Source organism: Arthrobacter sp. B6 (assembly GCF_001663775.1).
Lineage (GTDB): Bacteria > Actinomycetota > Actinomycetes > Actinomycetales > Micrococcaceae > Arthrobacter.
Genome location: NZ_KV467168.1, coordinates 2,205,568 through 2,263,238, shown reverse-complemented (window position 1 = coordinate 2,263,238; position 57,671 = coordinate 2,205,568). Strand labels below are relative to the sequence as shown.

The window sequence follows — 57,671 nt, the reverse complement described above, 5'->3', positions numbered from 1 at the left end:
AACCCTCCGCGAGCTGGGCCCAGGCTTTTCGTTCGTGGGCCGCCAGGTACACTTCGACGTCTATGGTGATGACTACTACGTCGACCTGCTGTTCTTCCACATCGAGCAACTTCGGTACGTGGTCATCGAGCTAAAGACCGGCAAGTTCCAGCCTGAATACGCAGGAAAGCTCAACTTCTATGTTGCCCTCGTCGATGACATGCTCCGCCGGGATTACCACAACGAAACGGTCGGCATCCTGATTTGCGGGACCAAGAACGACCGCAGCGTCCGCTACAGCCTCGGCCGGTCAACATCGCCCATGGCTGTCGCCGCCTACACCTATGACAAGCTTCCTCCAGCGGAACAGCAGGCCCTGCCCAACGAGGGACACCTCGTCGCGGCTCTCGAATGGGCCGAACCGGACACCGCAGAAGGATAGTTCCGACGCCCCTTCCGGAACTCCTCCCCCTACCCTTTTAAAGAGCCGATAACCGTGATTCCGTCAACCTACTCTCGGAGGTATTGGCGGAGTCCGGGAATTGCGAAGTCGACTTTGCCGTAGCCGGCGGACTCGATCAGGCCGGCAGCGATGAGCCTGTTCCGGTACTTGGAAATGACGTTGGGCTTGGCTTTGAGGATGGCGCCGATCTGACCGGCGGCAGATGGTCCGTCCTGAGCGGCCATTGCCTCGAGGAACTCGCGGTCTCTGTCCGAGATGTCTGACAGTGCTGACTCGACGACCACCAAGGTGTTCCGTCGTTGGGCGGCAGCAATTCCACGCTGGACGTTGGTCTGGTCCAGTTTCCATCCTGCTTTGTCGGCTTCGAGCCAGAGGTAGTAGCCCACCAGTTGGATCAGGAAGGGATACCCTTCCGTGGCTTCGGCGGCCTTGTTGATGAGGTCGGGGGCGATGCTGATGCCTCCCTGGCTGAAGAGCTCGCTGTACGAGGCGGTGACTTCGGCGATGGCTGCTTCGTGGAGGTTGATCCTGTCAGCCCGCCGCAGGAAGGTGGCAACGCCTTCATTGAGCAGGTCCGACACGGCTGACGGCAGGCCGGCGAAGATCAGGCCGATGGGCAGCCCGTCACGGATGAAATGCTGGACGTCCGCGGCCAGTTGGGCGATTTCCCTCCGGTCGACGGCATGGATCTCATCAATGGTGATGACGAGTCCTGTGCCGTTGGTGTCCAGCAGGCGCAGCAGTTCGTTCCCAGTCCGGCGCCAGTCCACAGCCCGTTCCGGAGGGAGTTGGGTTGTCAGCCCGAACCCTGCCGCTGAAAAGGCGGTGATCTTCCGGGATGGAGGCCCGTCCCCGAGTTCATCGAGGAGGCGGAGCATGTCATCACCCACCCCGGCGAGGAAGCCGGGCGTGGCTGTCCGGGAGATCACGGCCCACCCGTGATTCCGGGCGATGCCTTCGGCTTCGCTCAGCATGACCGTCTTGCCGATGCCCCTGGAGCCGGTGATGATGGTCAAGAGCCCGGGCGCGCCGGAACCCTGCTGCAGGCCATACTCGAACTCGTCCAGCAGCCCAGCCCGCCCGACCAGCTCGGGAGGCGTTGCCCCGGCCGTTGGCTTGAAGGGATTCTGCACCGCACCCTCCCTGGGTGAAACTAGGTGAAAGTGGTGAAAGTGGTGAAACTCCTGCCACGATAAGCCCACCTGTCGACCAGAAGCAAGCCGGTCCCAGGGGAGGCGGTAGCATCGGGGCCATCAGGTCGTCCCACCGCCCGGAACCTGCCATAGGTTGCCCACTCCCTGCCGCTCCGCGCCCAAGTTCGGGCGGAAACCTATGCGCCACTCGGAGGTCGCCTCGCAGTAGACTCGCGACCAAAAGTCATGGGCATGCGAAGTCAAGGTCATCACTCGGGCGGCTCCTGCCGCTCCGTGTGTTGGCGTCAGAATAGTGCGAAATTCCGTTTTATTGACGGTGGCTCATGATGTTCTCAGATCCCACTCTGACAGTCGGAGGGGAAGGAAACGGGGTGGGGTAGCTCGAGAAAAGTCGAAATAGTCCAAAGTATCTGGACTTGATGAAGTCCGTTTGGGGCAGGGGGTGGTTTATTTCACATGTCGTGACTGGACGGGCCCTTGAGAACAAGCAGGAACTCCGCCACAGGCTAACCCCTCCCTGGTCAGGCTGTATTGACGTCAGGTTGGGGTGTGCCTCAACTGCACGAAACCCGCGTCAGTTGCAGTGTGGGCATCGCTGAGGTGGTCAACAGCTCACGCGTCCAGATGCTCGTGGTAAAAGCATCTGGAGGTGAAGGTTTAGCTCCACCTCAAGAGACTTCTTCTTTCGTCAGGCGGACGGCATCGAGTCTTACTGAGCCCCTGTGAGTACCGTGTTCACGGGCTCCTTGCCCTCGAGCAGCCGCCCGATCTGCTTTTTGATCAGCTTGACCATCCGCGGGAACATTGCCGAGCTTGCTCCGCCGACGTGGGGGGTGATCAGCACGCCGGGTGTGCTCCACAGCGGGTGACTGGCCGGTAGGGGCTCCGGGTCCGTGACGTCCAGGGCAGCACGGAGGCGGCCGGAGGAGGTCTCGGCCAGCAGAGCGTCTGTGTCGGCCACTGCGCCGCGGGCTACGTTGACCAGCAGGGCGCCGTCCGGCATCGCGGCCAGGAATTTGGCGTCCACCAAATATTCCGTCTGCTTGTTCAGGGGCACGCTGACCACCACAATCTCGTGTAGCGGCAGCTGCTCATACAGCGCATCAATCCCGTAAATGGTCCCGGTCGCGTCTTCACGTGTACGGCTTGCCATCCGGGTGACGTCGGTTTCAAACGGCAGCAACCGGGTCTCAATGGCTTTGCCCACCCCTCCGTATCCGACCAGCAGCACGCGGCGGTCGGCCAGGCTGGGGCGCTGGGTGTTGTCCCACTTTCCCGTGGCCTGGTTGCGGACGAAGTCCGAAATTCCTCGCTGGCTGACGATCATCATGCCTACGGCAAGCTCCGCCGTCGAGGGCTCATGGACGCCGGCCGCGTTGGCGAAGACGCAACCTTTGGGCAGAACCGACGCGACGCCGTCGTATCCGATGGACTGGCTTTGTATCAGCCCAACGTCCATGCCCGCCAGTGCGGCGAGGGCTTGCGGCTTGCCCATGTAGGGGGGCACCAGCAGGTCCAGCCGCCCCTCGGGTGCGGGCCCGGTAACGTCCCACAGGACGAATTCGACGCCGTCGATCGGCTCCAGTGCCTCTAGCAGCCTCTGGTCCGGGAGGCACACTCGCAGTCGCAGTGTCATGACGCTACAATCAACTGCACGTTGGCTGCCTGCAGTGCCGTCTCAATCTCCGGCGGTGGCGCCGAGTCAGTTACAAGGATGTCCACCGCAGCAAAGGCCGCCAGCCGAGCGAGCGCGTACCGCAGCATTTTTTGATGCGTGGCAACCACTACTACCTGCTCTGCGGAGGCCATAAGTGCGAGCTTGGTGGCACGCTCCACATCTCTTTCAATGTAAAACGCTTCATCGTGGATTCCGCTCACTCCGATGAATGCTGTCCTCGCTCGCAGCCCCTCGGCGGCGCTGACCGTCATTGGCCCGTTGAATGCCTGACTGTCCAGCAGCAGTTCACCGCCCAGGCAGATGGTGCGGGCGGACGTCAGCTGCAGGCACCTTTGGATGGCCGGGGCTGAATGCGTGATGACGGTGCCCATAAAGGACGCAGGTAACTCCTGCGCGATCTGGTAGGTAGTCGTGCCCGCGTCCAGGATGACAGCGTCGCGTTCCCCAATGAGGGCTACGCAGGCCCTGGCTATACGCTGCTTCGCGCCGGCGTCCTCCCGGACCCGTGCCGCGAAGTCAGCGTTTTGGCCATGGCCTTCGATAGCACTGACGCCACCGTGGACTACCCTGACCAAGCCCAAGTGGGACAGGGCCCGGGTGTCACGGCGGACTGTCATGTCAGACACTGCGAAAGTCCCGGCCAGGTCTGCGATGGAAATGAACCCTTTTCGGCCCAACTCGTCCAAGATGTTGCGCTGACGGGGTGTCAGCGGCGCCTCTTCTCGCGCGATGCTCATGGCTCCCTCTTTCCTGCCCCTTGAGCCGACCATCGACCTGGCGGAATGTTGCAACTCCAACACGATATTACTTACTTCTGCGCACCAACACTCGCGTTGAGGAGCTCAATGGGACGTCCTTCCATAATGGACTGCTCCGCGGCCAGGCCCATGCGCACAGATTGCAAGCCGTCAGCCACCGTCACATCGACTGGGCCTTCTCCCAGGATTGCCTTGCGGTAGCCGAGGTGCTCATAGTATGTGGAACCATGATGGGCGCCGGCGGCCAAAACCGCTTCGTCGACCGGAACTTCGTGCTTTTCCGGTCCCAGCGGCGAACGCGGGCTGAACTCAACCGTGGCTTCCGCCTCGTCGCCTTCGATCCAATGGCTGGCCGCCACGGGGATGAGCGTTTCGATCTTGGCAGCATCACCAACGACAGAGATACGTTCCTGGAATTTTGATCCTTCGGCGAACATGGAAAGCTCCAGCATGGCGCGCTTGCCGCCCTTGAAGTCGACTATGACGTAGGCGTTGTCGACCATGTCCGAAACGCGGCCGTCGTAAACCTCGTCCTTGTGGTTTACGTCGTGACCGCCACTGGCATAAATGCGGGTGGGCTCGTCCTGCAGGATCAGGCGCATCAGGTCGAAGAAGTGGCAGCACTTTTCAACGAGAGTGCCGCCGGTCCGTTCCGAGAAGCGGTTCCATGCATCCACCTTGTGCAGGAACGGGAAGCGGTGCTCCACGATGGAGAGCATGTAGATGTTGCCCAGCTTGCCCTCGTGCGCGGCCTGGATGACTTCCTGTACCGGCGGCATGTAACGGTACTCCATGGCTACCCATACCGGCGCCGGGTAGTTTGCAGCCAGCTTTTCGAGTTCGTCTGCCTGCTCTGCACTGGTGCACACGGGCTTCTCCACGAGGACGGGCAGATTGGTGCCGCTGGCAAAAATGTCCTTGAGAATACCTAGGTGCGTGTCGTTGGGACTGGCGATGACCAGCGCGTCCACCAGGCCCGAGGCCAGCAGTTCCCGGTGCGAGGGGAAGGTCTGTACCTCATAGCCGATCTCCTTGGCGGTCTCCTCGAGGGAGGAGGGTGTGGGATCGGAGACTGCGGTGATCTGGCTTCCCGGGATCAGGGCGAGGTTCCGGACGTGTTCGCGGGCCATGTGGCCGGCTCCAATGAGGCCGTAACGAATCGTTCGGGCTGTTTCCGCAGGCAAAGACATGTGCTGCTCCGTTTCTCTACATTGAGTGGGAAGTTTCGTTGCATCCCCAACATCACTATACCGAATGTGTTGTTTTTCACACATAGCGTGTGTATATTTTTTCATTACCAGCCGAAACTACAACGAGGTGGAACGTGCCCCTACCGTCATCTGAACTCCTGCTCTTCGTTGGCTGTGCCACTCTTGACTCCATTGCTCTGGTGCAGGACTACCCCGCCGCTGACAGCCGCACCGTTGCTGCTGACTTTTCAACGGCGGGCGGCGGGCCGGCAGCCACAGCAGCAGTAGCAGCAGCCCGCGCCGGTGCCCAGACTGCTTTCGCTGGTGTCATAGGTACTGACGAGGAGGGCGACCGCATCATCAGCGGTCTTGAAGCAGAGGGAGTGGACACTTCTGCCGTCATCCGTGACGCCAACGTCAAAACCGGTGCCAGCGTGATCGTGGTCAGCCGGGCCACCGAAAGCCGGGCAATTGTCACCAGGCCCGTGCCCCCGGTGGCCTTCCCCGCAGGCAGCCGCTTTCACGAGCTGCTGGGCACCGCAGCCTGGGTCCACGTGGACCACTTGGGCTGGAACGCCGTAGCCAGGGTACCCAACCTGCGGATCAGCGTCGACGCCGGAAACCCAATTCCCTCCTTTACCCCAAAGGGCGTTGCACTCTACGTGCCCACCATCGAACGTCTCCGGGCCGAGTACGGCGAAGACCTTTCCCCTGAAGCTCTCCTCCAACAGGCCGTCGACGACGGTGCTTCCGCCGTTGTCGCCACGGCCGGCTCGGAGGGAGCCTGGGTCCTGGAGCGCGACGGCAACCCGGTTCACGTCCCCGCGGTGCCTGCCCACATCGTGTCCACCCTCGGCGCCGGCGACGTCTATCACGGCGCCATCCTGGCCGCCGTTGCCGCCGGGCTCCCGCTCGTGGAAGCCGCCAACTTCGCAGGGCGGATTGCATCCGCATCCTGCGCCGGCTTGGACGGGCGCTCCCTGATCCCCCGCCAAGCCGTCAGCACAGTCCTTACCGCAAACCCCACCGCCTAGCTGAAAGAAGCAACCCATGACCACCACCGATCTTTCTCCCCTGCAGCGCCCGTCAGGCGCGTTCGCCATGCTCGCCGTGGACCAGCGTGAAGCGATGCGCAACATGTTTGCCGAACACCAGGAGGAGCCTGTCACCGACGCCGACCTGACCAGCTTCAAGTTGAACGCGGCCCGTATTCTTTCGCCCTACGCCTCAGCGATTCTGATCGACAAGCAGTTCGCGCTTGATCAGGCCATTGAGGCCGGCGTAGTGGCGGATACATGCGGGTTGATTGCCTCGGCAGACCACTTCGAGTCAGCGCACGGTGAACTGGTGGGGGAAGTCAGCATCGACCGCACGGTCGAGCCCCACAAGTACGCCGCCCTGGGAGTCAAAGCGCTCAAGCTTCTCGTTCTCTACCGTCCGGACCAGCCCGCTGAAGGTCGAGTCGAGATGGTCAAGGAATTTGTGGAGCAGTGCCGTGCTGCAGGACTGATCAGCATCATCGAACCGCTCTCGCGTAAACCGCTCGGTGGTGGCGAATTCGACTGGGATAAGGGAGTCATTGGGGCCGCAAAGGAACTGGGCTCACTCGGCGCTGACCTGTACAAGGCCGAAATTCCGTTCCACGGCCAGGCATCCGAGTCCGATGTCCGCGCAGCGTGTGCTGAGATTACCCGCGCCGTTGACGGTCCCTGGGTGGTCCTGTCCTCGGGCGTCCCCGAGGACATCTTCCCGACGGCGGTGCGCTGGGCCTGCCTTGAAGGGGCCAGTGGCTTCCTTGCCGGCCGTGCGGTATGGCTTTCATGCATTGGCTCCGCGGATGTGGTCCAGTCACTGGAAACGGACGCGGTGCAGCGGCTGACTCGACTCTGCGACGTTGTCGATGAGGTCGTGACGGCGCAGCGGACCACCGCATGAGCCAGTAGAACAGCAAGCCCCGCGTCCTGATGATCGTCCCCGGCCCGACATTTGGGGATCCCTGTCACCGAGGGTGACACCGCAACAAATAACCAAACACCAGCACAAGGCAGTACTCAATGAGGAGATTATCGTGAGCCAGATTTCACGCAGACATGCACTTAGCTTGTTCGGGCTGGCCGGTTTTGGCGCAGCCGCCGCCGCATGCGCGGGGCCAGGAGGAGGCACTGCCGCCCCGACAACAGCCACGGCCCCGTCTACTGGAGCAGTTACAGGTGAGGTTTCCTTCGCTCACTGGCGCGGCGAGGACAAAGTCGTTTTCGATGAGCTCATTAAGCGCTTCATGGATGCGAACCCGGGAACGACCGTAACCCAGGACATATCCACGTCGAACGACTATAACGCGCAGGGGCTGCAGAAGGTCCGCGGGGCTGCGGTGGGTGACGCGTTCGCCACGTTCCGGGGGTCACAGTTCAAGAACTTCAACGAGGCCGGCATATACACGGACTTGACGGACACCAAAGCGGCCTCCCAGTACACCGACGAGCTGCTGGCGGCGGGAAAAAACGGGGACAACGTTGTTGGCTTGCCCTATCAGGTAGTTTTCCCGATGCCGCTGGCTAACCTGGATCTTTTCGACAAGGCTGGAGCCAATCTGACGCCACAGAACTGGGATGAATTCCTCGGCACCTGTGAATCACTCAAATCCTCCGGAGTCATTCCGATTTCCTGGCCCGGCGGTGATGTTGGAAACGGCGGGCAGCTTTGGAACTGCATGGTCGTCAACAACGCACCCGTGGACGATGTGGGTACACAGATCGAGCAGGGAAAGATCAAGGTCACTGACGACTGGTTTATCAGGATGCTTGAGCAGTACCGTGACCTGATCCCATATCTGCAGCCGAACGCCACGGGCACCGCGGTCGAGCCCGCGCAGAACTTCTTCGCCCAGCAGCAGGCGGCGATGCTTGCGACCGGCTCGTACCATATCGCAGCGGTCCGTAACCTCGGAGCGGCGTTCCCGATGGAGCTCGTCTTTCCCCAAACGAGTACGTCCGGGACGCCTAAATATGAAGGGGTCTACAACGCAACGTTCATCCTGGGCGTCAACTCCGCCAGCGACGTCCAGCCGGCCGCGATGGCGTGGGTGGAGTTCCTGTCCACGCCGGAGAATGCCGCCTATTATGCCAACGGAACCGCGCAGCACGTCGCAGTGTCCGACGTGAACTACACCAATCCTGATCTGCAGCGGATGAGCCCCTGGCTGAAGAAGAAGACAGCGTTGGCTCCCCGGTTCCAGTTCGAGAGCCTGGATGTCCGGAACGCTGTCGAAGCCACAGCTACTGCCGTTATTTCCGGTACTTCCCCCCAGCAGGCGGCAGAAGCAGCACAGACGATTGTAGACGAACGGGTATGAGCGTCAATATCGGAGGGACCTCCTCAGTAGCCAAGGCGGACAAGTCCCCTCCCACACCGTCGAACAGGAACGGCCGGCGCCGGTCGCCGACCCGTATTAACCCGGTCCTTTACCTGTTTCCGTTGCCGGCTGTCGTCCTCACCATGTTCTTCATGGTCTTGCCGACTCTGCAGGCGTTCCAGTACGCATTGACTGACTGGAACGGGTTCTCCGCAGCCTTCAACTACGTGGGCCTGGATAACTTCGTTCGTGCCTTTACTAACGATTCGCTGTTCGCCAACGCCCTGACGAACAATCTGAAGTTCATGCTGGTCGTGGTTATTGCGCAGACCGCATTCTCACTGATGCTCGCTCTGCTACTGACGAAGAATTCCCGCAGCAGTGTCGCGTTGAGGGCAATTTTCTTCTTCCCGACGATCCTTTCGTCAGTCTCGGTGGCCTTCATCTGGAAGTTCATCTACGACCCGAACTTCGGTTTGGCGAACTCCGTTCTAGGAGGCATCGGACTCGAGGGGCTGCAGGGGTCCTACCTGGGCAACGACGCGCAAGCGCTCTACTGGGTGGCCGTCACTCAGGTCTGGTTCCACGCCGGACAGATGATGGTGGTCTATGTCGCGGGCCTTCAGGCCATCCCCAGGGAACTGTACGAGGCCGCGGAAATGGATGGCGCCAATAAGTGGGAGCGGTTCAAAACGATTACCTGGCCATTTGTGGCCCCGGCCACTGCGATTGTTGTCGCATACACAACGATTCAATCGTTCAAGGCATTTGATCTGATCCTTGGTATCGCGGGCAACCCTCCAAAGCAGTCTCTGGACATCCTCTCAACCAGGATCTACAGCACCTTCGCCAATTCCGACTTCGGCTACGCCGCTGCCCAGTCGATTATCTTCATGGCCATGATCGCGTTGGTCACGTGGCTTCAGCGGCGACTACTACGCCTTACCACGAAGGGGGAATAGCGTCATGATTGGCTCAATATCACGCCGCGGGATCCTTGCCATCTACACCGTCATCATCCTCGTACCTCTGACTGTGGTCATCTTCGGCAGCTTCAAGTCCACTCCGGAGCTTTTCGAAGGACCTTTCAGCTTCCCTCAATCCCTGGCTCCCACCAACTTCGCTGAGGTGATAAGCGGGCAGAACATGGGCAAGTCGTTCATGAACAGCGTCATCGTCACCCTTGTCTCCGTGCCTCTGACGTTGTTTCTGGCGAGTCTGGCCGGATATGCCGTGGCAAGGATCAGAGGATTTTGGTCAGCGGCAATATTCGGGTTCCTCGTTTTGGGTATGGCCATCCCCGCACAGGCAAACATGGTGCCTCTCTATGTACTCTTCGGTCGCCTCGGGCTCCTTGACAACCTCACAGGCCTCATACTGGCCAACGTCGTTTCGACCTTGCCGATCGCGGTGTTCATCCTTGGCGGATTCATGAGGACCCTTCCCCAGGAGCTTTATGAAGCCTCGTCGATTGACGGCACCGGGCCGTGGAAGACATACAGTTCGATCGTGATGCCGCTGTCCACGCCATCCCTTGCAGCCGCAGGAATTTTCCTGTTCGTTATTCACTGGAACGAACTGCTGTACCCGCTCCTGTTTGTGCGTTCCCCTGAAAACAGGACACTGCCGCTGGCGTTGCTTAGCTTCCAGGGGGAGTTCCAAACCAACTACCCGCTGCTGTTCTCCGGCGTCATCCTGGCATCACTTCCCGTCGTTCTGGCCTACATCTTCCTGCAGCGCTACTTCGTCGCCGGAATCACGTCGGGGGCGACGAAGGGATGACCAAGGAGGAATATTCGGTCCTCACACGGGCAAGGTGGGCAGACCAGCTGGTGTCGCTGGCCCATCTTGCCGAGAAACGTGGCGTGGACACGATAGTCCTCCGCGATCCTCTGAATCTGTCATGGTTCACCGGTGCGAGATGGCACGTTCCGCTCACGCTGAACGTGGCCTGTTTTGACCTCGTTCTTACTGGCTTCGAACCCGGCAAGGTTCCCGAGGTCCGTGTCGTCACTAATGCCATTGAGGCTCCACGGCTCCGCGACATCGAATTCGCCGGCCAGGATGTCGAGTTTGACGTCGTACCCTGGACGGACAACCGGGCATCGCGGCTGCCATCGGGTCCCTCAGTGGCGGTCGACCTCCCGGACGGTGCCTCGGTTGATGCGCAGGCGGATGTGGCAGCGCTCCGCAGAATCCTCAATGAAAGACAACGCACCGATCTCAGGAACCTGAGCACGGACCTGGCGCGGATAACCGGGGACGTCGTCTCCGCCCTCCGTCCCGGCATACTCGAGCAGAACATCGCTGGAACCCTCATTGCCTCGCTGCTGCAAGAGGGCATAGAGACGGTGGCAATGTTCGTCGGAAGTGACGAAAGGATCAGCGCCCACCGGCACCCCCTGCCGACAAAGAATGCCGCCCATGACAGGGTCATGGTCGCATGCTGCGGACGGCGGCGGGGCCTGGTTGGGGCGATCACCCGGATGGTGTCCTTCAAGCCGCTGCGCAATGAGGCCAGTACATACGTTCGGCTTCTTGACGTCGAACGAACGTTCCTCGATCACAGCCGGTCCGGCGTTGTCCTGGGCGAAGTGTTCAAAAAGGGCGCAGACGCGTACGCCGCGAACACGTTCGCCCCGGATGAATGGCGCAAGCATCATCAAGGAGGCATCACCGGCTTCAGCCCTAGGGAACTGATTGCGACTCCAGGCACCGATCTGGTCCTCCAGGAAGGCATGGTCCTTGGCTGGAATCCTTCCGGAGCCGGTTTCAAAGTCGAGGACACCGCCCTCGTGACCGCCACCGGGGTAGACATCCTCACGGCCTACAAAAACTGGCCGTCGATAAACATTGGGGGTCGGGACCGCCCCGACGTCCTGGAACTCTAGAAAAGAGAACAACACGTGAACCTCAAAGAAGCCCAGCACCTGGTCAACGGCACGTGGTACGCCGGCGATGAGGGTAAGGACGTCATTGATCCAGGCAACGGCGATGTCGTAGGGCAGGTGTCATGGGGATCTGCAACGGACGCCACTGCCGCAGCAGACGCTGCCGCAGCTGCCTTCGCATCATGGTCCCGGTCCACAGGACGCGTCCGGGCAGACCTTCTTCGAAACGCTGCGGACCTGCTGGCAGAACGCCGGGACGAGCTCGCCCTCGTTCTCGCCCTGGAAGCCGGCAAGAGACTCCCCGAAGCCCAAGGCGAGGTAGATTTCTCTGTCGAGTACTTCCGTTGGTTCGCCGAAGAATCCCGCCGCGCCACCGGCACCATCCGCCCTCCCGAGATGAACGGCCGCAGGCACATGTCACTGCGAAAGCCCATCGGCGTTGCACTGAGCCTCACACCATGGAACTTCCCGGTATCAATCCAAGCCCGCAAGCTGGCCGCCATACTCGCTGCCGGCTGCACAGTAGTTGGCCGAGTATCTGAAAAAGCCCCCCTCGCAGCGACCGGCCTGTTCGAGGTACTTGTTGACGCCGGATTCCCCGCCGGCGTCGTCAACCTGGTTCACGGCCCCTCGCGAGAAACAACGGCCGCCCTGATCGAGCATCCCGCCGTCCGGGCCGTCAGCTTCACAGGATCAACAGGTGTTGGCGCCCAAATCATGGGCCAGGCGTCCGGCCGCATTGTCCGGCCCTTGCTGGAGCTGGGCGGAAATGCCCCGTTCATCGTTTTTGACGACGCCGACCTGGACTTGGCAGTGGATGGCGCTGTTCTCGGACGTCTGCGCAACACCGGCCAATCCTGTGTCGCCGCGAACCGGTTCCTGGTACAGGAAGGGGTTGCAGAAGAATTCACTGCACGCCTGGGAGCACGCTTCGATGCCATGACCATAGGTCACGGGGCCCCCACTGACGGTTCTGCCGTACCGGACCTGGGACCTGTCATCGACAACGACCGGGTGGCAGCAGTAAACGCACTCATAGACGACGCCATCGGCGGGGGCGCCCGCCGTGTCACCAACCGGACCGACGTGCCAGCCGGCGGCTCCTTCATCGCGCCGACGCTGCTGGCAGATGTCCCCAGCGACGCCCGTCTGATCACCGAAGAAGTCTTCGGTCCTGCCGCAGGCGTCGTCACATTCTCGGATGAACAAGACGCCATCGATAAGGCTAACGCTACCGAAATGGGGCTGGCAGCCTACCTGTGGACACAATCACCTAAACGCGGATGGGACCTTCCGGAACGCATAGAAGCAGGAATCGTCGGCGTCAATGATCCCCTGCCCTCCGTTGCCTATGCTCCCATGGGCGGGGTCAAGCAGTCCGGCCTCGGCCGAGAAGGTGCCGATCTGGGCATGGAGGAGTTTGAGGAGGTCCAGTACGTGGCCTGGAAGCCGTAATGACCACAACTGTTCTGGTGCTGGCTTCCGTCTTCGTGGGGGCGGGGATGCAGCGCTTTACAGGGATGGGCTTTGCCTTGGTTGCCGCGCCGTTTCTCGTCCTCCTTTTAGGACCGGTCGAAGGCGTCATTCTGGTCAATATGTGCGGCGCGGTAACCGCGGGAGCAATCATCTTCAGGGTTTTCCGCGACGTGAACTGGAAAACATACGGCGTCCTGACCGCTGCCGCGGTCCTCGGCATCATCCCTGCCTCTTTCGCTGTAAGGATGGTTCCGGCCCCGGTACTTGAAATAGGGATCGGTATCCTGCTGGCTGCAGGACTGACCGTTCTTCTGGTCATGCGATCAGCGCACCTGGCTCCCAAGCGCCGGTTCCTCTGGACCGCGGGGGCACTGAGCGGATTTATGAACACCGCCGCCGGAGTCGGGGGTCCGGCTGTCAGCATCTACTCACTGGCAACCAGATGGCCGCACCATTCATTCGCAGCAACGATGCAGCCCTACTTTTTCACCATTGGCACTTTGTCCCTCCTAGCCAAGGCGGCAACCACTCCGGACCAGTTTCCCGACATTCCTTGGCAGATGTGGGCAGCGATTGCCCTGGCGTGTCTGGTCGGTTTGGCGATCGGCGAGCTGTTTGCCAAGCGCGTTTCACCCAGGGTCGCCCAGATAGTCCTCATCGTCCTTGCCTACCTGGGAGCGGCCGCCACAATCATTCGCGGAGTGCTGGACGCTGTCGGTTAACAGCTGCTGGACCTCCCACCTCCTCAACCACCAACGAAAGGGCCGGCCATGTCTGGCGTTCCTCCTCAAGAAAACACAATGCGCGTCTCGACCAACAACGGTGATCCCGTCTCCCTGAGGATCGATGCCGGTGCTCCAGTGACTGTCCACCTTGTAGTTGAGAACAACTGCAGCTGCGGTGGCTCTACCCCGCGTCCTGGTGCATACACCGATACCGACTTCGGCACTCGCTGATAGGCCTAGTAGCACCGCACAAGCAGAGGCCCATTCATGCGGTCCAGCGACACTGGCGCACAGGAGGCTGCCGCCGTTGGCGTCAGCCTCCTGTACTTCACCGGTCCATTGCAGGCGAGCAATGTTTTGACTGGGGGACCTGGCCCTCAGGGGCAGGCGGTCAAAGCGCGGGTACTGTCAGTCAATGGCGGCTAGCCTCTCACGATGGACAGGACGCGGTCCCGGATCCGCTCCATCGTGGCGCGGTCCGTGGCTTCAGCGTTGAGCCGCAGGAACGGCTCGGTGTTGGACGGGCGCAGGTTGAACCAGTAGCTTCCATCGTTGGCCGTGAATGTGCTGCCGTCCAGGGTACCGATGCTGATGTCGTCGCCGGCAAAATCCGCCCGGACCCGCTCCACGGCGGCCGTCTTGTCCTCCACCTCGGAGTTGATCTCACCCGAGCTAATGTAGGGCTCGTATTCTCGCGCAAGCTCGGACAGGGGGTCATCCTGCTCAGCCAGGGCGGCCAGGACGTGCATGGCCGCGAGCATTCCGGTGTCCGCGTTCCAGAAATCGCGGAAGTAGAAGTGGGCGGAGTGCTCGCCGCCGAACACCGCACCTTCCTTCGCCATGATCGCCTTGATGAAGGAATGGCCAACCCGCGTGCGGACAGCCCGGCCGCCGTCGCGCTCCACCATCTCAGCCACGGCGCGAGAGGTAAGAAGGTTGTGGACGATTGTCGGGATTTCCTCGCCCTGTGCCTTGGCCCGGGCGATCTCCCGGCGTGCAACCATGCCGGTGATGGCCGACGGCGAGACGGGCTCGCCCTTCTCGTCCACCACGAAACAGCGGTCAGCGTCGCCGTCGAACGCCAGGCCGATGTCCGCGCCGTGCTCGATCACAGCCGCCTGCAGGTCCCGAAGGTTTTCCGGCTCCAGCGGGTTGGCCGGGTGGTTCGGGAAGGAGCCATCGAGCTCGAAGTACAGGGGAACGATGTCGAACGGCAGCTTGGCAAGCAGCGCATCACCCAGGACTGCCGGGGTTGTCAGGCCGGCCATGCCGTTGCCTGCGTCCACTACCACCTTCAGGGGACGTGAACCGGACAGGTCCACCAGCTTGCGGAGGTACTCGGCATAATCCTTGAGTACGTCCCGTACACCAATCCGGCCGCGGTCTCCCGCCGCCGGGATAGAACCGGTGCTGAGGTACTGCTCGGCCAGGCCTTGGATGTCCCTGAGGCCTGATTCGGACGAGATGGGCACCGCCCCGGCCTTGGACATCTTGATGCCGTTGTAACCGGCGGGGTTGTGACTGGCGGTGAAGACGGCACCTGCAAGGTTCAGGAAACCGCACGCGAAGTACAGCTCATCGGTGGAAATCAAGCCCAGCAGCTGAACATTGGCGCCACGGGCGGCTGCCCCGTTGGCGAAGGCTTCGCTGAACTCGGGGGAGGAGGGGCGCATGTCCCCGCCCACCAGGATGGTCTGGCCCTGGAGCTGCAGGACGTCCACGAACGCGGCACCCACGGCTTCGACGATTTCGGCCGTAATCGACTCGCCGACAATGCCACGGACGTCGTACGCCTTGAAGGCTGCCGAAAGATCAAAAGTCGTTCTCATTTTGCTGGTCACTCGCATCATCCTATGTTGACCGAAGCATTGCCTCGGTATGGTTGAGGCCCGTTCTCGGCAACCAGGAGGGCTGGAGGAACGCGGTAGAGGGCCTCTAGTGGTTCAGCCTGGGGATGTAGCCCTCGGGCGGGTACTGAACGAGCCAGTGGTCGCATCGCATCTAAGGGAACGGCCTTTGTGCTGCACAGTCCCTGGCGGGTCGCCCAACTGACGGAGTCCCGCAGAAGGTTTGAGTCTGAACCTTCCGCGGGACCTCGGAGTCAGCGGGAGACAGGTTCCTTGACATGGTCGGTTGCACTAAGCTGTGCGTCCAGCAGGCCTGCCGCGATTGCCGGAGCAAGCCCTGGAGCCAGTGGAAGGCGCGGGACCACCAGGCAGTGCCACAGGTGATAGATGTCCGCCTTGCCGGACCAGACCGTCGAGGTGACATTGCCGTTCTCGTCGAGCTCCTGCTTCCAGGATCCGTGCTCATAGTCGATGAACCAATCGCGGGCGTGGTCCCAGATGCGCTCGTACCAGTCTGCATACTTCTTGTCGCCGGTGGCGCTGTAGAGAGCTGCTGCACCCCCGATTGCCTCGGCGGGAACCCAGCGGATGCGGGTCGTGACAACCGGATTGCCTTCCCAGTCGACGGTGTACACGAATCCAGGATTACCGTCCGGCTCCCACGCGTCGCGGATGGCGGCGTCGAACAAACCTTGCGCGTCTTCAAGTAGCCAGGCGGGAACCTCCAGTTCGCGAGCCTCGAGCCCTGCGCGGAGGTGGAGGAGCAGGCGGGCCCATTCAACCCAGTGGCCGGGGGTTCCGCCGTACGCTCTGAACTGGCTCGCCCGGTCATCCGTGTTGTACTCCGGCATCGGGTTCCACTCCGGGTCGAAGTGCTCGAAGACCCGGTAGTTGTTATTACGCGCGAATTTATGAATCAGCACCTCAGCGATATGAAGGGCACGTTCGAGCCAGCGGTTCTCCCCGGTCACATCAGCGACGATGAGGTACGCCTCGACTGAGTGCATGCTCGCGTTCCCACCACGGTAGGCCTCGGTTTCCGTGAAGTCACGGTTCCAGGAGTCGAAGCACATATCGGCGTCGTGGTCCCAGAACTTCGTGTCAGCTATCCGCAGCGCCTCGTCGAGCAGTTCCCGGGCGCCGGGGCGCCCTGCCGCAACTGCGCTGGCAGCAGCGAGGAGCACGAAGGAGTGCTGGTAGCCGGACTTTGTATCGTTTACAGGTCCGCTCTCGTCAACCTCAGCGAACCAACCGCCGAATACATCATCGTGAAAGGCTCCGTTGAGCGCGGCGATGCCATGGTCGGCGAGGGCCCCACAGCCCGGGCGTCCCATCAAGGCGCCCACAGCGAAACTGTGAACCATCCGGGCGGTAATCCAGAGATGGGTCGGCTTGTCGGCAAAGACCACACCGTTGTTGTCGAGCCAGCCGAATCCTGTGGGCACTTTCGAACCCGCGGCGAAGTTGAGAAGCCGATCCGTTTCCGCCTCGAGCCATCGAGCGTGAGCGGCACTGTTCAGCCACGTCATGTTGTGTCCTCTCAAATGTATTGCAGCCACTGAACAGCGACCTGTTCCGATCTTAACGCCAAATGAGGGAAATCGACCAGAAAAAGTTCGAAATTCGACATTCAACATTCAATGGACAGTGCTCACTGGTTCACAAAGATGCGTGAGCCACTCCCTCAAACCCCCAGCGCGCGGCCACCAAGGTGCAAGCTCCGGACACGACGCAGATTCTTCGCCGTACCTGCCTGAGCTGGAAAAGAGAAGGACCTGTGGGCCGCTCATTCAAGACAATGCCGTCGGAGGATCCGTCACCACGGAAGAAACCGTTGCAACGTCCCCACCACATCCGATGTTGCAAGGATGGACAGGTCAGCCTCGTCCAGGTAACCGCCAACGTAGACATGGCTGGGATAGTCGGCATCCACCGAACCTACTTCGAATATCGCCATGGTCATTTTCCTGGAGCTCGAGGATCCGCTGGACGCTGCGTTCATTCCAAATGAGCCACCTGTTCCAAACGATTGGGTGGGTGATCACAGTGGAGGATTGGGCGCTTATTCGGCGGTTGCATCTTGCCGAGGGCGAGTCGATGAGGTCGATAGCGGCGCGGCTGGGTATTTCCCGGAACACTGTCGCGAAGGCGGTCAGCGCCGAGGGTCCGCTGACTTATGTGCGTGCGCCGCAGGACTCCGGGATCAATGCCCTGGTACTAATCGGCCGGTCACTTCCGCAGCTCTGTCTCGGATCATGACCATGTCAGGGAAACGCCTGGTCCGATGCTCCTTCCGACGTCGCGGCCGGCGGACGGTCCGTCCGCTGCGCAGCGAGACTGCAGGATCCGCGGCTAAATCCAGGCTTCCAGGCCCGTACAGGGCCTGATAAACGGTCTCCGCAACGGCATGCATTTCCGATTGTCCGGGGAAATTAGCGCGTAGCAGATTGCTGATCTGGCGGGGGCTCCACCGTTGCTTCAGGTGTTAAGCACGAACTCTTGCAGCTCCGGGTTGGCTGTGATCTTGCCCCTGACTTAGCCTGGGGATTCCGATCCCCAGTTCGCCAAGCCAAGACACGACGTCTTGCGAATGAGCAACGACAAGGGTCAGGCGATCCAAATCCTCAATATCCAGGGATGTCGTGGCGTCGAACAATGCTGCTGTTTCGTCTCCGGGAAGGGCCTCGAGCGGGGAGGCTTGGTCCGGATGGAAATTTCGGTGTTGCGCGACTAGCTTTTTGGGTTTGACTTTTCCTATCCCACCGAATGGCGTCCAGCTTTCTGTATGGACCGGATGCCAGCAACTCAAACGCACCGCCCGCCGGTACCGCAGCGCCGCCAACAAAAAATCGGTTATTCCTTGAGAAGTGTCGGCCGGCCGGGCGGTAGGCGCTCATGCCGGGGATCCATTTCTCCACGCCTGTAACGAAGCTATCGATAACTCAGCTAAACGTTCGGCAAGGCGGGTAGACCTGTTGAGCGTGTGGTTGCGTGGCTACCCGTTTTCTGATTTACGCCAGACTCTTCAAGACCTTGGTGTCGACGCTTCCGTGAGTGGCTCGCTGCAAAGGATTGAATGCTCAGATTGTGGCTCCGAGTTGAGGATCTCGGACACGTCATGGTGTGGGCGGCTACGCCACCCCGCGCTTCCACGAGAAAGTTCCCTTTCTTCAACTCCGCGATCGGCGTAAGTGCCGTTCATGCCAATAGGCGTGACCAGTAGCGGCGGACCACAAGAAATATTGCAGGTTTCTACGGCTCAGCGAAAGTTACCTGAGGGTTCTGTTGTTATTGCGTAAACTTTACGATACTTTCTATAAGTGATGCGGATCGCATCTCGCAGAGAGGCTGGCACCGATGACGGCAGAGAAGACCCATCAAACTCTGGTAGACGCGACGTGACGAACACGGCGAGCGGCGCGCAGTAGGCCTCGCAATTCTGACACCAGCTAGCACCGATTGAATCGACACGCATTGCAGCCGTTTACCTGGAAAGTGCGTGATCGTTGATGAACAGGCAGATAGGCAGGAAACTTGCGATGGCAATACGACTGGATATGCCGCCCGAGGTGGTCCCAGGGGAAGTTCCGTCGTCTCGTATGAGGCGCGACAAGTCCGGAAGCTGGAAGTTGGCGCTTAAGCGGGACTGGCGGTTGTACACGCTGGTGCTGTTGCCTCTTTTGTACTTCGCGGCTTTCCGGTATCTGCCAATGGCGGGTAACGTCATTGCTTTCCGTCAGTTCCAGCCGGGCGGTAGCATCTTCGGCGAGAAATGGGTGGGCTTCAAGTACATCACCCTCTTCATCAACGACCCCAGTTTCTGGCAGGCCTTTCAAAACACCATCACCCTGGGTGTGCTGAAACGTCATTGCTTTCCGTCAGTTCCAGCCGGGCGGTAGCATCTTCGGCGAGAAATGGGTGGGCTTCAAGTACATCACCCTCTTCATCAACGACCCCAGTTTCTGGCAGGCCTTTCAAAACACCATCACCCTGGGTGTGCTGACTCTGCTGTTCTGCTTCCCGATGCCCATCATCTTCGCCCTGATGCTCAACGAGTTGCGGTCCCAGAAGTTCAAGAAGTTCGTCCAGACCGTGGCCTACCTGCCGCACTTTATGTCCGTGGTGATCATCGCCGGCATGATCCTGCAGAACTTCTCCATGACCGGCACCGTGAACCAGATCGCCAACACGGTGTTTGGCACCACGGTGAACTTCACCCAGGACGCCTCCTGGTTCCGGCCCATGTACATCAGCTCCGAGGTGTGGCAGACGATGGGCTGGGGCGCCATCCTGTATCTCGCCGCTCTGACTAGAGTGGACGAATCGCTGTATGAGGCCGCGCGGATTGACGGTGCCAACCGCTGGCAGCAGACCTGGCATGTGACGCTGCCGGCTATCAGGCCCACGATCATTACTCTTCTGATTCTGAATATCGGCACGTTTATGGCCGTGGGCTTCGAGAAGATCCTCCTGATCTACAACCCGCTCAACTATGCAACCTCGGATGTCATCTCCACCTACCTGTATCGGGTGGGACTGGAGTCCAGCAACTTCAGCTATGCCGCGGCTATCGGAATGTTCGAATCCGTCATCGGCCTAACGCTGATCCTCTCCGCCAATGCCATATCCAGGCGGCTCGCCGGAACGAGCCTGTGGTGAAAGGGCCAACTATGAAGGGCACAACCATGAACCCGGCGGACGTCGAGCAGGGAATTGATACCAAGCAAGGCGCCCGCACCAAGCGGGACGCTCGGCAAACCGGGGTCCTGATCAAGGACATGAAGGTCTCCCGCGGCATGCGGGTGTTCCGGGTGGTCAACCTGGCATTCCTCCTGGTGGTGGTGTTCCTGACGGTGTACCCGTTCCTGAACATCATTGCGCAGTCGTTTTCAAGCGAAGGCTTCATCAACGCCGGACAGGTGAACCTGTTCCCGATGGGCTTCAACACGGAGACGTACAAACTGATCCTGGCGGACTCCACGTTCTGGAACAACTACGGCAACACGGTCCTCTATACAGTGGTGGCCACGGCCATCTCCATGGTGCTCACCACGTCCTTCGCCTACGCCATCGCCAAGAAGGACCTCAAAGGCCGCAGCGTGTTCATCGGGATCGCCGTGTTCACCATGTTCTTCAACGGCGGGCTAATCCCCAACTACGTGCTGATCAGTTCGCTGGGCATGCGGGACACCCTCTGGGCGGTGGTGCTGCCCAACGCCATCAGCGTCTTCAACCTGCTGATCATGAAGTCGTTCTTCGAGAACATGCCCCGGGAACTGGAGGAAGCGGCCGCCATCGACGGGCTCAGCCAGTACGGCGTGCTGTTCAAGGTTGTCCTTCCCCTGAGCAAGGCCATCGTGGCCACCATGGTGCTGTTCTATGCGGTGGCCAACTGGAACTCATGGTTCCAAGCCTTCCTGTACCTGGACAATCCCGAGCTTTTTCCGGTGACCATCTATCTGCGCAACATGATCGCCGGAGTCACCACCGCGGGCTCGGCCGGCGGCACGGCTGAGAACGTCGGCCAGATCGCCGCGAACATCCAGTCGGTCACCATCGTCCTGACCGTCATCCCCATCCTGTGCGTCTACCCCTTCGTCCAGAAGTACTTCTTCTCGGGCGTGATGCTCGGTTCCGTCAAGGAATAACCCCCTATGAAAGGAAAACCCATGATCCGCAGACGAGACTTCCTGGGCCTGGCGTCCGTGGTCACCATCGGGCTGATGATGACCAGTTGCGATGCCGCCTCCACCGAGAAAGTGGATACGTCCAAGTCCCGCACGGGCGCGATGGACAGTTTTGGGGTGGGGGATACGTTCAAGGCGACGGTGCCTCTGACGTTCACCTTCCTGTTCTCCGACCATCCCACGTATCCGTACAAGAAGGACTGGCTGCTGTTTACCAAGATGGCCAGCGACAACAACGTCACCCTTGATGCCACGGTGGTTCCGGGCAGCGACTATGAGCAGAAGCGCAGCCTGCTCATTAGCTCCGGTAACGCCCCGGAAATCATCGCGAAGACTTATCCAGGTTCGGAATCTGCGTTTGTATCCGCCGGCGCGGTGCTGCCCGTCAGCGACTACGTGGACCTCATGCCGCACTTCCAGGAGAAGGTCAAGAAATGGAAGCTCGAACCTGAAATCGAAATCCTCACCCAGGAAGACGGCAAGTACTACGTCCTTCCGGGCCTGCACGAGAAGCTGTGGCCGGAGTATTCGGTGTGCTTCCGCAAGGACGTTCTGAAGAAGGAAGGCCTCGCCGAGCCCACCACCTGGGAGGAGTTCCGTGACGTACTGCGCTCACTCAAGAAGGCTTATCCCGATACCGTGCCCTTCTCGGACCGTTTCAAGGGCGAAAACGTGCTGAACATTGCCGGTAACGCCTTCGGCACAGTGGCGGGGTGGGGCCTGGTGGATGGGCTGCTGTTCGATCAGGACAAGAAGGAATTCGGGTTTGCAGCCGGCTCGAAGCAGTTCAAGGACCTTGTGACCTACTTCAACTCGCTGGTGTCCGAAGGCCTCATGGATCCCGAGAGTTTCACCCAGACCGATGACTCGGCCATCCAGAAGTTCGTCTCCGGCAAGTCGTTCGCAATCAGCGCCAACTCGCAAAACGTCATCACCTACCGCACATCCATGGAGCAGTCCCTGGGCAAGGGCAACTTCGAGATAGGCAAAATCACCGTTCCCGGCGGGCCGGCCGGGGACATCATCGGTGGCTCGCGCCTGGAGAACGGCATCATGCTCAACTCATCCGTGAAGGATAAGGACAGCTTTGTAGCGCTCATCCAGTACATCGACTGGCTCTTCTACAGCGACGCGGGCAAGGAATTCTCCAAGTGGGGTGTGGAAGGCACGACGTTCACCAAAGAAGGCGGCAAACGTAAACTCGCCGCCGACATTAACTTCCAGGGCCTGAACCCGTCCGGCACCAAAGATCTGCGCGTGGAATACGGCTTCTCCGGCGGCAACTTCTCCTACGGAGGAGCAACAGAGCTGCTCCACTCCACCTTCGACAGCGAGGAACTGGCTTTCCAGAAAGCCATGGAGTCCAAAACCCCGCGTCCGGTGGCTCCGCCGATTCCGTTCAGCTCCATCGACCGGGAGCAAGCGACCCTGGTCCTCACGCCGCTCAAGGACCACGTCAAGCAAAATATCCTCAAGTTCATTACCGGGCAGCGGAGCCTGAGTGAATTCGATGCCTACGTGAAGGAGCTAGAGTCCAAGGGCCAGAGCAAGTATGTAGAGCTCGCGAACAAGGCCTACAAGGCTTACGCGGACAAGAAGTAGATTTCCTCTTCGTGTGACAGCCAGGAGGGCGACGGCGGATGCCGCCGTCCTCCTGGCGTTTAATGATGATGTTCGTCAAGGTGGAAGGTGTCCCGTGGGAGCTGGGAAAACGGACTACGGGTCCGGTCCATTATTTAAGGCGGCAGGCTTGGTGTACGGCATCATGCTCGGCGACGCACTGCTGGTCTTGGCCAACCTGCTGGTGCTGCTCATGCCGCTGCTGGTCGGCCTGGTCGGTCCCGTCGCGCTGCTTGGCTCCGTCCTCGTGGGCCCGTCGGCTGTTGCGGCGTCTTATGCTTTCAACAGGCTGCTGGCCGGGCAGGACACGGGAGTCTTCCGTGACTTCCTGGCCTCCTACCGGAGCAACTTTGGCCAAGCCGTCGTGGTGTGGCTGCCGTACCTGGTTCTCCTGGGCATTATCGCGTTCAACCTCACTGTCCTGCCGGGTTCTTTGAGTGCTGGGACAGGAAACGACACCACCCAGATTGCCGCCCGGATCGGGTTGCTGGCGCTTGGAATCATGGTATGCACAGCCGCGGCCAACGCGATGCTTTTGCTCTCCCGCTTCACCTTCCGGACCCAGGATGTCTATCGCTTGTCCGTTTTCACTTTGGGCGCACGCACCCGGGTGTCCCTGGGAAACGCCGGCATCCTGTTCGTTACCGCCTTCATTCTGATGGTGACTACCGTCTGGCTGGCATTGTTCGTTGCGGGGCCGGTACTCTACCTCATTTGCCTGAACTCCAAGCCGTTGCTGATCTTCGTGGAGGAGAAGTTCACCGCCCCACGCTAGGAGCGGCCCGCCGCTTCAGGACAATGTGAAACCCCGCCTACATCATCCTTGGTGGGCGGGGTTTCAACCTACGCGTCCGAGGACGGCAAGGCCTCTAGTCCAGGCCGCGCACCTCTACGGGCGTCAGCATCTCACGCTCGAACCCCACAACCCGCCGAGGTCCATGCAGGATGACCTCGTGGGTATGCGCATCAGCCGTGCTGGAGGTCCCCACGTGCAGCTTCACCAAGCCAGGCGTAACAACACGCTCCAGGTCCACCCCAGTGAAGGACGTCCTGTCCGCGTGGACGACAAAATCAACGATGGCGGAGGAGCCTGCTTCCAGCTCTACGCGGGCGTAACCAATCAACTCACGTACTGGACGAACCACTTCGCCCACCGGATCCTCCAGGTACAGCTGCACTATTTCGGCGCCTTCCAGGGCACCCTTGTTGGTGACCGTGCAGCTTATGGTGACCGTGTCCGACGTCGAGATTGTCGGTGCGGTGCACTGATGACCCGACAACTCAAAGGTCGTATAGGACAGGCCATGCCCGAAGCTAAACAGCGGCGAGGGATCCAAGGCGCTGACCTCGGTGCGTCCGGATAGCCGGGAGTGAAGGTATGTACCCGGCTGGCCGCCGGAGGAACGCGGTACCGAGACGGGCAGCTTACCGGACGGATTGACGACGCCGGTGAGCACGTCCCAGAGCGCCTCGCCGCCTTCTTCACCAGGGAAGAAGCCCTGGACGATCGCGTCCGCCCGGCCCACGAAGTCCCCCAGCGCGTAGGGTCGGCCGCTGAGTACCACCACAACCGCGCGCGTGCCGGAATCAGCACAAACACTGAGAATCCGGTCCAGCATGTGGTGCTGGTCTCCGGGAAGGCGGAGATCGGAGGCGTCATTTCCCTCGCCAGAGGTGCCCCGCCCGAAAAGTCCCGCATTGTCACCAACAACCACGACGCACGTCTCAACCGTTGACGCCACACGACAGGCCTCAGCAATTTGGTCCTCAGTTGCCGACTCGCAGTTCCCGGTAACGGAACTCCTCACCGAATCAAACCGAGCCGCCGCAACGCCCGCAACCGTCGGAATGGAAATTCCCATGGGAACCTCCGGGTGCGACGCTCCAACATGGGCATCAAAGGAGTAGCAGCCAAGCATCGCGAAGGGGTCGTCGGCCAGTGGCCCGACCACACCCACGGAACCAGCCCGGGCCGAGGTAAGAGGCAGGGCCGGAGCCGCGGCAAACTCCCGGTTGCTCAACAGCACCAGTGACTGCGCAGCGATTTCACGGGCCAGTGCCCGGTTCTCGGCAGGATCCAGCTCGAGAGGGCCGGAGAGGGCAGGGGGCTCCGGTGTGAAATCGGGCGACAACAGTCCAACCTCTGCCTTCTGTGTAAGGACCCGGCGGAGGGCCTGGTCAATCACCGATTCGTCCAAGGCGCCCTCGCGCACCCGGGCAAGCAGCGGTTCTCCGAAACAGTTAACCGTAGGAAGTTCAACGTCGACGCCCGCCCGCAGAGCCAAGACCGCAGCGTCGCCGGGGTTTGCGGCCACGCCGTGGGTGACGTCCAGGAACGCGACGCCGAAGTAGTCCGCCACCACCGTCCCTGTGAAGCCCCACTGCTCGCGTAGCAGACCTGTGAGAAGCGCACGGTTCGCGGCAGCCGGTACGCCGTCAACATCCGTATACGCGTGCATCACCGAACGCGCACCGCCGTGGCGGAGCGCCATCTCAAACGGCGGCAGCATGACATCGGCAAGCTCCCGGGGACCCATGGAGACGGGAGCGTGGTTACGGCCGGCTTGCGATGCCGAGTATCCGACAAAGTGCTTAAGAGTCGCGACGATCCCGGCAGATTCCAGCCCCCGGACATAGGCTGTCGCGACGGTACCCACAAGGTACGGGTCCTCGCCGATCGTCTCCTCTACGCGGCCCCAGCGAAGGTCCCGGACCACGTCGAGTACGGGAGCCAGTCCCTGGTGAACCCCGAGAGACCCCATGCTGGTGCCGATGCGGGCTGCCATCTCCTGCACCAGGGCTGGGTTGAACGTGGCACCCCAGGCCAAGGGAACCGGGAACGCCGTTGCCTTCCATGCAGCCAACCCGGCAAGGCACTCCTCGTGCACCTGGGCAGGGATGCCAAAGCGGGATGCCGCCCTGACCTGTTCCTGCGCGGTGGCAAGGCGACGTGCGCCTTCCGAAGGCTCCACCGGAACAGTGCCATACATGCGTGTGATTTGGCCGAGCCCGTGCGAGATGATTTCGTCCCAGGAACGGGTGTTTCCCGCCATCTGGCTCTGCAACGGGGCGACGGAGTCGCCGTCGGTGGAAGCATTGACCCACACGCCCGCCAATTGCGCGAGCTTTTCTTCCAAGGTCATCTCGCGTACCAGGTGTTCAACGACGTCCGAAGCGGGGACGCGGGCAAGTGCGTGCTGTTCGGCCGCGCCGGTGCTCACAGGCTTCTCCTCAGGTTTTTCGAATGATTACATAAAACTATCAGAAACTTCCGTTTAGTTTCTAGGTTTGAAATGTCTTGACTTCGTTCATCGCACATCCCTAACGTGGTGGTAACCGCAAAATTACAGCCAAAACGCACAAAACCGAGCCCACGGGGCACATTGAAACTTTCGGATAGCTTCCGATTTATCCTGACAAGAGGGACTCCTATGAAGACGTACAGAGTGGCCATCGTGGGAACTGGCGGCATTGCAGCGTTCCATGCGTCAAACCTGGCCCAAACCGATAATCGAGCGGAGCTGGTGGGAGCCTGCGACGTTGACGACGCTCGTCTGCAGGCGTTCGCCGACCAACACGGTATCCCCGGCCGCTACCAGAGTCTGGCGGAATTGCTGGCCGAAGCTAAGCCGGACATTGTGCACCTGTGCACCCCACCCATGCTCCACATTGACCAGGCAATCGAGTGCCTTGAAGCCGGCGCCCATGTCCTGTCGGAGAAGCCTCCCGCCCTCAGCCTGGCCGACTTTGACCGTCTCAGTTCCGCCGAAAGCAAGGGCGGCGCGCAGTTTTCGTGCGTGTTCCAACATCGCTTTGGCGACGCCTCAACCGCTGCCCGCTCCCTCATTGGAGGCGGCGATTTCGGCCGCCCCCTCGTGGCTCGCTGCGACACACTTTGGTACCGCCCCGACGAATACTTCGACCTCCCCTGGCGCGGCACTTGGGAAGCGGAGGGCGGTGGACCCACTATGGGTCACGGCATCCACCAGTTCGACCTCCTCCTCCACCTGCTCGGGCCGTGGGAGGAGGTCACTGCTATAGCATCCCGGCAGGCGCGCCCCACATCCACCGAGGACCTCTCAGCGGCACTGCTCCAGTTCGAAAACGGTGCCGCGGCCACCATCATCAACTCGCTGCTTTCGCCACGGGAAACCTCGGATATCCGCATCGACTGCGAATTCGCCACGATTGAGCTCAGCCACCTCTACGGTTACAACTCAAACGACTGGGCTATTACTCCTGCGCCCGGTCATGAGGAACAGGTTTCGGGCGCGTGGTCTTCACAGCCCCTGGAGCGGGGCAGTGGGCACTCCGCGCAATTCTTGGCGATGTATGAGGCGCTTGATGCAGGACTCCCTCTCCCGGCCGGAGCCGATTCAGCGCGGCAAACCCTTGAACTTGCGGCCGCGATTTATGCTTCAGCCTTTACCGGCCGGCCGGTCCGGCGGGGTGAAATCGTCCCTGGACACCCCTTCTATGGGGGTATGGACGGCGAGGGCCGCGGCACCCGCGCCCTGGCCTCGACATCCCGCTCTTAACTCTCTACCTATTCAATGGAGAACCTTGTGACTAATACAGCCCAGCGCGCCCTGACAGAAATCCTAAGCTACGCAGACGATGGCATTTCCCTGACCTTCTCAGTCGGGGCGCAGGATATCGCCACTTACACGTACCGCCCCACGAACGACCAGTACGAAAGCCCCCGGCCTTACTTTCACCCGCTCACCACGCTTGAGGGGGACGAGGTTACCATCTACCGTCCCTGGGACCACGTATGGCACAAGGGGTTGTCCTGGGCCCTGCCAAATGTGGGCGAACACAATTTCTGGGGCGGCGTAACCTACACCCGTGAGGCCGGCTACTCGAACCTCGAGAACAATGGGGCGATGAACCACGAGGCCTTCAGCAGCATCGAGGAATCCGAAACCGGGATATCAGCCAGCGAGTCCTTGCTCTGGACTGCCCAGCCCGCTCGGTCCGGGGAGGAGGGCGCGCCCCTCATCAGGGAGCGGCGCCGCTTCGCAGTCCAGTTGCTTCCCTCCGGGAATGCTTGGGCCTTGCTGTTCGAAACCGAAATGAGCAATGTCTCCGGCGCCGAAATCAGCATCGGTAGCCCCACCACGGAAGGCCGAGACAATGCAGGCTACGGTGGACTGTTCTGGCGTGGACCCCGTGCATTCAGCGGCGGCAGCTTCCACTCCGATGCCGGAACCGGCTCCGACGAACTCATGGGTACCCGCTCACCCTGGATCGCCTTCACTGGCCAGCACGATGGCACCTGCCGGAAGTCCACCATCATGTTCGTCGAAGACCAGGGTAACCGTGGCGCGTCCAACCAGTGGTTCGCCCGTTCCTCGCCGTTCGCTTGCCTCGGCTCCGCCCCGTTCTTCAGCGAAGTAGTCCCCTTCAAGGAAGGGGAACCGCTCAGGTACCGCTACGCCGTCGTCATCGCCGATGGCGAGTCCGACGCGGAAACGTCAACCACGCTGGCGGCCGCGGCGAAGGCCGCTCTGGACAGTTGGGCCTGAGATGTGCAATTCATTCCCAGGCGCTACTGCCGTGTCCGAGGTCAGCATCTACGATTGGCCGGGTGCAGATGGTGCAGCCGGCGGATCGCCGCATATGCACACTGCTTCCACGGAGGCGTATGTAGTACAACAAGGGAGCGGCAGGCTTGAGACGCTCGACTCACGCGGCTTCACCTCCACCCCCCTCACCACAGGTACCGTTGTTTGGTTTACCCCTGGCACAATCCATCGCGCCATTAACGACTCCGGGGACCTGCGCGTGCTCGTCATCATGCAGAACGCCGGCCTGCCCGAGAACGGCGACGCGGTCATGACATTCCCGCCCGAGCACCTCGTAGACATCGAAGCTTACTCGCGCGCCGCTCACCTAATCCCCAGCGATGCCGACAGCGGCGACACAGCCGCCGAAGCCGCCACCCGACGCAGGCGAGACCTGGCATTGAAGGGGTACCTGGAGCTGAAAGCAGCCGTGCAGGAGTCCGGCGTATCGGCTCTGGCAGACTTTCATGCCGCAGCCGTGCGCCTGGTAGGCGGCAAGACCGAAACCTGGAACAAGTATCTGGCCGAGGGTGCGCAGCGGCAGGCTGACCTGACCGGGCGGCAATTGGCTTCCCTTGACTCGATGGAAAGTTTCTACTTACAGGAAGCGAGGACTACGATAGGAGTACGCAGGACACAAAGGATTTTCGGTATGTGCGGGCGAATTCAGGCATGGCAACTATCCGAAACTGTTGGTGTTTAGTATGCGCTAACGAAGGGACCTCTGATGGTGACCAAGCAGGATGCAGGCCGAGCTACGATCAGCGAAATCGCCGCCGAAGCCGGCGTATCCGTGCCCACGGTCTCCAAAGTCCTCAACGGCCACTCCCACGTCGCAGCCGCGACGCGCGCAAAAGTAGAAGAAATCATCGCCCGCCGCGACTACGCGCGGCGGGCGGCGAAGCCACGCAAGAAAGCCGGCCTGATCGATCTGGTGTTCCCTGCCATCAACACGGAATGGGCATGCGAGATCGTCGAAGGCGTCGAAAGGGTGGCCCAGGAAGCCGGCTACGGAACCGTGGTGAGCAGCCTCTCCCCTGACGGGTCACGAATCCGCTCCTGGCTCGCCAACCTCGCCGAGCGGAAGTCGGACGGGGTACTGATGGCGGTGTACGAATTGGACTCGAAGCAGGTCCAACGCATCAAATCGCTTGGTATCCCACTGATCCTGATCGACCCCGTGGGGCAGCCGGGCCCGGACCTCCTGACGGTCGGGGCAGCGAACTGGGACGGCGCTTTCACAGCTACGGATTACCTGCTCAAGCTGGGACACACGCGGGTCGGCATGATCGGCGGCCGTGACGATCTGCAGTGCAGCAGCGCCCGCGAAGACGGGTACCTTGCCGCGATGCGCCGTTCCGGAATTAATGCCGATCCGGCGCTTATGGTACCCGGTGATTTCTCCATTGAAGCCGGCGAACGGGCCACCCGCACACTGCTGTCGCTGGATGACCGCCCCACCGCCATATTCGCCGGAAACGACGCCCAGGCACTGGGGGCCTACCGTGCCGCGCGGTCCATCGGGATGAGCATCCCTGATGACCTGTCAATCATAGGCTTCGACGATATTCCCGCCGCCGAATGGGTTGAGCCCGGCCTCACCACCATCCGTCAACCTGTGGTCCAGATGGCCGAAACGGCTACGCGCGCGCTCCTTAGGCACCTGGAAGGTGACGAAGAGTTGCCGCAACGGATCGAACTCGGAACTGAGCTGATCGTGCGAGGCTCCACTGCCGAAGCAACCCACCCCCTTCCACACCCGAACCGCACAGGCCTCGCCTCCTAGAACGCGCCCCACAGGCGTACTCACAGCTGCCGTCCTGCCTCAGTAAATAGGCATCGGTAGATGGCACTGCTCTCGGCCACCCTTAAGCCGCGCCTTGAGAGGAACAGCAACTAGGGAAGCGGAGCGGAATGCCCTCTGACTGCCCGCGCGCAAGGCTGCTTGGCCGGCACTCCTGGCAATAAACCCAACAAGTGGGCTGCGGAGTTCCCTAAACTTTCCGAGAACTTCCCCGCGCCACTTCCTTTGACCACTGCGCAGTTGCGCGCCGCTTCTCCAGATTTGCATCTTCTGTTGACCCATATATTCTCCCGGGCTATCTTTAGCTTTCGGATTAACTAAGAAACTTTCAAAGGAGAAGGTAAGTGAAGATTTTTCGGTTCTTGTCCGTTCCCACGGTGCTAGCTGTGGTCGTTCTGGGCGCGGTGACTGCACCGGCATCATCGGCATTGGGTTCCCCAGCCATCGACCTGCTGCCGGACGAAACCCATCAGAAAATTGAGGGCTTTGGCTACTCCACCGCTTTCCAGCGCCCGGCATGGATTAATAATCTGCCTGAGCAGACCCGGGAAGAGGTAGTGAGCCTGCTTCTGGATCCTAAAGTGGGCGCGGCGCCAAGTATCCTGCGGCTTGGAATCGGCGGGAGCCCGACGGCAACCGGTGACAAAATGATTTCCATCCAGCCGGCGGATCCGGGAGGCCCCGATGCTGAGCCCCAGTACGTATGGGATGGATGGGACAGCGGCCAGGTTTGGTTCGCGAAGGAAGCGCAGAAGCGAGGAGTTTCCAACTTCTACGCCGACGCATGGACGGCCCCCGGCTACATGAAGACGAATGGAGCGTACAACCAGGGAGGCACTCTCTGCGGTCTCCAGGGGACCACCTGCGACAGCGGCGACTGGCGCACTGCCTATGCCAATTATCTGGTTCAGTATGCAAAGTTCTATGCCCAGGAAGGGATCGACATCGCCACGATCGGGTTTACCAATGAACCCGACTACACCACCAGTTACGAGTCAATGCGGTTCACCCCCGAACAGGCTGCCGAGTTCGTCGCTCACTTCGGTCCCTACGCACAGAAGGCCGGCATAGACGTAGCATGCTGCGACTCATTCGGCTGGCCCGCAGGAGAGCAATACCTGGACGCCATCAAGGCCAACCCCGCAGCCCTGGAACAACTCGCTGTTTACACCGCCCATTCCTACGCAGGCCGTTCCGATTATGATCCTCAGGCACCAGTCCGCACGTGGATGTCCGAATGGGCACCGTCCAGCGTTAAAGACGGTTGGAATGAAGCCTGGGACAGCGGAAAGGTCACCGATGGGATCAAAATCGCCGAGCACATCCATGACACCCTCGCCCAAGCCAACGCCGGCGCATACCTGTATTGGCTCGGGGCATCCAGGGGCGGCACCGCAGCCCTCATGCAGATCAACGACACGGCCGGCACCTACCGCGTGTCCTCAAGGTTCTACGCGTTTTCAGCCTTCAGCCGGTTCGTAAAGCCGGATGCCGAACGCATCGGGGTTGACCACCAAATCGCCAACGCGAAAATCTCCGCCTACCGAAACGCCAATGGCGCCCAAGTAGTGGAAATCATCAACACCGGCACAGAAACCATCAACACAGACATTGACCTCAAGCTCCCCGCGACGGCCTATCTGACAGATTCGACGCACAATGTGGAAGCATCAAACGACATCGCCACAGCTGCCGGCGACCGCACCAGCCTGAAACTTCCGGCGCGCTCCCTCGTCACACTGGTCACCGAACCTGACCACACATCGCCAGCCATCTCCATTACCAACCCCCGGCCCGGAACCCATGTGGACGGCCCCTTGACGGTGAGTGGAACGGCCAGCGATGAGCAGGCGGGCATTGAGAAGGTCACCGTGGAGTTGCGAGTGCCCGGGCAGCCAGGGACTGTAGCGCTTACCGCGGACGCCGTAGTGAGCAAGGAGCAATGGGAGACGAAGCTGGATACGTCAGCTCTCCGGCCAGGTCCTTATCAGCTGTTTTTCAATGGCCGGGATCGCGCCGGTAATTCCACATCATCCCAAGCACCCGTCCCCGTCATAGTCCGCTGACGTTAGGCGCCGCAGGGCCGTCACACTTCAATCGATCCAAAAGAAAGAATGCGAGAGAACAATGACAACGAAGCCATCCCTCCCCGCGATTAGCCGCCGCAATGTCCTGGCCGGCGGAATAGCTGCTGTGCCACTAGTGCTCGGGGCCGCATCCTCCGGCAACGCCCTTATGCCGCCTCAAGCGCGCAAGGGAGCACTCCTGCTGGAACCAGGGCGGCTGCGGCAGACCATCCGAGGCTTCGGAGGAATGGCGCATGCCAAGTGGATTGGCGACCTCACAGAATCACAAAGGAACACCGCGTTCGACAACGGCAGCAACGACCTCGGACTCACAATCCTGCGGATTCCCGTAAATGAAGACAAGGCACATTGGTCACTTGACCTCGGGACGGCGAAGGCAGCAGCAGCAAAAGGCGCACTGGTTTTCGCTTCGCCCTGGAACCCACCCGCCGATCTCATTGAGTACTTCGAACATGACGGCGGGGTGCCGCAGGGCAGCCAGTACGAGGCCGAGGCGGGTGTGCTCGTAAACGCCCATGTCGCCACCGACCACGCAGGTTACCAGGGCGGCGGCTACGTTCAGTTCGACGCCCCTTCGGGGGCGAGTGTCCAATTCAATGACGTTGTCATCGGGTCTTCGGGGACCAAAAATCTGGCATTTCGGTACACCGCCCCCACAGGTGAGGTGCGCGTGGACATCTATGTCGCGGGCGCCCTCGTTGCGGCGGGTGTAACCTTCAGCGCCACGGCGGCCGGAACCTGGGCGTGGAAATCGATTCAGGCCCAAATGACTCCGGGCAAATGGCCGGTCAAGGTGGTAACAACAGGTTCAGGCGGTCCAGCTCTTGATTACCTGATGGCCGCCGCGTACACGCCCCCAGGTTCTGCCCGACGGCTGCGATACGACGCCTACGGCGCCTATGCACAGCACCTGAACGACTTCGTGCATTACATGCGGGACAACGGCGTGGAGCTTTACGGGATCTCGATCCAGAACGAGCCCGATTACGCCCACACCTGGACGTGGTGGACCACGGAGGAGCTGAACCGCTTCCTGCGCGACTATGCCGGCCAGATCGACGCACGCATCATCGCGCCGGAATCCTACCAGTATGTAAAGTCAGTGTCGGACCCCATCCTCAATGATCCCGCGGCTCTTGCCAACGTGGACATCATCGGCGCCCATCTGTATGGGACCAAGTACCAGGACTTTACTTACCCGCTCTTCCAGGAGAAGGGTGCGGGCAAGGAGTTGTGGATGACCGAGGTGTATTACCCCAACAGCTCCAGCTCGGCAAACCTCTGGCCGGAAGCTCTCCGCGTGGCCGAGCACGTCCACCATTCTCTTGCGGACGCTGAGTTTCAAACTTACGTATGGTGGTACATCAGGCGAGGTTACGGCCCGATTCTCGAGGACGGATCCATCAGCAAGCGGGGCTACATGATCGCCCACTTCACGAAGTTCATCCGACCAGGCTACGCACGCATTGATACGACCAAGGAGCCCCAAGCCGGCGTGCTTACCTCCGCGTACATCGGCAACGATGGCCAGGTCGTCGTGGTCGTCGTCAACACAACGGTCAGTGCTGTCACTCAGCCAATAATCCTGGAGGAAACCCGGGTCCGTCAGGTTCGGTCCTGGGTGACAGACTCTACCCGCAACCTTGAGAAGCAACCGGATATTTCCGGAACGGGAAATGGCTTCACCGCACCGTTGCCAGCCCAAAGCGTGTCGACATTCGTCCTCAACGCCTAACGGCGGACGTTCCGGCGAGTTACCGCCCCACTCCAACGGCCACTCCCACATCTGTCAGGGGGTGTTAGGCAGAGTCCTCTGGGGAAGGCGGAGTACTCCGCCTTCCCCAGCTTTACCGTGGGTTCCGTGGACCCGAAGTAGTTGTCGTTGGTGCGTCCCCGACGGAGACAGGTGCCGGACGAGAAAACAGGAATCGCAACCCGGTCCGCACTAGCAGTTGGAAGCGGCTAGGCATCGATCACCATGTCGGTCCGCGCGGTGGAGCAGCAGGGCAGGAACTTGCCTGCATCGATTTCCCGGGCCCGGATCCCGCCCTGGTGGTTCATCTCGATCTCCCCGGAAAGCTTGACCACCTTGCAGGAGCCGCACATGCCTTCCTTGCAGTTCGCACCGATCCTGACGCCCGCACGCTGGGCCGGCCCGAGGATGTGTTCGGTCGGGTCGATGCGCACATTGATGCCGGTCCGCATGAAGGACAGGGTGAGGCTTCCCGTTCCGACAGTGTCGAAGGTCGAGGCATCGGGGGACCCGGCCTCCGGCCCCGCGTCCGGGCTGCCGTCGGTGGCGTCGGCACCGGGTGCGTCCGGGTCGACGGTTTCCAGCGGCAGCCCCGTGGCCTTCAGTGGTCCCTCGGCGTTGTAGCCGGGCTCGTAGAGCCCGAACGCTGTGGGCTGGCCTTCATAGTAGTCCTCGGCGGAATCGGCGATTTCCTCGGCGATTTCCTCTGCAATGTCTACCGCAAGCGCGATCTCCGCCTGGTATTCAAGGATCGTCTGGCGATCTCCCGTGAAGAATTCCATGTTGATGGAGGTGTCGTCGACGCCGACCTTCCCCAGGAGCTCGGTGGCGGTGTTCAGGTAACCCTCGGGGCCGCAGGCATAGACCTGGCGGCCGTTGGCATCGGGGGCAACCTCCTCGAGCATGGCCGCCGTCAGCCTTCCGCTGAGCCATTCCCACCCTTCGGGTTTACTGCGGTCGCCCAGGGCGTAGAAGACCTTGACTCGCGAGTCCACGGAGGCGATGTAGGCCAGCTCCTGGTGGAAGGCAAATCCTCCGGCCTCCGCTCCGTGGTAGAGCACCACGACATCGGCCGTTCCGGGCAGGGAGTGGATGGTCCGCAACATCGACATGATGGGGGTGATGCCTGCGCCGGCGGCCAGCAAGAGGTACCGTGCCCGCCGGTCGGCATCGGGCAGGTGGAATGCTCCGACCGGTCCGAGCATCTCGAGGACGGTGCCAGGTTTGACGTTCTCGTGTACCCACGGTGAGACCAGTCCAGTGGCGTCGCGTTTGACTGTGATGTTGAAGGTCCACGGCTGCGTGGGCGAACTGGACAGCGAGTAGCTGCGGTCCACCGGATCCTGGTCCTCGCCGTTCACGGGAAAGGCGACGTTCACGTACTGGCCCGCACGGAACGCCAGGGGTGCACCGTCGCAGCGGCGGAACACGAAGGTCATCATGCCGCCCACCTCGGGAACGGTCTCGACACATTCCGCCATGAACTCCTGCGGATGCCAGGGGCCCAATGCATGGGCGGCGCGGGCGGGTCCTTCGGTGCTGCCCATTACCCTGTTCCACGGCATCTCAAGACCGCGAATACGCTGTGGTTCCTGGGTCGCCGTCTCAGTGAGGAGTTCAATCATGCCAAGTGCTCCTGCACGCGCTGCACGTACCAGTTGATGAATGCCTCGACCTGGTACTCGCTCTTCATGTAGGGGCCGGGCTCGTAGGCGGGGCTGCCGGCGCCCGTCTGGCACAGCTCCACGAACGCCTTGTCCTGCAGATTGGTCTGCTTCCAGGTGTAGGTGAGTTTCTCCAGATCGTAGTCGACGCCTTCCTCGGCGTCGTCAGCTACCAGCCAGGTGGTGCGCACCAGGGACTGGTGTTCGTTGATGGGGAAAACGCCGAACGTGATGACGTGGTCGCTCTGGAAGTGGAACCAGCTGTTGGGCTGCAGGTGCATCGAGCAGCGGCCAAGGCGGAAGTCCCGCAAGTCGCCGAGCAGCTTCTTGGAGAGCCTGTGCCCATCGGGCGAGAACGATTCGCCGTCGCCGTCGAGCGATTCACGGGAGATGCGGATTCCTGCGATGCGCGTGTCGAGTTCCTCCACCACCTCATAGGGGAGGCCATAGCGGCGGCAACGCTCCTCGAGCGATGACTGTGCTTCCTTGTTGCGGTCCCACACTTCCTCAAGGTGGGCCGGGATCAGGCCCTCCGTCAGGCCCCAGGTGGGAAAGAGGGAACAGGCGAGTTCCGGGTGGCCGTCGCAGTGGTAGCACTCACGGTTGTTCTCCATGACGAGCTTCCAGTTGCCCTCCTCGACGATGTTCTGCTGGTAGGCGATTTTCGTCTTCGACAGATCGTGGGGCGCGAGGTAGGGCTCGAAGATCTTGGCGGTTTCGTCGAAATCCGCCGGCGGTTCGTCCGCAATGCAGACGAAGATGAGTCCGGCCACCACGCGGCTGTGGGCGCGCTTGAGGCCGAAGCAGCCCTTGTCGAACTTCGTTTCCCCCGGTGCCGAGGCATGGATCAGATTCCCCTCCGGGGAGTAGGTCCAGGAGTGGTAGCCGCATACCAGGTTGCCTGTTGACCCTGCGGGCTCGGTCAGGACGCGGGCGCCGCGGTGACGGCACACATTGTGCAGGACGTTCACGCCGCCGTCGTCGTTGCGCAGCACGATCAGGGAGTAGGGCCCGTAGTCCACGGTGACGTAGTCGCCCGGCTCCGGCAGCTCGGCGATGCTGGCGGCAAAGATCCAGTGCTGGCCAAAAATGGCCTCCATGTCGATTTTGAAAATCGTGGCATCGGTGTAGAAGGGCGCATCGAGGGAGTAGCCCTTGCGCCGGAGGTCGAACAACTCCGTGATTTCCGCCAGCTGCTCGGCAGGCAATGATGAAGCGAGTTTTCCGCGTGAATTGAGGGGCAAGACTGGAGCAGACATGTGGTTCCTCCCGGGAGGCGTGGGTAAGTGTGCGATTTGTGGCGACGATCACCGCTGCGTCGCTGCAGGCAGTGGTCGTAAAACCTTCTAGTCATGAGATTAGGGACGAATCAACTGCAATAAAAGCGCAACCTTTAGAAGATAACCGTGCACAATAGGTGCATGATCGATCCACGGCTCATCACGCTTCGAGTGTTTGCCCGGTGCGGCACCGTTGGCGCAACCGCGGAGCTCACAGGCTATTCTCCCTCCGCTGTCTCCGCGCAGTTGCGGGAGCTCCAGCGCGTGCTCGGAATGCAGCTGCTGACGAAGGACGGCCGGGGCGTGAGGCTGACCGCCACGGGCCGCTTTCTCGTGGCGGGCTCGGACACCCTCATCGCGGAATGGGAGAGCCTGCGCTCCGCGGCCATGGCGGCCGGTGACCAGGTGCAGTCCCGTTTTGGCCTCGGCGGATTCTCCACGGCGGCCGCCCAGTTGCTCGCGCCGCTGGCCGCCACCCTGCGTTCAACACGCCCCCTGCTGGAGGTGCAGGTACTCGAGGCCAACCCGGCCCGCTGCTTCGACTTGTTGGTTGCCGAGCGAATCGACCTCGCGGTCATCGTCGCCATGCAGTCCGACACCTATGTTGAGGACGATCCGCGCTTCGAGCAGACCGTTCTGCTCGACGATCCCCTGGACGTGATCATCCCCTCCAACCATCCGTTGGCATCGCGGGAAACGGTGACGCTTGAAGAGCTGGCGTCGGAACCCTGGATCACCGAGGCCGCCGGTTCCACCTACCATTCCCTTTTCACCGCGGCGTTCACGGCAGTCGGGGTGACGCCGCGGATTGCGCATGAGGCCGTTGAATGGGAAACCCAGATCGCCTTTGTGGGTGCGGGGCTGGGCGTGGGCCTGCTGCCGCGGTTGGCGCCGCTGCACAGTGCCGAAAACGTGGTTCGACTGCGGATTACTGGCAAAGGGAAGCCCGCGCGCCGCATTGTCGCTGCGGTGCGCAGGGGCAGCCTCGCATCACCCCTGGTCCAGGAGTCGCTCGGCATCCTGCAGGTCAGGGCCAAGCGGATCCTCGCGGCCCGGCCCGAAGACGATCTCTGAAATCGCATGGCCGCGAGTCCACCCGCGGATCTAACCCTCGACCTTTCAGGCTGAGTTTCAGGCTCTCAGCGGACATCAAGTAGGGCGGTGCGTGCGGAAGCACCCCGTTGCCAAAACGATTTATCGAACCGGTCCAGGATGACACTAGGGCCTATTGCCCAACGTCGTCAATAGGCGGAATGCCGACCGATGTGACACTTGACACTTCTCAAATATTGGTCCTAGGGTGAATGCCAAGTCGTTTTAGCAAAACGATTTTTCACCCCAGATTCAGTCTCGCCATTTCCGTTCGAGAGAAAGTGAGTCGACAGCGATGTCCACTCGAAAGACCATCAACAGGTTCGCCACCATCGGCGGCATCTGCACCGCCGTCGCACTGGTAGCCACCGGGTGCGGCGCGGGGGGCCCGACATCCACGGGTAGCGCCGGCACCAGCACCATCAACGTCCTCGTCGAAGGCGGCGGCCGCGCCGAACTGACCGGCGTAGCCGAGCAGTGCAAGAAGGACACCGGAGTCGAGGCCAACTTTGTCGAACTGCCCTACGACGGCATGTTCAACCGCCTCTCCAGCGAATTCTCCTCCGGCAACGTCTCCTTTGACGTCGCAGCCCTGGACTCCGTCTGGCTGCCCAGCTTCAAGGACGCCCTCCAGCCCATCGACGAAATCTTCACTGACGAGGCCAAACAGGACATCTTCCCCGCACTCGTGAAGGAAGCGAACGTGGACGGGCACTTCATCGGACTGCCCGCCTGGACCAACGCCGAAATCATCCTCTACCGCAAGGACCTCTTCGAAGACGCCAAGAACAAGGCTGACTTCCAGGCCCAGTACGGCTACGAGCTCGCCGCACCCACCACGTGGCAGCAGTACCAGGACATCTCCGAATTCTTCACCAGGGACGGGATGTACGGCACCGACGTCAAGGGCGCCGTGGAAACCGAATGGCTCGCCCACGTCCTGCAGGCCGGCTCACCCATGATCCTCGATGAAAACAACAAGGTGGTCATCGACAACGCCGCCCACAAGGAAGCCCTGGACTTCTATGTCGGGCTCACCAAGTCAGCGCCGTCCGGCGCGGCCCAGGTGGACTGGAACGCGGCACAGAACCTGTTCAACCAAGGCCAGACGGCGATGACCCGCTTCTGGGCCCACGCCTACCGGCAGATCCCCACGGACTCGCCGGTGGCCGGCAAGGTTGGCACGGCTCCCATGATCGCCGGCAGCGCCGGCGTGGCCGGTGTCCCGGGCCCCTGGTACCTCACGGTTCCCAAGGCCACCAAGAACACCGAAGCGGCCAAAAAGTTCGTCCAGTGCGCCTATGACCACAACAGCATGGGCATCGAATCCAGCCTCGGCCTGGCCTCCCGGATCTCCGCATTCGAGAAGTACCAGGACAAGGAAGGCTACGAAAGCTTCGGGCCGCTCATCGAAACCCTCAACGGCAAAGCCACCGCCACCCGCCCCGCCACCGAGAAGTGGCAGCAGATAGTGGACACGGTACTGGTTCCCATGCTGCAGAAGGCCGTGGCCGGCGGAGATTCCGCCACTCTCCTCGCCGACGCGAAAAAGCAGATCGAGGACCTCCTTAAGTAAGACCTCCGTGGCCGGCACTTGAGTAACCGGTGCCGGCCACGGCTCCCAACCAGCGGAAGAGAAAACCGTGCGTATCTCCGATCGCCGCTTCGCATTGTTCCTGATGACACCAGCGGCGCTGTTCCTGGCAGTCTTTGTCGCCTTCCCGCTGTTCCGCCTCGTGGCGGACAGCTTCTTCAAAATCTCGCCGATTGCCGGCGGCCCCAGGGACTTCGTGGGCCTGGATAACTACTTCCGGGCCTTCGCCTCCGACGCCTTCATCGGTGCCGGCTGGCGGACCCTGGCCTACACCCTGATCGTTGTCACCCTCGAGTTTGCCCTCGGCCTGGGCATGGCGCTGCTGTTCACCACCCTGGGGCGAAGCTCGCAAATCTGGCGAACCGTGTTCATGTACCCGCTGATGATCGCCCCGATCGTGGCAGGGCTCCTCTGGAAGTTCCTGATGATCGACAACTTCGGCCTCATCGGAACCCTCCTGCACCAGGCCGGGATCCTGTCCAACCCCAACCAGATCGGCTGGCTCTCGGACCCGAATATCGTGCTCTACTCCGTCGCCATTCCGGATATCTGGCTGACCACCTCGTTTATGTGCCTGGTGCTTTTCGCCGGGCTGCAGAACATCCCCGGAGACCTCATCGAGGCTGCACGCCTTGACGGTGCACGCGCACCGGCCATGCTGTTCCGGATCATCCTGCCCCTCCTGCGGCCGGTCATCGCCGTCGCCCTGGTGGTTCGTGGAATCGACGCTGCCCGGGCGTTCGACACCATCCTCATCCAAACCAACGGCGGCCCGCAGTCCGCCTCGGAAACCATGAGCCTGCTGATCTACCGGACCATGATCCGGTTCGGTGATCCAGGGCTGGCAAGCGCCATGGGCACCCTCTACCTGCTGGCCATGCTCGCCGTCGCGTTCGTCGCGGTGTCCACCATCTGGCGGCCAGGAAAGGACAACTGATGCGCGTCGCTGAAAGAACCAAGAACGACGGCGGGAAGCTGGCACCGGACGTTGCCGGACTTTACGTGCCAACCACCACGGGCAGCCGCGGCCGCAAGCGCCGCGGCGTCAACCGGGAGGGCCTGGAAGCGGGCCGCCGGAGCACCAGGACCCTGCTGTGGATCCTCCTCGCGGCAGCGATGGTGCTCTACGGTTTTCCGTTCCTGTACCTGCTTTTCACGTCCTTCAAGACCCCGATCGATGCCATCGCGGTGCCGCCGACCATTCTCCCCAAGGAGTGGACGCTGGAAAACTACACCAACGGGCTGGGCCGCAACGGAGTCCTGGCGTCCTTCATCAACAGCATCCAGACGGCCGTCATCAGCACCGTGCTCTCGCTGCTGCTGGCTGTGCCGGCAGCGTACGGCATCACCAGGTACAAGACCCTGAGCGGCCGGATCTTCATCATGGCCGCCCTGGTCACCCGCATGGTGCCACCGGTGGCGATCGGTATTCCGCTGGCTTCGATGATGGCGTCCGTGGGGCTGTCAGATACGCCCATAGCCCTGTCCGTCGCCCACACCACCATCTCGCTGCCGCTCTCGATCTGGCTGATGTCCAGCTTCTTTGAAGCGGTTCCCAAAGACCTGGAGGAAGCGGCCACCGTGGACGGCTGCAGCAGGCTCGGTGCCCTCTGGCGGGTGGTGATCCCGGTGGTCTCCGGCGGCGTCGCCGTCACCGCGATCTTCGCCTTCCTGGCGTCCTGGAACGAATTCCTCTTCGCACTCCTGATGACCGCAATCCGTTCGCAGACCACACCTGTCGTGATCGCAAACTTCCAGACCCAGTTCGGCCTGGACTGGGGATCCATGACGGCGCTGGCCACCGTCTACTCCATCCCGGTCATCCTCCTCACCCTTCTCCTGCAGCGCAAGATCGTCGCAGGCATGACGCTCGGCGCCGTCAAGGGCTAGGCCAGCAACAACAAACCCGGCCCCCAAGAGCTTCACCAACCATTAGGACGTGGGAGACAGATGAGCAACAAGAACATCGGCATCAAGGATGTGGCCGTCGCCGCCGGCGTCTCCGTGACAACTGTCTCCCACGTCCTCAATGAGGTTGCCTATGCCCGAATCAGCCCCGAAACCAGGGGCAAGGTCAGGAGCATTGCGGAGCAACTGGGTTATGGGCCCAACCGCCTTGCGCAGGCCCTTCGCACCCAGAGGACCGGCATGCTGGGTCTGGTCAGCGAGGGTATCGCCACCACACCACACGCCGGGCACATCATTCTCGGCGCTGACGAGGCCGCCAAAGCCCGAGGGTACAACCTCATGATCATCAACACCTCCGGCTCAGCCAGCCTCGAATCCCGGCAGGCCGACGTCGAGGCCCTCCTTGAACGCCGGGTGGACGGCATCCTCTATGCCACCATGTACCACCGCAACGTGGAGCTGCCGGCCAACCTCGGCAGCGTGCCCTCCGTCCTGGTCGACTCGGTGGCCACCGGCGGAAACATCACAGCCGTGATCCCGGACGAAGAAGGCGGTGCACGCGCCGCCGTGGGCGCGCTCCTCGCAGCGGGCCACACCCGGGTGGGCTTCATCAACAACACCGACGATGTCCCGGCCACCAGCCAGCGGCTCCATGCCTTCCGGGCCACGCTGACTGAAGCAGGGCTCGACGGCGACGCGGCACCTGTCGAGTCCGAGGTCTCCGAGGTGCAAGGAGGCTACGAAGCGGCCAGGCGGATCCTGGCACGCGAGGACCGGCCCACCGGCTTGTTCTGCTACAACGACCGAATGGCTATGGGAGCCTACCGCGCAGCCGCCGAGTTGGGACTCAGCATCCCCGCTGACCTTTCAGTGGTCGGCTTCGATGACCAGGAACTGATCGCCGCCAACCTTCACCCGGGCCTCACCACCGTGGCCCTGCCTCACTACGAGATGGGTGCTTGGGCCACCGAGCACCTGATTGACGCCGTCGAGGGGAAGACCGACCTTGCCCTCATGGCACCCCACCCGACCATTCTGAGCTGCCCCCTGGTGCGCCGCGATTCCATCGCGGCTCCCCGGCAATAGGCAGCCAGCCCCTTCCACGTCCCAAGAGGAACGCCAGAACATGTCCGCCTTTCTTGATGCCGCACGCCCTGAAACATTCCAGGCCGGAACCTCCAGGTTCCGGCCTGCCATCCACTTCACGGCAAGGGATACCTGGCTGAACGATCCCAACGGCCTGGTTTTCCACGACGGCCTGTACCACCTCTTCTACCAAAACAACCCGTACGGCAACGTCTGGGGCAACATGTCCTGGGGCCACGCCACCTCCCATGATCTGCTGCACTGGACGGAACACCCTGTTGCCATTGCCTGCGACGAGACAGCGGACATCTACTCAGGCAGTGTCGTCGTCGACCACGGCAACACCTCCGGGTTCGGCACGGCGGACGCCCCTGCCCTCGTAGCCATTTACACCAGTGCCTACAAAGCCGCGTCCGAACACAGGGGCAGGCAGGCCCAGTGTCTCGCCCACAGCACAGACGCAGGCATGACGTGGCAAAAGTACGACAGAAACCCTGTCCTCACCAGGGACTCCGCTCACTTCCGCGATCCCAAAGTCTTCCGGTACCAAGGGGACCACGGCGCCTGCTGGGTGATGGTCGCCGTCGAAGCCCAACACCAGAAGGTGGTCTTCTACCGTTCGGAAGACCTCAAATCCTGGGACTTCCTGAGCGATTTCGGCCCGGCCAACGCCGACGCCGGCGAATGGGAGTGTCCCGATCTCTTTCCCCTGGCAGTGGACGGGGACCCGGACAACATCAAATGGGTACTGATCGTGAACGTTAATCCTGGCGCCGTGGCAGGAGGTTCAGGCGGCCAGTACTTCATCGGGCATTTCGACGGCGCCCGGTTCCTCCCGGACGCCGGTTCACTCGTGGCGCCGGCCGGACTGGCCTCCCTCCCGGACCCCCAGGCGGGCGCTGCGGCCTTGCAGCAATGCCTGTGGCTGGACTGGGGACGTGACTGCTACGCCTCCGTATCCTTTAGCAACACCCCGGATGACCGGCGCATCATCATCGGCTGGATGAACAACTGGGACTACGCCAACGAGCTGCCCACCGCCCCCTGGCGGTCCTCGATGACCCTCGCCCGCGAAGTGCGCCTCACAGCAGTCAACGGCTCGGCCCGGCTGATCCAGCAACCGGTCCTGGCCGACCCCTGCGCAGGAGAAGAGCTGCCTACTGCCAGGGACCAAATGAACGCAGGCACCTTTGAGCTGCGAAATTCAACCCTCCGCTTGCCGGATCCGGTACCCGGTAGCGCCCAGGTCATCGAGGCGGAGATACTGGCCGGAAGCGCCGAACGTTTTGATTTCCGGCTCTTCGGAAGCAGTGACGGGAGCGAGGGCACCATTCTTAGCTACAACACAACCAGCGCCCACCTCACCCTTGACCGCAGGCAATCAGGAAACACGTGCTTCCACGGGAAATTCGCTTCGGCCGAGTCAGCACCGGTTGATCTTGAAAAGGGTGTGCTCAAATTGCTCATCGTCGTGGACCACTGCTCGGTCGAAGTGTTCGCCCAGGGCGGCAAGACCGTCCTGACTGATCTCATCTTCCCGGAAACCGAAAACCCGGAGAACTGGCTATCGGCTGTGGGCGGCTCAGCGACAATACTGAAGCTCGCGGTCTCATCACTCACCTGACGTCCTGAAAGGTCCGGAACGCCAAAAGTCCAGCACACCGGCGATGGACACAACACCAAGGAAAGAACCTATGACAAGCAACAACTGCTACGACGTGACTACGTGGCCAGTCGGCAATCCGGCCAAGGACGTCGGTGAAGTCATCAACAGCATCATCGCTGACATCAAGGAGCGGCAAGTGGCCACTGATGTGAATGACGGCGGAAAGCCTGGTGCGGTGATCTACATTCCGCCGGGGGACTACCACCTCCGCACGCAGGTGGTGATAGACGTCAGCTTCCTTCGAATCCAGGGATCGGGACACGGGTTTACGTCGTCGAGCATCCGGTTCAACGTTCCCGAAAACGAATGGCCCGATCTGCACGAGCTGTGGCCCGGCGGGAGTCGCGTTATCGTTGACCTTCCCCGCAGCGGAGACGGCGAGGAACCGAAGGGAGCCGCTTTCTACGTTGAGCGAAGCGGGAGCCCGCGGATCAGCTCGGTCGAGTTCGCCAACTTCTGCATCGACGGGTTGCACTTCACACCGGATGGTTCGGGGATGCATGCGGAAAACACCTACGTCAACGGCAAGACCGGCATCTATGTCGCGAATGAGAATGACTCATTCCGCATCAACGGCATGGGGTTCGTCTACCTTGAGAACGCCCTCACCATCTACAACGCGGACGCGCTGTCCATCCGCGACAACTTCATCGCGGAGTGCGGAAGCTGCATTGAGCTGCGCGGGTGGGGGCAGGCGTCAAAAATCACCGACAACCTGGTGGGAGCGGGCTTTAAGGGCCACTCGATCTACGCCGAGAACCATGGCGGGCTCCTGGTCACCGCGAACAACGTCTTCCCCCGTGGTTCGAGCAGCGTCCACTTCAAAGGCGTCACGCGGTCAAGCGTCACCAACAACCGTTTGCATTCGTTCTACCCGGGGATGGTGGTTCTCGCAGCGAACAGTTCGGAAAATCTTGTGGGCACCAACCACTTCCTACGTGACCATGAGCCCTGGACGCCGTTCCTGGGAGTGGACAACGGACTGGACGACCTCAACGGACTTCTCTGCGTCAGCGGCAACAACAATTCAGTGATTGGCAACCACTTCTCCGAGGTCATCGACTCGGAGGCCATCCGCCCCGCGGGTGCCACGCCTGTCATCATCCGGCTGATGGCGGGGGTTGGCAACTTCATCTCCAACAACCACGTGGTGGCGATGGACGTTCACTCCAAGTCAAGTGACTCGTGCTTCTCGGCTCAGGTGGACGCCCTGTTGACCACCGAGGCTTCGGACGGCCTCGCCGTGACGGCCGTCTTGGTCGATGCTGAATCAGCCCGGAATACGATCCTTGATTCCGGAAGCGACGCCGAGGTCATCGCAGATAGGGCTGTTAACGCCTTCAGGGCCACACCCACGGTCGGTTCTTAGGCGGCACATGCACGTGGGTGGCCCATCGCTCAGGCCTCCAGCGCCGCCGTGAACCAGCCCGTAATCGTGGCCGGGTGTGTGATCGCAGTCCCCACGACGACGGCGAAAGCGCCGGCGTCGAGGGCCTGGCGGGCCTGCGCCGGGGTGTGGATGCGGCCTTCGGCAATCAGCGGCACACCGAACCCGGCGGCTGCGATTTCCTGAAGCAGGGCCAGGTCGGGCCCGTCTGTCTTGGGGCGCTCGCCGGAATACCCGGCCAGCGTGGTTCCGATCAGGTCAGCGCCGGCCTCGACCGCTGCAGCGGCGTCCTCGAACGAGCCGCAGTCCGCCATGACCAGGGCATGCGAATCCGCATGAATGCCCGCCACGGTTTGTGCGAGGTTCAGTCCGTCCGGACGGGCCCTGCGGGTGCCGTCCACAGCCACCACGTGGGCGCCGGCGTTGGCCACGGCCAGGGCGTGGCGGAGCGTGGGGGTAATGAAGACGCCGTCGTGCCCGTCCTTCCACAAACCAATCACCGGGACTTCGACGGCGGTGCGGGTGGACTGAACGTCGGCCAGGCCCTGGACGCGGATCGCCGCAGCCCCTCCGATCACGGCCGACGCCGCCACCTGGCCTGTGGTGCGCGGGTCACGCATGGGCTCGCCCGGGTACGCCTGGCAGGACACAATGAGGCGCCCGCGCAGGGACTCGAGGGCTTCGGGGGTGAGGATCACAGTCGGTTCCTTTGGGGCGTAGGGGCGGCGGCGAGGACAAGGCTGGCTGCGCCCACCATGGCGGCGGCGTTGCCAAGGGCCGCCGGGAGGACGGGCAGATCCGCGAGGGAGGGAAGCAGCTCGGAGCGCAGGGCCAGCTCCATGGGCCGCCACCAGGGCCCGCCGGCGTCGGCCAGGCCGCCGGAAACCACCACTACTTCGGGATCAAGGATGTTGGCGAGGCCACCCACGGCCTGGCCGGCCGCGGCAGCTCCCACTCCGACCGCCCGCACAGCCCAAGGATCGCCGTTGGCAGCAAAGGCAAAGACGGCTCGGGCGTCCGGGGCCGCCGCCGGCCCGCCGAAGCGGACATACGCATCGCGCACCGCAGGGCCGGAGGCGATGGCCTCCACGTGGCCGGAACCGCCGCAGACGCAGGGGAGCGGGGTGCCGCCGTCGAACGCGTACGGGGAGGCAAAGTGCCCCACGTGCCCTCCCACATGCCGGTGACCCAGGACAGGACGCCCCTGCAAAACAAAGCTGCCCCCGACGCCGGTGCCGAAGGCCACCAGGAGCGAACTCGCCGTTCCGGCAGCCGCACCGGTCCACGCTTCCCCAAGCGCATGGGCATGGACGTCGTTCACGGCGTGAACGGCCGACGGCGGCAAGCCCAGCCGCGAAGCAAGCCCGGCAGCCAGTTCAGTCCCGGCCCACCCCCGAATGGCATCAGTTGCAGAAACCACCACCCCGCGCGACGCATCAATAACGCCGGCAGACCCAACGCCAACGTGCTCGACGGCGGTCCCGGCGGCCGCGGCCCGCGCGATGAGCCCCGAAACCAGTGCCGCAGTAGCATCCAGGATCGCCCCGCCACCGTCGCGGTTCAGCGTAGGAACGGTCTCCGAAAACAAGACCTCCCCATCCCCGGAAACAACCCCGGCAGCAGTCTTAGTGCCACCAAGATCAACACCGATCGCGTACAGCATGACTTGTCCCTATGTTCTCTTAAGTGCGGGTTAGGTTCGTTGTGGCTGGGTCGGCGCCAACCCGCCGCCTTGCCGGCACTTAAGTGCCTGGTCTGGCCGCGCTGGCCATGGTTCTTTTGCGTAGGCTGCGTTGTTGCGTGAGGAACGAGCGCAGCAGCCGGCAAAAGGAGCATGCCCAGCGCGCCCCCTGCCACGGCCAACTACACCAGGCCGTTGCGTTCCAGGATGACTTTGATGGCGGTGGTCTCGCTTTCGTTCAACGAAGGCATGGGCACGCTCATGGTGTTGGATTCGATGACGCCCATGATCTGCAGTGCGGTTTTGAACGCCCCGAGCCCGGCGGCCCCGCCGGAGACGCGGCCGTTGGGGGTGTAGACGATTTCGAACAGGTCCGCGAGCCGGTCCTGTTCGGCGGCGGCCTTGGCCCAGTCGCCGGCCTGTGCGGCGTCGAACAGGTTGCGGTAGCCGCGGGGGTCAACGTTGCCGAGGCCGGGGACTACGCCCTGTGCGCCACCCAGGAGGGCGCCGTCAACCACCACTTCGTGGCCGGTGAAGATGTCGAAGTTGTCGATGCCGCGCGCCGCCAGGAGCAGCTGGCGGAACGAGACGTCGTCGCCGGAGGAGTCCTTGACGCCGGCGATCACGCCGTCGCGGCCCAGGCGGACCAGCAGGTCGGTGGGGAGCTTGAAGTGCGTGCGGACGGGAACGTCGTACGCGAAGATCGGTTTGTCGACCGCGGCGTGGATGGTGCGGAAGTGCGTTTCGGTCTCCTCCGCGTTGCCGATGGCGTAGTACATGGAGGTGACCACGATGGCGTCCGCCCCGAGATCCACGACTTTCCGTGCCTCCTCGATCACACGCTGGGTGGTCTGCTCGTTGGCACCCACAATCAGGGGCACCGCTTTAGCACCAGCAGATGCGTTGGCCTCCGCGATGGTGCTGACCACCAGTTCACGCTCCGCGTTGGTCATGTAGGGGACCTCGGCGGAGGAGCCCAGGACAAAAAGTCCGGACACGCCGCCGTCGAGCAGGTGCTTGGTGAGGTTCTGCAGCGAGGCGGTGTCGATGCTGCCGTCCGCGTGGCGGGGGGTGACGACGGGCGGGATGACGCCCTGGAACTGGGTAGGCACGTGAATTCTCCGTTGGTTGTAGCTGATGAGGGGAAAGCTAGATGTGGAGGAGGCTCGGGGCGGCGCCCAGCAGCTTCTTGGTGTAGTCGTTGGCGGGGCTGTCGAAGACCTGCGCCGCGGGGCCCTGTTCCACGATCTTGCCGAAGTACATGACGCAGATCCGGTCCGAGACGTAGCGGACGGTCTGGATGTCGTGGGAGATGAACACCATGCCGAGGTTCAGCTGGGTCTTCAGGTCAGAGAGCAGGTTCAGCACCTGCGCCCGGACTGAAACGTCCAGGGCCGACGTCGGCTCGTCCGCCACGATGATGTCCGGATCCAGGGCCAGGGCGCGGGCGATCGCCACACGCTGGCGCTGGCCGCCGGAAACCTGCGACGGCGTCACCTCGGCCGCGGACTGCGGCAGGCCCACGAGGGCCAGCAGTTCCCTGACCTTGGCCGCGCGGGTGGCGGCCGTGCCGATGCCGTGGATCTGCAGGGGGTCGGTGAGGATGTCCTGCACTGTCATGCGCGGGTTCAGCGCGGTGGCCGGGTCCTGGAAGACCACGGACACTGAGCGGCCGAATTCCTTGCGCATGGCCGCGTTCCGTTTGATGGCGGGCTTGCCGTGGAAAAGCACTTCGCCCGATGTCGGGGCCTGCAGCCCCACCAGCACTGACGCGAGCGTGGACTTGCCGCAGCCGGACTCGCCCACGATGCCCACGGTTTCGCCGCGGCTGATGCTGAAGTCGACGCCGTCAACGGCTTTGACGATGTTCGGGCGGAAGAGCCCGCCGCCGCGTGCGTGGTGGTGGACCTTCACGTCCTTGAGCTCGATGACCGGCTTGCCGGTGGAAATGCTCATTTTGCATCCTCCTTCAGGTGGCTCGCCCAATAGTGGTCGGCATCCCCGCGGCCGGCGGCGCCGACGGAGGTGAGGACCAGCTGCTGGTTGGGGTCGGCGTCGGACCGCAGGGACCGCGGGGCGAAGCGGTCACCCGGCGCGAAGTCGCGTGGTGACGGCACGGTGCCGGGGATCTGGTGCAGGCGGACGGCGTCGGCCTCAATGGAAAGGACGGCACCCAGCAGCCCACGGGTGTATTCGTGCCTGGGGTTCTGCAGCAACTCCGAAGCCTGGGCGGACTCCACCACCTGGCCGGCGTACATCACCGTGATGCGGTGGGCCAGGGATGCCACCAGGGCGAGGTCGTGGCTGACGAAGACCATAGCGAAGCCGAGCTGTTCACGGAGTTCGTTGAGCAGGTCCACCACCTGTTTCTGGACGGTGACGTCCAGGGCGGTGGTGGGCTCATCGGCCACCACGATCTTCGGCGAGCGGGACAGAGCCATGGCGATCAGCACGCGCTGGCGCTGGCCGCCGGAGAGCTCGTGCGGGTAGCTGGCGAGCGTGCGGACGGGATCGAGCTTGACCATTTCCAGCAGCTCGGTGGGGGTCTTCCGGCCGCCGCGCTTGGTCAACTGCTCCATCTGGTCCTTGATCTTCATGGACGGGTTCAGGGAGCTCAGGGCGTCCTGGTAGACCATGGCGATCTGCTCGCCGCGCAGGCCCTCATAGGCTTTGGTGCTGCTGTGCCTGGTGGCAGGATCCAGGAGTTCCTTGCCGTCGAATGTGATGGATCCGGTGACCTCCGCGGTCCTGGGCAGCAGGCCCATGACCGCGAGGGAGGTGATGGACTTGCCGCAGCCGGATTCGCCCACCAGGCCCATGGTTTCGCCTTCGCGGACCGTGAAGGAGACGTTGTCCACGATCGCGGTGTCGCCGAAGCGGCCGGGGAACCGGATGGACAGGTTCCTGACCTCCAGGACGGTGCGGGCGCCGGCCGGAACCTGGGGGAGGCGGTCAGTGCGCTGGGCCTCGATGGCGGAGAGCAGTTCCAGTTCCCTGTCCAGCAGCAGGTGCGGGTTCGCCGCGGCGAGCTTAGGATCGGAAAGGATGGCGGCCTCGTTGTAGTGCTCCTCGGTGAGGACATCACCGTAGGAGGCGCGGACGGTGTCGAGCTCGTGTTCCTCCACTACCGACGGCTGGGCCACGGACGTCGCCACCTGGGTATCAACAGGTTCGACGGCGGCACCCACCGCTGCGCCGGAAACTGCCGCTGCCGAACCGTCGTCGTCCTTCACTGTCACTGCCTTGCGCAGTCTCGGGTTCACCATCGCGTCGGTGAGGCCTTCGGCGAGGATGTTCAGCGAGAGCACGGTCAGCAGGATGGTGGCACCGGCGAAGGTGGTGGCCCACCAGCCGCCGGACAGGACCAGGTTGCGGCCGTAGGAAATCACGTTGCCCCACGAGGGTGCGGGATCCTGCACGCCGGCACCGAGGAAGGACAGCGAGGCCTCGAGGATGATGGCGTCGGCCACCATGACCGTGGCGAAGACCAGGACGGGAGCCGCGGTGTTGCGCACAATGTGCTTGAGCAGGATGTAGAAGCGGCCGGCGCCGATCACGCGCTCGGCACGGACGTAGTCCTCGCCGTACTGGGACAGCACGTTGGCGCGGACCACGCGGGCCAGCTGCGGGGTGTAGATGATGGCGATCGCGATGATGATGGTGGGAACCGAGTTGCCGAACGCCGCCAGCAGCACGGCGGCCAGGGCGATACCCGGGAACGCCATCAGGATGTCCATGAGGCGCATGATCAGTTCGTTCACGGCCTTGCTGGACGTCGCCGCGAAGGAGCCCAGCAGGGCGCCCACCAGGATGGCCAGGATCACGGCGCCGAGGCCGATCAGAAGCGAGGACTGGGCGCCGAACAGCAGGCGGGAGAAGATGTCGCGGCCCAGCCGGTCGGTGCCGAAGAAGTGCTCGGCTCCCGGCGGGGTGGCCGGGATGAAGGTCTCCAGCGGATCGTGCGGGGCGATGACCGGTGCGAACACGGCCGCGAGCACAATCATGATGAGGAAGAGGAGGGCGATGCGTGAGCCCCAGGGCAGGGCCTTGAAACGGATGCCCGGGGCACTCAGCCGTTCAGCGAGCTTGCTGCGCATGAGCTATACCGTCCTGATTCGGGGGTTGATGAGCAGGTACAGGAGGTCCACCACGATGTTCACCAGTACGAAGGTGACGGAGATGGTGAGCACCACGCCCTGGACCAGGTTCACGTCCAGGTTGGTGATTCCGTTGAGGATGAGCTGGCCCATGCCGGGCAGGGCAAAGATCATTTCAATCACGACGGCGCCGCCCAGCAGGTAGCCCACGCGCAGTCCCAGCACGGTCACCGGTGTGACCAGGGCGTTGCGCAGGACGTTCCTGGAGACGACTTCGCGGTAGGGGACGCCGTTGCCGATGGCTGTCCGGACGTAGTCACGGTCCAGTTCCTCCACCATCGAGGTGCGGACCACGCGGATCAGGGAGGCAGAGACGGGGATGCCCAGGGCGAGGGCCGGAAGGGCCATCGAGTTGAGCCAGCCGCCAAAGCCGGATTCCGGCGTCGCGATGCCGCCCGAAGGGAACATGGGGCTGGCACCGAGGGCGAACCACTGGATCAGCAGGATGCCCAGCCAGAACGACGGCGTGGCGATCGCGGCGATCGAGAAGACGCGGACCAGCTGGTCCTGCCATTTGTCCCGGTGGAGGGCGCCGAGGATGCCGAAGGCGAGGGACAGGACGATCGCGATGATGACGCCCAGGAAGGTCAGCTGCAGCGTCAGGGGAAACGCGGAGCCGATCATGGAGGCCACCGACTTTGCCGGCGGGGTGGTGACACCGAGGTCGAACTGCAGCAGCTTGCCAAGGAAGGCAAAGTACTGGACGACCAGCGGGTCGTTCAGGCCGTTTTCCTGGCGGTACTGCTGCTTCGCCTCTTCGCTGGCGCCTTCGCCCAGGGCTGAGCTGGCCTGGTCGCCGGGAGCGGCCTGCAGGACGAGGAAGACCAGCAGGGTGATGCCCAGGATCATCAATGGCAGTGCTGCGAGCCTGCGGCCGAGCAGACGCAATATCGTGACCAATTTGTTCTCCGGTTTGTTGGGTGTGCCGCGGTGGGGCCGCGTCACGGGGTGGTGCTTCTCGGCCCAGGGGGGCCATGGCCAGCGGGCCACAGCCCCCCTGCTGCGTCGAGTTGGTGGTGCCTGGCAACCAGGGGTTGCTAGGCGGTGCGTCCGACGTCGATGAACGACATGCCGGTAGTGGGGAGGGGCTTGAAGCCGTTGAGCTTCTTGTCGTCCCAGGCGGAGGGCAGCTGGCGGTGGAAGATCGGGTAGAGCGGGAGTTCGTCGGACACGAGGTCCACAATCTCGCCGGTGATCTTCTTGGCGTCCGCCCCGGCGGCCTGGGAGCCCTTGTCCATCAGCTCCTGCAGCCTGGCCCGCTCCGGGGCAGTCCAGTAGGCCCGCTTCTCCATCCAGGTGGCGCCCGAGTAGAACCAGCTCAGCAGCAGGTCAGCGTCGTTGCCGAAGACGGACGGATCGCCCGGGGCGGCGACCACTGAGTAGTCGCCGGCACCGACCAGGTCGGTGTACAGCGCCCCTGACTGGATGCTCTTCACGGAGGCCTTCACGCCCGGGATCTTGTTCCAGGATTCGAGGATCAGCGGAGCAACATCCTTCACCCAGGCGGTGTCCGTGGTGAGCAGCTCGAATTCGAGGCTCGTGACGCCGGCTTCCTTCAGCAGCTCTTCGGCCTTCTTGGCGTCGTAGCCGTAGACGTTCTTGGCCTTGACGTAATCCGGGTGGCCTTCCTGGAAGTAGGAACTGGCGGCCTTGGCGTTGCCGAACAGGGCTTTCTTGATGATGGCGTCCTTGTCCAGGCCGTAGTGCAGGGCCTGGCGGACCAGCTTGTTGTTGAACGGGGCCTTGTTGCAGTTGAACATCAGGAACATCAGGCCGAAGGACTGCACTGATTCGACCTTGACCTTGGACTTCAGGCCGTCGATGTCAAGGTAGGGGACGTCCTCGATGGCCTGGACGCGGCCGGACTGGACGGCGGTGACGCGGGCTGCGGCATCCGAGAGCAGGAGCCAGGTCATGCCCTTCGCCAATGCCGGCTTGGGGCCGTTGTAGTCGGCGAAGGCTTCGAAGACGATCTTGTCGTCCTTGACGGCGGAGACGAGTTTGTAGGGGCCGGTGCCGACGGGAGCGGCGTCGAAGGCCTTCAGGTCCGTGGCCAGGGCCTTGGGGACAATCTTCACCACGGAGATGCGCGGTCCGAAGCCGGGGAAGGCGTACTTGAGGGTGAACTCCACGGTCTTGTCGTCAACGGGCTTGACGTCCTGGATGAACGGGATGAACTGGGAGAACAGGGACTTGTTGGCCGGGTCCAGCACGCGGGTGAAGGAGAAGGCCACATCCTCGGTGGTGACCGGAGAGCCATCGTGGAACTTGGCGCCGTCCCGGATGGTCACCTGGTAGGTGGTGTCATTGACCTTCTTGGGGTCGGCTGCCGCCAGGGCGTTGTACGGTTCGCGGGTGGCCGGGTGCAGCTCAACAAGGCCTTCGAAGATGTGCAGGTTGGCGGCCATCGGCGTGGCACCCGAGGAGCTCAGGGGATCGAATCCGGTGGAGAGGGCGTAGGAGATGCCCGCCTCGATGGTGAGGTCCTTGTTCACTGCACCGGCGCTCGCGGAGCCGCCGGTTGTGGTGGTCGCTGCCGGGCTGCCGCAGGCGGCGACGGAAGCGGTGAAGGCTGCAGCGGCGCCCATGGCTCCGGTCAGCTTGAGGAAGTTCCGGCGGCTGGCGTCATTGACCAGCGGCAGGTTCTTAAGAGTCGTGTTCATAGGGTGCCTCGCCATTCCAGGGTGTTTATCGGATGTAGGACGTCCGAGCTATAAGACGACTGTAAGGGCCATCACATCCCCGCGTCAAGCTCCACTTGGTCACACGCCCTTCCAGCGGCCCCGGATGCTCTCTCACTTTCTGCAGCATTCCGCTGGATGCTCTCTCACTTGGGTCCCGTGACCTCGCCGGTGCGGGTATCGAAACTGAAGGCCCGACGGCGGCGCACGGCAGTGCCCCTGCGGTCGCCTCCCACCTCAAACGCCAGGTGAACGTAGCCCTGCCGCACATCCCTGTCCGTGACGGTGTAGCAGGGTGTGAAATAGAGGACCTCCTCCCCGGCGCCAAGATCCGCCGCGGGGAAAGCGTCTGCGCCAGGACCGGCCAGCCGAACGCCGGAGACGGGCACGGTTCCCGTGTTGCATGCCCGGCCGGTGAAAGCGAGGATGTCACCGGCCTTGTAGCCGGGAATGATGGGGCCATAGTTGAGGTCCTGCGCCTCACGCGTGCCGATGACCTGCGCCGCTTCGGCCGAGTAGCCCTGGCCAATCTCCTTCCACGTGTGGACGCCCCAGTCCTGGCCGCCGGAGTCCATCACATGGAAGTCGCCGGTGTTCCGCCAGACGGTCGGGCGTCCGGGGGTGATGGAGCGCAGTTCCATGTCGAACACCAGGCCTGCGCCGTCGTCGGGCGGCAGTCCCGCGTCCCCGCCGGACCCGGCAGGCGCGTTTCCGGCGCCGGGAAGGCAGCCCGTCAGCTGATCCGCAGGAATCGAAGCGAACACGATCTCCCGGTAGCCCTGCCGCTCATGGAGGACGCCGATGTTGCCATCGGGGAGCCGGGCGGCCGTCGAGTATGCCGAACTTCCGGGGCACAGCACCAGCTTCGCCGGCCAGCTGAGTCCGTTGTCCGTGGACAGGCTGAGTACCGTGTTGCGCCGCAGTGCTGTGTCGTGGTTGTTGGTTGCCAGCAGCCAGGAACCGGTGGTGTTCCCGACGGCGGCTTCCGGTCCCGGGAAGGCCGGGGCGGGCAGGTAGTCGAAGCGCGCCAGGGACCCGTTGTCGCCCGGGTCCGGAAGGTCCTCGACGGGGCGCAAGGCGCTCCAGGTTTCCCCGCCGTCGTCGGATGTCGCGGCAAGGCGGCGCGGCGTGCCGCGGCTGTGCAGCAGGAGCCGGCCGTCCTGGATGGCGGCCACCTTGTTTTCGTTGGGGCTGAAGCCGTGCGTCCGGGCGCCGATGAGCTCCCCGAGGGTCCAGTTCCCGCCGTGGTCGTCGCTGTAGGCGGAGGCGGCCATGATCTCGCCGCCCGCCAGGACCACAAACTGTTGCACGAGCCGGCCGCGGAAAGGCCCGGCGTGGATGTGGATGCCCTGCCCGGCGGCGGCGAAGATGCCGGTGATGTCCGGTTCATCCGGGTTGGCGGAGTGGCCCGGCGGCCGGACCTTGAGCTGGTCGGTGATCCTGCGGTGCCGCCAGGTCAGGCCGTCGTCGTCCGAAAGGCTGAGATCGCAGTGCTGGACATCGGCAGCGGGCTCGAGCCCGGCCGCGGCCTCAAAGAACCCGGCGCGCGTTCCGGCTGCGTGGAACAGGATGATCCGTCCGGTGTCCGCGTCCACCAGGAGGCTGGGATCGCCGTAACCATTGAGGCCGCCACCGGTCCGCACCACCTGCTGGGCGCCCCAGGTCATTCCATTGTCAGTGCTGCGGCGGAGCAGGAGGTCGATGGGGCTGGGCAGGTCATCCAGGTTGGGCCGGCCGTCGTAGGCTGCCAGCAATGTACCTTTCCGCGAGACGGCGAGGGCGGGAATCCGGTATTGCCGGTAGCCGCCGATGCCGCGGACAGCGAGCACGTGTTCAATGTCTGGTGAGGCAACCCGCAGCTGCTGGAGGTAGGATGTCATATCTTCATAGTAGGTGAAGCGTTGCCTGCGTGTTCGGCGGCCGGTTCTCTGGCAGAGTATGACCATGCTCACTGTTATCGGCGAGGGCCTTGTTGACGTTGTCCAGCGTGCCTCCGGAATCGAAGCCCACGTGGGCGGCAGCCCCCTTAACGTCGCGGTGGGCCTGGCCCGCCTGGACCATCCGGTGCAGTTCATCGGCCGCTACGGCCGCGACGCCTACGGCGATTCCGTGGCCGCGCACCTCCGCGCCAGCTCGGTGATGCTCCCGCTCGGCCCCGATGACCTGCCAACCAGCGTGGCCACCGCCCTGATTGACGACGACGGCGCCGCCACCTACACGTTCGACCTCACCTGGGAGCTTCCCGGCATCGCCGACCGGCTGGGCTTTATGCTGCAGGGCACCACCCTGCTGCACACCGGATCCATCGCCACGATGCTGGCGCCGGGCGCAACTGACGTCCTCGCCGCCGTCGAATACGCGCACCCGTCCGCCACCATCAGCTTCGACCCCAACTGCCGGCCCAGCATCATCACGGACGTGGACTACGCGCGGCGGCAGGCGGAAAAGTTCGTGTCCCTCGCGGACGTGGTCAAGGCCTCGGATGAGGACCTGGCCTGGCTGTACCCCGAGGCGGACCCGCTGGACTCGGCCCGCCGCTGGCTGTCCCTGGGCGGTGCCGGGGGGCCGGCGATGGTGGTGGTCACCCGCGGCGCGGCGGGCCCCTGGGGCATCACGGCCGCCGGAGAAGCTGTCTATCCCGCACCCGAAGTCGAGGTGGCGGATACGGTCGGCGCCGGAGACTCGTTTATGGCTGCGCTGCTGTCCGGAATCGTGGACCGGGGCCTGGACGGCGCGCAGAACCGGAAGGACCTGCGCCAGCTGCCGGCCGAGGGCCTGGCCGACCTCCTGGCCCACGCCTCCCGCACGGCGGCCGTCACCGTTTCGCGGCCCGGCGCCAACCCGCCCACCCGCGCGGAACTGAACGCGGTTCCGGGGGAGTAGGGCGGCGGGACGGAGGAGGAGGTCAACTGCTAGAGGTTCGTAACCTTGCGCCGCCGCCGTTCGGTACGGCGGAGCTGCAGGATGCGGGCCCCACCGGCGATCGCCACCAGGATGCCACCCCCGACGGCTGCGATGAAGAAGGCTACACCCTGGGCAAGCCGGCCCTCCCAGCCAAGGAACTTGACCTCGACCATGTCCTGGTTCTGGATAAAGAAGATGATCAGCAGCACCAGCACCGCGAGGCTGACCGCCACCGCACTCCAGATGACTGCGGCGCGGGTGACACGTGGGGACGCAGCCTTCCTAGCGGGCGAGGGCGGAGGCGCAGGCTCGCTGCGTTGAACCGTGGGCTGGGATTCCGGCGGGGGCGGCACGGCGGCGGGTGGCTGCTGTTCGTCTGAGCTCATACCGTTATTGTCTCTCCGGTCAACGCTTTTGGCGGGATGCCTGGGCGCTTATCCAAGCTACTCCTTACCCAACCCCGCAGCCGAGGTCTTCTCCCCGGTGACCTCATTGAGGGCGCTGAGGTCGAAGATGCCGCTGATGTCGGCCTGCTTCGTG

General features: G+C 62.6%; 45 protein-coding genes and 3 pseudogenes (2 of these 48 only partly in view). 28 read left to right on the top strand and 20 right to left on the bottom strand.

Going from position 1 to position 57,671, the window contains the following annotated elements; all coding sequences use genetic code 11:
• A protein-coding gene (locus tag AU175_RS09975; RefSeq protein WP_066288124.1) for a PDDEXK nuclease domain-containing protein crosses the window boundary here: on the top strand, nt 1-421 show its 3' portion. The gene continues 623 nt to the left of window position 1, outside the view; only the last 421 of its 1,044 coding nucleotides appear in the window; its start codon lies off the left edge, out of view; its stop codon occupies nt 419-421.
• Nucleotides 422-489: 68 nt separating this feature from the next.
• Here the strand turns inward: AU175_RS09975 and AU175_RS09970 are convergent, their stop codons facing one another.
• The 4 genes from AU175_RS09970 to AU175_RS09955 all read right to left on the bottom strand — a co-directional run bounded on the left by AU175_RS09970 (nt 490) and on the right by AU175_RS09955 (nt 5,222).
• Complete coding sequence (locus tag AU175_RS09970; protein ID WP_066288122.1) at nt 490-1,575, bottom strand: ATP-binding protein; 1,086 nt, start codon at nt 1,573-1,575, stop codon at nt 490-492.
• A 730-nt stretch (nt 1,576-2,305) separates the two neighbouring features.
• Entirely contained in the window at nt 2,306-3,232 is a 927-nt protein-coding gene (locus AU175_RS09965) for a 2-hydroxyacid dehydrogenase (protein ID WP_066288119.1), read from the bottom strand.
• Nucleotides 3,229-4,011, bottom strand: coding sequence for a DeoR/GlpR family DNA-binding transcription regulator (locus AU175_RS09960; protein ID WP_066288117.1), 783 nt, complete (start codon nt 4,009-4,011; stop codon nt 3,229-3,231). Before AU175_RS09960 ends, AU175_RS09965 begins: the two co-directional genes overlap by 4 nt.
• A gap of 71 nt (nt 4,012-4,082) precedes the next feature.
• Nucleotides 4,083-5,222, bottom strand: a complete 1,140-nt coding sequence (locus AU175_RS09955; RefSeq protein WP_066288114.1) for a Gfo/Idh/MocA family protein — start codon at nt 5,220-5,222, stop codon at nt 4,083-4,085.
• A 134-nt stretch (nt 5,223-5,356) separates the two neighbouring features.
• Here AU175_RS09955 and AU175_RS09950 point away from each other — a divergent pair, with 134 nt between their 5' ends.
• The 8 genes from AU175_RS09950 to AU175_RS09915 all read left to right on the top strand — a co-directional run bounded on the left by AU175_RS09950 (nt 5,357) and on the right by AU175_RS09915 (nt 13,663).
• Nucleotides 5,357-6,256 (top strand): carbohydrate kinase family protein, encoded by a 900-nt coding sequence (locus tag AU175_RS09950; RefSeq protein ID WP_066288112.1) that lies wholly within the window; start codon nt 5,357-5,359, stop codon nt 6,254-6,256.
• 16 nt (nt 6,257-6,272) lie between these two features.
• The gene (locus AU175_RS09945) at nt 6,273-7,157 is read left to right on the top strand and encodes an aldolase (protein WP_066288109.1); all 885 of its coding nucleotides are present in this window, start codon (nt 6,273-6,275) and stop codon (nt 7,155-7,157) included.
• Between the two features lie 133 nt (nt 7,158-7,290).
• Nucleotides 7,291-8,574, top strand: a complete 1,284-nt coding sequence (locus AU175_RS09940; protein WP_066288106.1) for an ABC transporter substrate-binding protein — start codon at nt 7,291-7,293, stop codon at nt 8,572-8,574.
• Entirely contained in the window at nt 8,571-9,536 is a 966-nt protein-coding gene (locus AU175_RS09935) for a carbohydrate ABC transporter permease (RefSeq protein WP_066288104.1), read from the top strand. The genes AU175_RS09940 and AU175_RS09935 overlap by 4 nt, the downstream gene beginning before the upstream one ends.
• A gap of 4 nt (nt 9,537-9,540) precedes the next feature.
• Nucleotides 9,541-10,356, top strand: coding sequence for a carbohydrate ABC transporter permease (locus AU175_RS09930; protein WP_066288103.1), 816 nt, complete (start codon nt 9,541-9,543; stop codon nt 10,354-10,356).
• On the top strand, nt 10,353-11,465 hold the full coding sequence (locus AU175_RS09925; protein ID WP_066288101.1) for a M24 family metallopeptidase: 1,113 nt from the start codon (nt 10,353-10,355) through the stop codon (nt 11,463-11,465). Before AU175_RS09930 ends, AU175_RS09925 begins: the two co-directional genes overlap by 4 nt.
• Before the next feature lie 15 nt (nt 11,466-11,480).
• Entirely contained in the window at nt 11,481-12,920 is a 1,440-nt protein-coding gene (locus tag AU175_RS09920; RefSeq protein WP_066288099.1) for an NAD-dependent succinate-semialdehyde dehydrogenase, read from the top strand.
• On the top strand, nt 12,920-13,663 hold the full coding sequence (locus AU175_RS09915; protein ID WP_066288098.1) for a sulfite exporter TauE/SafE family protein: 744 nt from the start codon (nt 12,920-12,922) through the stop codon (nt 13,661-13,663). Before AU175_RS09920 ends, AU175_RS09915 begins: the two co-directional genes overlap by 1 nt.
• Before the next feature lie 425 nt (nt 13,664-14,088).
• Here AU175_RS09915 and AU175_RS09910 read toward each other — a convergent pair whose 3' ends face one another.
• From AU175_RS09910 to AU175_RS21310, 3 genes and pseudogenes are all read right to left on the bottom strand, one after another.
• Nucleotides 14,089-15,516 carry a phosphomannomutase/phosphoglucomutase gene (locus AU175_RS09910; RefSeq protein WP_442855292.1) on the bottom strand — a complete coding sequence of 476 codons (1,428 nt, stop codon included), beginning with the start codon at nt 15,514-15,516 and terminating at the stop codon, nt 14,089-14,091.
• A gap of 251 nt (nt 15,517-15,767) precedes the next feature.
• The gene (locus tag AU175_RS09905; protein WP_066288094.1) at nt 15,768-17,042 is read right to left on the bottom strand and encodes an AGE family epimerase/isomerase; all 1,275 of its coding nucleotides are present in this window, start codon (nt 17,040-17,042) and stop codon (nt 15,768-15,770) included.
• Nucleotides 17,043-17,172: 130 nt separating this feature from the next.
• Nucleotides 17,173-17,522 (bottom strand): annotated as a pseudogene (locus tag AU175_RS21310) (sugar-binding domain-containing protein); the annotation flags it as partial.
• Nucleotides 17,523-17,559: 37 nt separating this feature from the next.
• Between AU175_RS21310 and AU175_RS22355 the strand changes: the two are divergent.
• The 5 genes and pseudogenes from AU175_RS22355 to AU175_RS09875 all read left to right on the top strand — a co-directional run.
• Nucleotides 17,560-17,703, top strand: a pseudogene (locus AU175_RS22355) (helix-turn-helix domain-containing protein); the annotation flags it as partial.
• A 1,349-nt stretch (nt 17,704-19,052) separates the two neighbouring features.
• Nucleotides 19,053-20,172, top strand: a pseudogene (locus AU175_RS09890) (ABC transporter permease).
• A 119-nt stretch (nt 20,173-20,291) separates the two neighbouring features.
• Complete coding sequence (locus AU175_RS09885; protein WP_066290893.1) at nt 20,292-21,161, top strand: carbohydrate ABC transporter permease; 870 nt, start codon at nt 20,292-20,294, stop codon at nt 21,159-21,161.
• Between the two features lie 6 nt (nt 21,162-21,167).
• On the top strand, nt 21,168-22,802 hold the full coding sequence (locus AU175_RS09880) for an ABC transporter substrate-binding protein (RefSeq protein ID WP_066288082.1): 1,635 nt from the start codon (nt 21,168-21,170) through the stop codon (nt 22,800-22,802).
• 151 nt (nt 22,803-22,953) lie between these two features.
• Nucleotides 22,954-23,595 carry a YesL family protein gene (locus AU175_RS09875; RefSeq protein ID WP_231938611.1) on the top strand — a complete coding sequence of 214 codons (642 nt, stop codon included), beginning with the start codon at nt 22,954-22,956 and terminating at the stop codon, nt 23,593-23,595.
• 94 nt (nt 23,596-23,689) lie between these two features.
• On the opposite strand, the gene AU175_RS09870 is transcribed toward AU175_RS09875, so the two are convergent.
• The gene (locus AU175_RS09870; protein ID WP_066288075.1) at nt 23,690-26,041 is read right to left on the bottom strand and encodes a glycoside hydrolase family 3 N-terminal domain-containing protein; all 2,352 of its coding nucleotides are present in this window, start codon (nt 26,039-26,041) and stop codon (nt 23,690-23,692) included.
• Nucleotides 26,042-26,251: 210 nt separating this feature from the next.
• Here AU175_RS09870 and AU175_RS09865 point away from each other — a divergent pair, with 210 nt between their 5' ends.
• From AU175_RS09865 to AU175_RS22550, 6 genes are all read left to right on the top strand, one after another.
• The gene (locus tag AU175_RS09865; protein WP_066288072.1) at nt 26,252-27,358 is read left to right on the top strand and encodes a Gfo/Idh/MocA family protein; all 1,107 of its coding nucleotides are present in this window, start codon (nt 26,252-26,254) and stop codon (nt 27,356-27,358) included.
• Nucleotides 27,359-27,385: 27 nt separating this feature from the next.
• Complete coding sequence (locus AU175_RS09860; RefSeq protein ID WP_066288069.1) at nt 27,386-28,348, top strand: PmoA family protein; 963 nt, start codon at nt 27,386-27,388, stop codon at nt 28,346-28,348.
• Between the two features lie 31 nt (nt 28,349-28,379).
• Nucleotides 28,380-29,090: a cupin domain-containing protein gene (locus AU175_RS09855; RefSeq protein WP_231938513.1), complete on the top strand. Its 711-nt coding sequence runs from the start codon at nt 28,380-28,382 to the stop codon at nt 29,088-29,090.
• Nucleotides 29,091-29,114: 24 nt separating this feature from the next.
• Nucleotides 29,115-30,173: a LacI family DNA-binding transcriptional regulator gene (locus AU175_RS09850; protein ID WP_066288064.1), complete on the top strand. Its 1,059-nt coding sequence runs from the start codon at nt 29,115-29,117 to the stop codon at nt 30,171-30,173.
• Between the two features lie 362 nt (nt 30,174-30,535).
• Nucleotides 30,536-32,257 (top strand): glycoside hydrolase, encoded by a 1,722-nt coding sequence (locus AU175_RS09845; protein ID WP_066288061.1) that lies wholly within the window; start codon nt 30,536-30,538, stop codon nt 32,255-32,257.
• 61 nt (nt 32,258-32,318) lie between these two features.
• Entirely contained in the window at nt 32,319-34,013 is a 1,695-nt protein-coding gene (locus AU175_RS22550) for a glycoside hydrolase family 30 beta sandwich domain-containing protein (RefSeq protein ID WP_269449480.1), read from the top strand.
• A 227-nt stretch (nt 34,014-34,240) separates the two neighbouring features.
• Here AU175_RS22550 and AU175_RS09835 read toward each other — a convergent pair whose 3' ends face one another.
• Nucleotides 34,241-35,656 (bottom strand): ferredoxin reductase, encoded by a 1,416-nt coding sequence (locus tag AU175_RS09835; protein ID WP_066288056.1) that lies wholly within the window; start codon nt 35,654-35,656, stop codon nt 34,241-34,243.
• Entirely contained in the window at nt 35,653-36,954 is a 1,302-nt protein-coding gene (locus AU175_RS09830) for an aromatic ring-hydroxylating oxygenase subunit alpha (RefSeq protein ID WP_066288053.1), read from the bottom strand. The genes AU175_RS09835 and AU175_RS09830 overlap by 4 nt, the downstream gene beginning before the upstream one ends.
• 162 nt (nt 36,955-37,116) lie before the next feature.
• On the opposite strand from AU175_RS09830, the gene AU175_RS09825 reads away from it, so the two are divergent.
• The 7 genes from AU175_RS09825 (at nt 37,117) to AU175_RS09795 (ending at nt 45,690) form a co-directional block, all read left to right on the top strand.
• Complete coding sequence (locus AU175_RS09825) at nt 37,117-38,049, top strand: LysR family transcriptional regulator (RefSeq protein WP_066288049.1); 933 nt, start codon at nt 37,117-37,119, stop codon at nt 38,047-38,049.
• A gap of 313 nt (nt 38,050-38,362) precedes the next feature.
• The gene (locus AU175_RS09820) at nt 38,363-39,643 is read left to right on the top strand and encodes an ABC transporter substrate-binding protein (RefSeq protein ID WP_066288045.1); all 1,281 of its coding nucleotides are present in this window, start codon (nt 38,363-38,365) and stop codon (nt 39,641-39,643) included.
• Between the two features lie 67 nt (nt 39,644-39,710).
• The gene (locus AU175_RS09815) at nt 39,711-40,598 is read left to right on the top strand and encodes a carbohydrate ABC transporter permease (protein ID WP_066288039.1); all 888 of its coding nucleotides are present in this window, start codon (nt 39,711-39,713) and stop codon (nt 40,596-40,598) included.
• Nucleotides 40,598-41,551 carry a carbohydrate ABC transporter permease gene (locus AU175_RS09810; RefSeq protein ID WP_066288036.1) on the top strand — a complete coding sequence of 318 codons (954 nt, stop codon included), beginning with the start codon at nt 40,598-40,600 and terminating at the stop codon, nt 41,549-41,551. Before AU175_RS09815 ends, AU175_RS09810 begins: the two co-directional genes overlap by 1 nt.
• Before the next feature lie 60 nt (nt 41,552-41,611).
• Complete coding sequence (locus tag AU175_RS09805; RefSeq protein WP_066288034.1) at nt 41,612-42,655, top strand: LacI family DNA-binding transcriptional regulator; 1,044 nt, start codon at nt 41,612-41,614, stop codon at nt 42,653-42,655.
• A gap of 40 nt (nt 42,656-42,695) precedes the next feature.
• The gene (locus AU175_RS09800) at nt 42,696-44,279 is read left to right on the top strand and encodes a glycoside hydrolase family 32 protein (RefSeq protein WP_066288032.1); all 1,584 of its coding nucleotides are present in this window, start codon (nt 42,696-42,698) and stop codon (nt 44,277-44,279) included.
• 70 nt (nt 44,280-44,349) lie between these two features.
• Nucleotides 44,350-45,690 (top strand): NosD domain-containing protein, encoded by a 1,341-nt coding sequence (locus AU175_RS09795; protein ID WP_066288029.1) that lies wholly within the window; start codon nt 44,350-44,352, stop codon nt 45,688-45,690.
• 29 nt (nt 45,691-45,719) lie between these two features.
• Here the strand turns inward: AU175_RS09795 and AU175_RS09790 are convergent, their stop codons facing one another.
• From AU175_RS09790 to AU175_RS09755, 8 genes are all read right to left on the bottom strand, one after another.
• Nucleotides 45,720-46,406: an N-acetylmannosamine-6-phosphate 2-epimerase gene (locus AU175_RS09790; protein WP_066288027.1), complete on the bottom strand. Its 687-nt coding sequence runs from the start codon at nt 46,404-46,406 to the stop codon at nt 45,720-45,722.
• Nucleotides 46,403-47,371: an ROK family protein gene (locus AU175_RS09785; RefSeq protein WP_066288023.1), complete on the bottom strand. Its 969-nt coding sequence runs from the start codon at nt 47,369-47,371 to the stop codon at nt 46,403-46,405. The genes AU175_RS09790 and AU175_RS09785 overlap by 4 nt, the downstream gene beginning before the upstream one ends.
• A 200-nt stretch (nt 47,372-47,571) precedes the next feature.
• Nucleotides 47,572-48,501 (bottom strand): dihydrodipicolinate synthase family protein, encoded by a 930-nt coding sequence (locus tag AU175_RS09780; protein ID WP_066288020.1) that lies wholly within the window; start codon nt 48,499-48,501, stop codon nt 47,572-47,574.
• A gap of 37 nt (nt 48,502-48,538) precedes the next feature.
• Nucleotides 48,539-49,345, bottom strand: coding sequence for an ATP-binding cassette domain-containing protein (locus tag AU175_RS09775; protein ID WP_066288018.1), 807 nt, complete (start codon nt 49,343-49,345; stop codon nt 48,539-48,541).
• Complete coding sequence (locus AU175_RS09770; RefSeq protein ID WP_066288015.1) at nt 49,342-51,486, bottom strand: dipeptide/oligopeptide/nickel ABC transporter permease/ATP-binding protein; 2,145 nt, start codon at nt 51,484-51,486, stop codon at nt 49,342-49,344. The genes AU175_RS09775 and AU175_RS09770 overlap by 4 nt, the downstream gene beginning before the upstream one ends.
• A 3-nt stretch (nt 51,487-51,489) precedes the next feature.
• A complete protein-coding gene (locus AU175_RS09765) occupies nt 51,490-52,446 on the bottom strand; it encodes an ABC transporter permease (protein WP_156642381.1) in 957 nt (318 codons plus the stop codon).
• Nucleotides 52,447-52,583: 137 nt separating this feature from the next.
• Nucleotides 52,584-54,224 carry an ABC transporter substrate-binding protein gene (locus AU175_RS09760; protein WP_066288012.1) on the bottom strand — a complete coding sequence of 547 codons (1,641 nt, stop codon included), beginning with the start codon at nt 54,222-54,224 and terminating at the stop codon, nt 52,584-52,586.
• Between the two features lie 149 nt (nt 54,225-54,373).
• Nucleotides 54,374-56,107, bottom strand: a complete 1,734-nt coding sequence (locus AU175_RS09755) for a sialidase family protein (RefSeq protein WP_066288011.1) — start codon at nt 56,105-56,107, stop codon at nt 54,374-54,376.
• 58 nt (nt 56,108-56,165) lie between these two features.
• Here AU175_RS09755 and AU175_RS09750 point away from each other — a divergent pair, with 58 nt between their 5' ends.
• On the top strand, nt 56,166-57,110 hold the full coding sequence (locus AU175_RS09750) for a carbohydrate kinase family protein (RefSeq protein ID WP_269449479.1): 945 nt from the start codon (nt 56,166-56,168) through the stop codon (nt 57,108-57,110).
• Between the two features lie 29 nt (nt 57,111-57,139).
• Here the strand turns inward: AU175_RS09750 and AU175_RS21295 are convergent, their stop codons facing one another.
• A complete protein-coding gene (locus AU175_RS21295) occupies nt 57,140-57,517 on the bottom strand; it encodes a LapA family protein (protein WP_082979081.1) in 378 nt (125 codons plus the stop codon).
• A 57-nt stretch (nt 57,518-57,574) separates the two neighbouring features.
• On the bottom strand, nt 57,575-57,671 hold the end of the coding sequence (locus AU175_RS09740) for an ABC transporter substrate-binding protein (RefSeq protein ID WP_066288009.1). Its footprint extends 1,091 nt past the window's final position; the window shows 97 of its 1,188 coding nt (coding positions 1,092-1,188); its start codon lies off the right edge, out of view — the gene reads right to left on this strand; its stop codon occupies nt 57,575-57,577.

What these genes read in the sequence shown, in the direction of transcription:
- AU175_RS09965 (WP_066288119.1), bottom strand. Translation starts at nt 3,232, where the DNA reads ATGACACTGCGACTGCGAGTGTGCCTCCCGGACCAGAGGCTGCTAGAG.
- AU175_RS09960 (WP_066288117.1), bottom strand. Translation starts at nt 4,011, where the DNA reads ATGAGCATCGCGCGAGAAGAGGCGCCGCTGACACCCCGTCAGCGCAAC.
- AU175_RS09955 (WP_066288114.1), bottom strand. Translation starts at nt 5,222, where the DNA reads ATGTCTTTGCCTGCGGAAACAGCCCGAACGATTCGTTACGGCCTCATT.
- AU175_RS09945 (WP_066288109.1), top strand. Translation starts at nt 6,273, where the DNA reads ATGACCACCACCGATCTTTCTCCCCTGCAGCGCCCGTCAGGCGCGTTC.
- AU175_RS09935 (WP_066288104.1), top strand. Translation starts at nt 8,571, where the DNA reads ATGAGCGTCAATATCGGAGGGACCTCCTCAGTAGCCAAGGCGGACAAG.
- AU175_RS09930 (WP_066288103.1), top strand. Translation starts at nt 9,541, where the DNA reads ATGATTGGCTCAATATCACGCCGCGGGATCCTTGCCATCTACACCGTC.
- AU175_RS09925 (WP_066288101.1), top strand. Translation starts at nt 10,353, where the DNA reads ATGACCAAGGAGGAATATTCGGTCCTCACACGGGCAAGGTGGGCAGAC.
- AU175_RS09915 (WP_066288098.1), top strand. Translation starts at nt 12,920, where the DNA reads ATGACCACAACTGTTCTGGTGCTGGCTTCCGTCTTCGTGGGGGCGGGG.
- AU175_RS09910 (WP_442855292.1), bottom strand. Translation starts at nt 15,516, where the DNA reads ATGATGCGAGTGACCAGCAAAATGAGAACGACTTTTGATCTTTCGGCA.
- AU175_RS09905 (WP_066288094.1), bottom strand. Translation starts at nt 17,042, where the DNA reads ATGACGTGGCTGAACAGTGCCGCTCACGCTCGATGGCTCGAGGCGGAA.
- AU175_RS09885 (WP_066290893.1), top strand. Translation starts at nt 20,292, where the DNA reads ATGAAGGTCTCCCGCGGCATGCGGGTGTTCCGGGTGGTCAACCTGGCA.
- AU175_RS09880 (WP_066288082.1), top strand. Translation starts at nt 21,168, where the DNA reads ATGAAAGGAAAACCCATGATCCGCAGACGAGACTTCCTGGGCCTGGCG.
- AU175_RS09865 (WP_066288072.1), top strand. Translation starts at nt 26,252, where the DNA reads ATGAAGACGTACAGAGTGGCCATCGTGGGAACTGGCGGCATTGCAGCG.
- AU175_RS09850 (WP_066288064.1), top strand. Translation starts at nt 29,115, where the DNA reads ATGGTGACCAAGCAGGATGCAGGCCGAGCTACGATCAGCGAAATCGCC.
- AU175_RS22550 (WP_269449480.1), top strand. Translation starts at nt 32,319, where the DNA reads ATGACAACGAAGCCATCCCTCCCCGCGATTAGCCGCCGCAATGTCCTG.
- AU175_RS09835 (WP_066288056.1), bottom strand. Translation starts at nt 35,656, where the DNA reads ATGATTGAACTCCTCACTGAGACGGCGACCCAGGAACCACAGCGTATT.
- AU175_RS09830 (WP_066288053.1), bottom strand. Translation starts at nt 36,954, where the DNA reads ATGTCTGCTCCAGTCTTGCCCCTCAATTCACGCGGAAAACTCGCTTCA.
- AU175_RS09825 (WP_066288049.1), top strand. Translation starts at nt 37,117, where the DNA reads ATGATCGATCCACGGCTCATCACGCTTCGAGTGTTTGCCCGGTGCGGC.
- AU175_RS09820 (WP_066288045.1), top strand. Translation starts at nt 38,363, where the DNA reads ATGTCCACTCGAAAGACCATCAACAGGTTCGCCACCATCGGCGGCATC.
- AU175_RS09810 (WP_066288036.1), top strand. Translation starts at nt 40,598, where the DNA reads ATGCGCGTCGCTGAAAGAACCAAGAACGACGGCGGGAAGCTGGCACCG.
- AU175_RS09805 (WP_066288034.1), top strand. Translation starts at nt 41,612, where the DNA reads ATGAGCAACAAGAACATCGGCATCAAGGATGTGGCCGTCGCCGCCGGC.
- AU175_RS09800 (WP_066288032.1), top strand. Translation starts at nt 42,696, where the DNA reads ATGTCCGCCTTTCTTGATGCCGCACGCCCTGAAACATTCCAGGCCGGA.
- AU175_RS09795 (WP_066288029.1), top strand. Translation starts at nt 44,350, where the DNA reads ATGACAAGCAACAACTGCTACGACGTGACTACGTGGCCAGTCGGCAAT.
- AU175_RS09785 (WP_066288023.1), bottom strand. Translation starts at nt 47,371, where the DNA reads ATGCTGTACGCGATCGGTGTTGATCTTGGTGGCACTAAGACTGCTGCC.
- AU175_RS09775 (WP_066288018.1), bottom strand. Translation starts at nt 49,345, where the DNA reads ATGAGCATTTCCACCGGCAAGCCGGTCATCGAGCTCAAGGACGTGAAG.
- AU175_RS09770 (WP_066288015.1), bottom strand. Translation starts at nt 51,486, where the DNA reads ATGCGCAGCAAGCTCGCTGAACGGCTGAGTGCCCCGGGCATCCGTTTC.
- AU175_RS09760 (WP_066288012.1), bottom strand. Translation starts at nt 54,224, where the DNA reads ATGGCGAGGCACCCTATGAACACGACTCTTAAGAACCTGCCGCTGGTC.
- AU175_RS09755 (WP_066288011.1), bottom strand. Translation starts at nt 56,107, where the DNA reads ATGACATCCTACCTCCAGCAGCTGCGGGTTGCCTCACCAGACATTGAA.
- AU175_RS09750 (WP_269449479.1), top strand. Translation starts at nt 56,166, where the DNA reads ATGACCATGCTCACTGTTATCGGCGAGGGCCTTGTTGACGTTGTCCAG.
- AU175_RS21295 (WP_082979081.1), bottom strand. Translation starts at nt 57,517, where the DNA reads ATGAGCTCAGACGAACAGCAGCCACCCGCCGCCGTGCCGCCCCCGCCG.